Annotated in this window: 52 protein-coding genes (1 of these 52 only partly in view); 34 read left to right on the top strand and 18 right to left on the bottom strand. The window is 71.0% G+C overall.

Going from position 1 to position 55,617, the window contains the following annotated elements; translation table 11 throughout:
• On the top strand, positions 1 to 1,290 hold the 3' portion of the coding sequence (locus WDW90_RS07840) for a methyl-accepting chemotaxis protein (protein WP_336486795.1). Its footprint begins 714 nt before the window's first position; only the last 1,290 of its 2,004 coding nucleotides appear in the window; its start codon lies off the left edge, out of view; the stop codon is at positions 1,288 to 1,290.
• A gap of 50 nt (positions 1,291 to 1,340) precedes the next feature.
• Here the strand turns inward: WDW90_RS07840 and WDW90_RS07835 are convergent, their stop codons facing one another.
• Positions 1,341 to 2,447 (bottom strand): 2'-deoxycytidine 5'-triphosphate deaminase, encoded by a 1,107-nt coding sequence (locus WDW90_RS07835; RefSeq protein WP_336486848.1) that lies wholly within the window; start codon positions 2,445 to 2,447, stop codon positions 1,341 to 1,343.
• A 657-nt stretch (positions 2,448 to 3,104) separates the two neighbouring features.
• Here WDW90_RS07835 and apaG point away from each other — a divergent pair.
• The 3 genes from apaG (at position 3,105) to speG (ending at position 5,411) form a co-directional block, all read left to right on the top strand.
• Positions 3,105 to 3,497: a Co2+/Mg2+ efflux protein ApaG gene (gene apaG, locus WDW90_RS07830; protein ID WP_336486794.1), complete on the top strand. Its 393-nt coding sequence runs from the start codon at positions 3,105 to 3,107 to the stop codon at positions 3,495 to 3,497.
• Positions 3,498 to 3,669: 172 nt separating this feature from the next.
• Positions 3,670 to 4,839, top strand: coding sequence for an acetylornithine deacetylase (gene argE / locus WDW90_RS07825; RefSeq protein WP_336486793.1), 1,170 nt, complete (start codon positions 3,670 to 3,672; stop codon positions 4,837 to 4,839).
• Positions 4,836 to 5,411 carry a spermidine N1-acetyltransferase gene (speG, locus tag WDW90_RS07820; protein WP_336486792.1) on the top strand — a complete coding sequence of 192 codons (576 nt, stop codon included), beginning with the start codon at positions 4,836 to 4,838 and terminating at the stop codon, positions 5,409 to 5,411. Before argE ends, speG begins: the two co-directional genes overlap by 4 nt.
• Positions 5,412 to 5,511: 100 nt before the next feature.
• Here the strand turns inward: speG and WDW90_RS07815 are convergent, their stop codons facing one another.
• From WDW90_RS07815 to WDW90_RS07800, 4 genes are all read right to left on the bottom strand, one after another.
• A complete protein-coding gene (locus WDW90_RS07815) occupies positions 5,512 to 6,558 on the bottom strand; it encodes a hypothetical protein (protein WP_336486791.1) in 1,047 nt (348 codons plus the stop codon).
• Positions 6,559 to 6,705: 147 nt separating this feature from the next.
• Positions 6,706 to 7,719, bottom strand: a complete 1,014-nt coding sequence (locus tag WDW90_RS07810; RefSeq protein ID WP_336486790.1) for an Hsp33 family molecular chaperone — start codon at positions 7,717 to 7,719, stop codon at positions 6,706 to 6,708.
• Between the two features lie 310 nt (positions 7,720 to 8,029).
• Positions 8,030 to 8,998, bottom strand: coding sequence for an ornithine carbamoyltransferase (argF, locus tag WDW90_RS07805; protein WP_336486789.1), 969 nt, complete (start codon positions 8,996 to 8,998; stop codon positions 8,030 to 8,032).
• 37 nt (positions 8,999 to 9,035) lie between these two features.
• The gene (locus tag WDW90_RS07800; protein ID WP_336486788.1) at positions 9,036 to 10,229 is read right to left on the bottom strand and encodes an aspartate aminotransferase family protein; all 1,194 of its coding nucleotides are present in this window, start codon (positions 10,227 to 10,229) and stop codon (positions 9,036 to 9,038) included.
• Between the two features lie 279 nt (positions 10,230 to 10,508).
• On the opposite strand from WDW90_RS07800, the gene WDW90_RS07795 reads away from it, so the two are divergent.
• The 3 genes from WDW90_RS07795 (at position 10,509) to WDW90_RS07785 (ending at position 12,519) form a co-directional block, all read left to right on the top strand.
• Positions 10,509 to 10,982 (top strand): RidA family protein, encoded by a 474-nt coding sequence (locus tag WDW90_RS07795; RefSeq protein WP_336486787.1) that lies wholly within the window; start codon positions 10,509 to 10,511, stop codon positions 10,980 to 10,982.
• Positions 10,983 to 11,735 carry a glycerophosphodiester phosphodiesterase family protein gene (locus WDW90_RS07790; protein ID WP_336486785.1) on the top strand — a complete coding sequence of 251 codons (753 nt, stop codon included), beginning with the start codon at positions 10,983 to 10,985 and terminating at the stop codon, positions 11,733 to 11,735.
• A 91-nt stretch (positions 11,736 to 11,826) separates the two neighbouring features.
• A complete protein-coding gene (locus tag WDW90_RS07785; protein ID WP_336486783.1) occupies positions 11,827 to 12,519 on the top strand; it encodes a TetR/AcrR family transcriptional regulator in 693 nt (230 codons plus the stop codon).
• Between the two features lie 79 nt (positions 12,520 to 12,598).
• On the opposite strand, the gene WDW90_RS07780 is transcribed toward WDW90_RS07785, so the two are convergent.
• Positions 12,599 to 14,611, bottom strand: a complete 2,013-nt coding sequence (locus WDW90_RS07780) for an alpha/beta fold hydrolase (protein WP_336486782.1) — start codon at positions 14,609 to 14,611, stop codon at positions 12,599 to 12,601.
• A 336-nt stretch (positions 14,612 to 14,947) separates the two neighbouring features.
• Here WDW90_RS07780 and WDW90_RS07775 point away from each other — a divergent pair, with 336 nt between their 5' ends.
• The 3 genes from WDW90_RS07775 to WDW90_RS07765 all read left to right on the top strand — a co-directional run bounded on the left by WDW90_RS07775 (position 14,948) and on the right by WDW90_RS07765 (position 17,917).
• The gene (locus tag WDW90_RS07775) at positions 14,948 to 16,177 is read left to right on the top strand and encodes a GNAT family N-acetyltransferase (RefSeq protein ID WP_336486846.1); all 1,230 of its coding nucleotides are present in this window, start codon (positions 14,948 to 14,950) and stop codon (positions 16,175 to 16,177) included.
• A gap of 2 nt (positions 16,178 to 16,179) precedes the next feature.
• Positions 16,180 to 17,340 (top strand): M20 aminoacylase family protein, encoded by a 1,161-nt coding sequence (locus tag WDW90_RS07770; RefSeq protein WP_336486781.1) that lies wholly within the window; start codon positions 16,180 to 16,182, stop codon positions 17,338 to 17,340.
• Positions 17,341 to 17,404: 64 nt separating this feature from the next.
• Complete coding sequence (locus WDW90_RS07765) at positions 17,405 to 17,917, top strand: glutathione peroxidase (protein ID WP_336486779.1); 513 nt, start codon at positions 17,405 to 17,407, stop codon at positions 17,915 to 17,917.
• Positions 17,918 to 17,992: 75 nt separating this feature from the next.
• On the opposite strand, the gene WDW90_RS07760 is transcribed toward WDW90_RS07765, so the two are convergent.
• Positions 17,993 to 18,973 carry a cation diffusion facilitator family transporter gene (locus WDW90_RS07760; protein ID WP_336486778.1) on the bottom strand — a complete coding sequence of 327 codons (981 nt, stop codon included), beginning with the start codon at positions 18,971 to 18,973 and terminating at the stop codon, positions 17,993 to 17,995.
• Positions 18,974 to 19,210: 237 nt separating this feature from the next.
• Between WDW90_RS07760 and WDW90_RS07755 the strand changes: the two genes are divergently transcribed.
• The gene (locus WDW90_RS07755) at positions 19,211 to 19,645 is read left to right on the top strand and encodes an HIT family protein (protein ID WP_336486777.1); all 435 of its coding nucleotides are present in this window, start codon (positions 19,211 to 19,213) and stop codon (positions 19,643 to 19,645) included.
• On the opposite strand, the gene WDW90_RS07750 is transcribed toward WDW90_RS07755, so the two are convergent.
• The 3 genes from WDW90_RS07750 to WDW90_RS07740 all read right to left on the bottom strand — a co-directional run bounded on the left by WDW90_RS07750 (position 19,646) and on the right by WDW90_RS07740 (position 22,709).
• Positions 19,646 to 20,134, bottom strand: coding sequence for a PilZ domain-containing protein (locus WDW90_RS07750; RefSeq protein ID WP_336486775.1), 489 nt, complete (start codon positions 20,132 to 20,134; stop codon positions 19,646 to 19,648). It abuts the gene before it with no gap.
• Between the two features lie 83 nt (positions 20,135 to 20,217).
• A complete protein-coding gene (locus WDW90_RS07745) occupies positions 20,218 to 20,451 on the bottom strand; it encodes a hypothetical protein (RefSeq protein WP_336486774.1) in 234 nt (77 codons plus the stop codon).
• Between the two features lie 185 nt (positions 20,452 to 20,636).
• Positions 20,637 to 22,709, bottom strand: a complete 2,073-nt coding sequence (locus tag WDW90_RS07740; RefSeq protein ID WP_336486845.1) for an NAD(+) synthase — start codon at positions 22,707 to 22,709, stop codon at positions 20,637 to 20,639.
• A 336-nt stretch (positions 22,710 to 23,045) separates the two neighbouring features.
• Here WDW90_RS07740 and WDW90_RS07735 point away from each other — a divergent pair, with 336 nt between their 5' ends.
• The 3 genes from WDW90_RS07735 (at position 23,046) to WDW90_RS07725 (ending at position 28,217) form a co-directional block, all read left to right on the top strand.
• On the top strand, positions 23,046 to 26,306 hold the full coding sequence (locus WDW90_RS07735) for a DNA translocase FtsK (protein WP_336486844.1): 3,261 nt from the start codon (positions 23,046 to 23,048) through the stop codon (positions 26,304 to 26,306).
• A 124-nt stretch (positions 26,307 to 26,430) separates the two neighbouring features.
• A complete protein-coding gene (locus tag WDW90_RS07730) occupies positions 26,431 to 27,384 on the top strand; it encodes an outer-membrane lipoprotein carrier protein LolA (protein ID WP_336486773.1) in 954 nt (317 codons plus the stop codon).
• A 23-nt stretch (positions 27,385 to 27,407) separates the two neighbouring features.
• A complete protein-coding gene (locus tag WDW90_RS07725; RefSeq protein WP_336486772.1) occupies positions 27,408 to 28,217 on the top strand; it encodes an exodeoxyribonuclease III in 810 nt (269 codons plus the stop codon).
• 354 nt (positions 28,218 to 28,571) lie between these two features.
• On the opposite strand, the gene WDW90_RS07720 is transcribed toward WDW90_RS07725, so the two are convergent.
• Positions 28,572 to 29,993, bottom strand: a complete 1,422-nt coding sequence (locus tag WDW90_RS07720; protein WP_336486771.1) for an amino acid permease — start codon at positions 29,991 to 29,993, stop codon at positions 28,572 to 28,574.
• 456 nt (positions 29,994 to 30,449) lie between these two features.
• Here WDW90_RS07720 and rpsO point away from each other — a divergent pair, with 456 nt between their 5' ends.
• The 4 genes from rpsO (at position 30,450) to WDW90_RS07700 (ending at position 34,227) form a co-directional block, all read left to right on the top strand.
• The gene (gene rpsO / locus WDW90_RS07715) at positions 30,450 to 30,719 is read left to right on the top strand and encodes a 30S ribosomal protein S15 (protein WP_336486769.1); all 270 of its coding nucleotides are present in this window, start codon (positions 30,450 to 30,452) and stop codon (positions 30,717 to 30,719) included.
• Between the two features lie 210 nt (positions 30,720 to 30,929).
• Positions 30,930 to 33,137, top strand: a complete 2,208-nt coding sequence (pnp, locus tag WDW90_RS07710; protein ID WP_336486768.1) for a polyribonucleotide nucleotidyltransferase — start codon at positions 30,930 to 30,932, stop codon at positions 33,135 to 33,137.
• Between the two features lie 138 nt (positions 33,138 to 33,275).
• Positions 33,276 to 33,914, top strand: a complete 639-nt coding sequence (locus WDW90_RS07705; protein ID WP_336486766.1) for a glutathione S-transferase family protein — start codon at positions 33,276 to 33,278, stop codon at positions 33,912 to 33,914.
• A gap of 91 nt (positions 33,915 to 34,005) precedes the next feature.
• Complete coding sequence (locus tag WDW90_RS07700) at positions 34,006 to 34,227, top strand: YgaP family membrane protein (RefSeq protein WP_336486765.1); 222 nt, start codon at positions 34,006 to 34,008, stop codon at positions 34,225 to 34,227.
• A gap of 94 nt (positions 34,228 to 34,321) precedes the next feature.
• Here WDW90_RS07700 and WDW90_RS07695 read toward each other — a convergent pair whose 3' ends face one another.
• Positions 34,322 to 34,591, bottom strand: a complete 270-nt coding sequence (locus WDW90_RS07695; protein ID WP_336486764.1) for a GlsB/YeaQ/YmgE family stress response membrane protein — start codon at positions 34,589 to 34,591, stop codon at positions 34,322 to 34,324.
• Between the two features lie 248 nt (positions 34,592 to 34,839).
• Here WDW90_RS07695 and WDW90_RS07690 point away from each other — a divergent pair, with 248 nt between their 5' ends.
• Positions 34,840 to 35,211 (top strand): RidA family protein, encoded by a 372-nt coding sequence (locus WDW90_RS07690; protein ID WP_336486762.1) that lies wholly within the window; start codon positions 34,840 to 34,842, stop codon positions 35,209 to 35,211.
• The gene (locus WDW90_RS07685) at positions 35,208 to 36,335 is read left to right on the top strand and encodes a polyamine ABC transporter substrate-binding protein (RefSeq protein WP_431310997.1); all 1,128 of its coding nucleotides are present in this window, start codon (positions 35,208 to 35,210) and stop codon (positions 36,333 to 36,335) included. Before WDW90_RS07690 ends, WDW90_RS07685 begins: the two co-directional genes overlap by 4 nt.
• A 134-nt stretch (positions 36,336 to 36,469) precedes the next feature.
• On the opposite strand, the gene WDW90_RS07680 is transcribed toward WDW90_RS07685, so the two are convergent.
• Together WDW90_RS07680 and WDW90_RS07675 are read right to left on the bottom strand one after the other, a co-directional pair.
• Complete coding sequence (locus WDW90_RS07680) at positions 36,470 to 36,898, bottom strand: DUF3597 domain-containing protein (RefSeq protein WP_336486761.1); 429 nt, start codon at positions 36,896 to 36,898, stop codon at positions 36,470 to 36,472.
• Between the two features lie 82 nt (positions 36,899 to 36,980).
• The gene (locus WDW90_RS07675) at positions 36,981 to 37,157 is read right to left on the bottom strand and encodes a hypothetical protein (RefSeq protein ID WP_336486760.1); all 177 of its coding nucleotides are present in this window, start codon (positions 37,155 to 37,157) and stop codon (positions 36,981 to 36,983) included.
• A gap of 337 nt (positions 37,158 to 37,494) precedes the next feature.
• On the opposite strand from WDW90_RS07675, the gene WDW90_RS07670 reads away from it, so the two are divergent.
• The 3 genes from WDW90_RS07670 to WDW90_RS07660 are packed head-to-tail and all read left to right on the top strand — an operon-like array spanning position 37,495 to position 40,079.
• Complete coding sequence (locus WDW90_RS07670) at positions 37,495 to 38,523, top strand: ABC transporter substrate-binding protein (protein WP_336486759.1); 1,029 nt, start codon at positions 37,495 to 37,497, stop codon at positions 38,521 to 38,523.
• A gap of 19 nt (positions 38,524 to 38,542) precedes the next feature.
• Positions 38,543 to 39,295, top strand: a complete 753-nt coding sequence (locus WDW90_RS07665; RefSeq protein WP_336486758.1) for an ABC transporter permease — start codon at positions 38,543 to 38,545, stop codon at positions 39,293 to 39,295.
• A gap of 4 nt (positions 39,296 to 39,299) precedes the next feature.
• Positions 39,300 to 40,079 (top strand): ABC transporter ATP-binding protein, encoded by a 780-nt coding sequence (locus WDW90_RS07660; protein ID WP_336486757.1) that lies wholly within the window; start codon positions 39,300 to 39,302, stop codon positions 40,077 to 40,079.
• 9 nt (positions 40,080 to 40,088) lie between these two features.
• Here the strand turns inward: WDW90_RS07660 and WDW90_RS07655 are convergent, their stop codons facing one another.
• The 4 genes from WDW90_RS07655 to WDW90_RS07640 form a co-directional block, all read right to left on the bottom strand.
• Positions 40,089 to 40,337, bottom strand: a complete 249-nt coding sequence (locus tag WDW90_RS07655) for a hypothetical protein (protein WP_336486756.1) — start codon at positions 40,335 to 40,337, stop codon at positions 40,089 to 40,091.
• Positions 40,338 to 40,460: 123 nt separating this feature from the next.
• Entirely contained in the window at positions 40,461 to 40,784 is a 324-nt protein-coding gene (locus WDW90_RS07650; protein WP_336486755.1) for a hypothetical protein, read from the bottom strand.
• On the bottom strand, positions 40,765 to 40,950 hold the full coding sequence (locus WDW90_RS07645) for a hypothetical protein (protein ID WP_336486754.1): 186 nt from the start codon (positions 40,948 to 40,950) through the stop codon (positions 40,765 to 40,767). Before WDW90_RS07645 ends, WDW90_RS07650 begins: the two co-directional genes overlap by 20 nt.
• 491 nt (positions 40,951 to 41,441) lie before the next feature.
• Positions 41,442 to 41,753 (bottom strand): hypothetical protein, encoded by a 312-nt coding sequence (locus WDW90_RS07640; protein ID WP_336486753.1) that lies wholly within the window; start codon positions 41,751 to 41,753, stop codon positions 41,442 to 41,444.
• A 317-nt stretch (positions 41,754 to 42,070) separates the two neighbouring features.
• Here WDW90_RS07640 and WDW90_RS07635 point away from each other — a divergent pair, with 317 nt between their 5' ends.
• The 11 genes from WDW90_RS07635 to WDW90_RS07585 form a co-directional block, all read left to right on the top strand.
• Positions 42,071 to 42,277, top strand: coding sequence for a hypothetical protein (locus tag WDW90_RS07635; RefSeq protein WP_336486752.1), 207 nt, complete (start codon positions 42,071 to 42,073; stop codon positions 42,275 to 42,277).
• A 361-nt stretch (positions 42,278 to 42,638) separates the two neighbouring features.
• Positions 42,639 to 43,760 (top strand): tlde1 domain-containing protein, encoded by a 1,122-nt coding sequence (locus WDW90_RS07630; RefSeq protein ID WP_336486751.1) that lies wholly within the window; start codon positions 42,639 to 42,641, stop codon positions 43,758 to 43,760.
• A 97-nt stretch (positions 43,761 to 43,857) separates the two neighbouring features.
• A complete protein-coding gene (locus WDW90_RS07625; protein ID WP_336486750.1) occupies positions 43,858 to 45,480 on the top strand; it encodes an ABC-F family ATP-binding cassette domain-containing protein in 1,623 nt (540 codons plus the stop codon).
• Positions 45,481 to 46,098: 618 nt separating this feature from the next.
• Positions 46,099 to 47,652, top strand: a complete 1,554-nt coding sequence (gene garD / locus WDW90_RS07620) for a galactarate dehydratase (protein WP_336486842.1) — start codon at positions 46,099 to 46,101, stop codon at positions 47,650 to 47,652.
• A gap of 138 nt (positions 47,653 to 47,790) precedes the next feature.
• Complete coding sequence (locus tag WDW90_RS07615) at positions 47,791 to 49,161, top strand: MFS transporter (protein WP_336486749.1); 1,371 nt, start codon at positions 47,791 to 47,793, stop codon at positions 49,159 to 49,161.
• Positions 49,162 to 49,217: 56 nt separating this feature from the next.
• On the top strand, positions 49,218 to 50,354 hold the full coding sequence (locus WDW90_RS07610) for an L-talarate/galactarate dehydratase (protein ID WP_336486748.1): 1,137 nt from the start codon (positions 49,218 to 49,220) through the stop codon (positions 50,352 to 50,354).
• Between the two features lie 283 nt (positions 50,355 to 50,637).
• Entirely contained in the window at positions 50,638 to 51,960 is a 1,323-nt protein-coding gene (locus WDW90_RS07605; RefSeq protein WP_336486747.1) for an MFS transporter, read from the top strand.
• Between the two features lie 82 nt (positions 51,961 to 52,042).
• Positions 52,043 to 52,933, top strand: coding sequence for a LysR family transcriptional regulator (locus WDW90_RS07600; RefSeq protein ID WP_336486746.1), 891 nt, complete (start codon positions 52,043 to 52,045; stop codon positions 52,931 to 52,933).
• A 123-nt stretch (positions 52,934 to 53,056) separates the two neighbouring features.
• Positions 53,057 to 54,418, top strand: coding sequence for a glucarate dehydratase (gene gudD / locus WDW90_RS07595; RefSeq protein ID WP_336486745.1), 1,362 nt, complete (start codon positions 53,057 to 53,059; stop codon positions 54,416 to 54,418).
• A 30-nt stretch (positions 54,419 to 54,448) separates the two neighbouring features.
• Positions 54,449 to 55,219, top strand: coding sequence for an HpcH/HpaI aldolase family protein (locus tag WDW90_RS07590; protein ID WP_336486744.1), 771 nt, complete (start codon positions 54,449 to 54,451; stop codon positions 55,217 to 55,219).
• Between the two features lie 29 nt (positions 55,220 to 55,248).
• Positions 55,249 to 55,617, top strand: a 369-nt coding sequence (locus WDW90_RS07585) for an NAD(P)-dependent oxidoreductase (RefSeq protein WP_336486743.1), incomplete at its 3' end; no start/stop codon positions are given.

Genomic DNA, 55,617 nt, shown 5'->3' with positions numbered 1-55,617 from the left:
GGCGGGATCGAGACCCTCACCGTCGCGGCCAAGGACGTCGACCGCGGCATCGTGGAGTGGCAGCAGCTCGCCGTGCGGCTCGGTGCCGACACCGCGGCCCTGCGCGGCCATATGATCGAGCTGCGCGACAAGCAGATCGCCCTCGCCGGCAGCGCGGTGACGCAGATCCTCGCGATCGCGATCGCCGTCTCGGTCGTCGGCGTGACCTTCGGGGGGCTCGGCGCGCTGCTGCTCGGCCGGTCGATCTCCGGGCCGCTGCAGACGCTCAACCGGACCGTCCAGGCCATCGCCCGGGGCGATCTCACCGTCCCGGTCACGGGGACCGACCGGGGCGACGAGATCGGGGCGCTCGGCCGCGCACTCGAGGTCTTCAAGGCCAACGCCCTTGCCCGGGCCGATCTGGAGGCGCGGCAGGTCGCGGAGCAGTCGGCGCGGCAGCGCCGGGCTGATCGGGTCGACGAGCTGGTGCGCGGCTTCGAGGCCAGAATCGCCGGCGCGATCGCCATCGTCACCTCGGCCGCCACGGAACTCGACGCGACGGCGCGCTCGATGACCCAGGTCGCGGATGCGACCAACGGCCAGGCCGTGGCATCGAGCGCGGCCGCGGAGGAGACTTCGGCCAACGTGCAGACCGTGGCCGCTGCGGCCGAGGAGCTGGTCGCCTCCCTGCAGGAGATCGAGCGGCAGGTGCAGCGCTCCAACGAGGTGGCCGCTCATGCAGCCCGGGAGACCACGACCACGGATGCGGCGATGACGAGCCTTGCCGCGGCTGCCGAGCGCATCGGCGCGGCCGTCACCCTGATCTCCAGCATCGCCGGCCAGACGAATCTGCTCGCCCTGAACGCGACGATCGAGGCCGCGTGCGCCGGCGAGGCGGGTCGAGGCTTCGCCGTCGTCGCCGCCGAGGTCAAGGACCTCGCCGGCCAGACGGCCCACGCCACGAGCCAGATCGGCGAGCAGATCGCGGCGATCCAGGAGGCGAGCGCGCAGGCGGTCACGGCGATCCGCCAGATCGGGGAGACGATCGTCTCGGTCAACGCGATCGCCGGCACGATCGCCGCCACGGTCGAGGAGCAGACCGCCGCGACCGGCGAGATCGCCCGGAACGCGTCCGAGGCGGCCCGCGGCACGCAGGACGTCTCCGAGAACGTGTCGAAGGTGCTGGCCTCGTCGAGCGAGACCGGCAGCGCCGCGCAGCAGGTGATGGCGGCGGCGGCCGAGCTCGCCCTGCAGTCGGAGAACGTACAGCGCGAGGTCGAGGATTTCCTCGCCGACATCCGAGCGGCCTGAGCGATTGGCCCGCGCGGCGCGCGAGCGCTCCGCGCGGGCCGGACGGCGGGTTACGCGAAGTGCTTCGAGAGCTTCAGGCCCTGCGCCTGGTAGTTCGAGCCGGCGCCCGCCCCGTAGAGGGTGGCGGGCGCCTCCGCCATGCGCTCGTAGACGAGGCGGCCGACGATCTGCCCGTCCTCGAGGAGAAAGGGCACGTCGCGGGAGCGCACCTCGAGCACGGCCCGCGCACCCGAGCCCCCGGCCTCCGCGAAGCCGAAGCCCGGATCGAAGAAGCCCGCGTAATGCACCCGGAACTCGCCGACGAGGGGATCGAACGGCACCATCTCGGCGGCGTGGTCGGGGGGCACGACCACGGATTCCTTCGAGGCCAGGATGTAGAACTGGCCCGGATCGAGGATCAGCATGCCGGAGCCGTCGGCCGCGAGCGGCTCCCAGAAATCGGCGGCGCGGTGGCGGCCCGGCGCGTCGACGTCGACGAGGCCGGTATGGCGCTTCGCCCGGTAGCCGATCAGACCGTCGAAGCCCGCGAGGTCGACCGAGACGGCCACGCCCCCCTGGAACGAGGGAGCCGCCGCGCTGACGAGCGGCGTGCGGGCGTGGAGGTCGGCGAGCTCGGAATCCCGCAGCCGCACCTCGCCCCGGCGGAAGCGGATCTGCGACAGGCGCGAGCCGGTGCGCACGAGGACCGGGAAGGTGCGGGGCGAGATCTCGGCGTAGAGGGGGCCGTGATAGCCGGCCTCCACTTGGTCGAAGGCCACCGCGTGGTCGGTGATGACGCGGGTGAAGACGTCGATGCGGCCGGTCGAGCTCTTGGGGTTGGCGCCGGCCGAGACGTCCGGCGGCAGCGCCAGGGCCTCCTGCAGCTCGGCGATGTAGACGCAGCCCGTCTCGAGCACCGCCCCGCCCGTCAGGTCGATCGCGTGGAACGCGAAGGCCCCGACGCCGGTCGAGACGCTGCGGCTCGCCCCCGGCAGGAAGCTCGTGCGCACCCGGAAGGCGCGCCGGCCGAGGCGGAGATCCAGGCTCGCGGGCTGGATCTGGTCGGCCGCGTAGGGGCTCGCCGGGCGGATGCTGCCGGCCTCCGTGAGCGCCGCGATCCCCTGAGCGGGCAGGATGCCGTCGCGGGGCTGGTCGGCTGGATTCCGCGTCGTGTTCATGCTCACCGCGCGCACCCCCTCCGCCTTCCCCGCCAAACTCGCATCTTGTCCCGCGCTTGGCCCTAAGGGCCCGTTAAGTCGGGCTCGCGCGCGAGCCGCAGCACGATCCGGGCGAGCGCGAGGCGGGCGCAGGCGCCGATCGCCACGAGCCCCGCGAGCGCGCTCGCGAGCACCGGGAAGGCCTGCGGCCAGGCTGCGAGCGCGAGGACGAGCGCCAGGGCGGCGGCGCCGAGCCCGGTGCCCGAGCCGAGGCCGAGGACGAGGGAGGGCAGGCCGCCGAGGCCCCCCCGACCCCGCCGCGCCGCGCCGCGAGGGCCGCCGCGGCCCGGCTCGAAGCGTCGAGGAGGAACGCGCCGAGGAGCGCGGCCGCCGCCCAGCCATTCGTGCCGGGCGCCTGCCAGGCGAACAGCAGCGCGAGCCCGGCGAGGCCCGCGCGCGCGAGGCTGCCGGAGCGCCCGCGCCGCAGCCTTCCGAGAGCCCGCGGGCGGTGCAGGGCCTCGTCGACCATGCCTGAAACGTACCTCGGTTGCGCGACGTACTTCGCCGCGATTGACGCCGTTTTCGCCGCCACGTACCACGTCGCTCCGAGCCTGTCGCGCGGCTTCGCGGGACGCGCGAGCCGAATCGCGCACTCGGTCAGGGAGGCCGATCCGGACGATGTACAAGGCCGAGACGCGCGGAATCAGCGTGACCGTGATGCCCCGCTTCGTCGAGGAGGAATCCTCGCCGGGCGAGAGCCGCTACTTCTTCGCCTATACGGTCGAGATCGTGAACAACGGCACCGAGCAGGTGCAGCTGCGCTCGCGCCACTGGCGCATCATCGACGGGCACGGGGCCTGCCAGGAGGTGCGCGGGGCGGGCGTCGTCGGCAAGCAGCCGGTGCTGGAGCCCGGCGAGTCCTTCAGCTACACGAGCGGCTGCCCGCTCAACACGCCGGACGGACTGATGGCCGGCAGCTACACCATGGCGACGGTGGCCGGCGAGAGCTTCGAGGCCGAGATCCCGGCCTTCTCCCTCGACAGCCCCCACGTCCGCCGCAGCCTGCACTGAGCGCCTCGCAACCGGCGGTCCGCCCGCGCATTGGCTCGATGGCGGGGACTTGGAGCCCGATCCGACCACGCCCGGGCCGGGTCACGTCCCCGCGTTTCGTTTGACGCGTTCCTTCACGCCGAACCGGCTTCGACTTCGGCGAGGAGCGCTCCAGAGGGTCAGGGGGATTGCGATGCCGGGACCGGGAGAGCGCCTCACCCCGCTCGAGATCCTGGAGCGCCTCGTCGCCTTCGACACCGAGAGCTCCAGGCCGAACCTCGCGCTGGTCGACTGGGTGTCGGATTATCTCGGGGGCTGGGGCGTGCCCCATCTGCTAATGCCGAGCGCGGCCGGCGACAAGGCCGCGCTGTTCGCCACGATCGGCCCGATGCGGGACGGGGGCGTCGTGCTCTCGGGCCACACCGACGTGGTGCCGGTGACGGGGCAGGCCTGGACGGGCGACCCGTTCCGGCTGCGGGTCGCCGACGGGCGGGCCTACGGGCGCGGCGCCGTCGACATGAAAGGCTTCTGCGCGCTGGCGCTCGCCGCCGTGCCGGACTTCCGCGAGCGGGACCTTGCGCGGCCGATCCACATCCTGCTCTCCTACGACGAGGAGACGACCTGCCTCGGCGCAGCCGACACGATCGCGCGCTTCGGCGCCGACCTGCCGCGACCGGGCGCGGTGATCGTGGGCGAGCCCACCGGGCTCGAGGTCGCCGACGCCCACAAGAGCATTGTCACCTACCTCACCACCGTGCACGGCCATGAGGCGCATTCCTCGAAGCCGCAGCTCGGCGCCAACGCCGTCATGGCGGCCTGCGACCTCGTCGGCGAGCTCAACCGCATCGCCGACCTGATGATCGCCCGGGGCGACGCCAGCGGGCGCTTCGATCCGCCCGCCACCACGGTGCATGTCGGCACGATCGCGGGCGGCACCGCCCGCAACATCCTGCCGAAGGTCTGCACCTTCCACTGGGAGTTCCGCGGCCTGCCCGACCTCGACATGACCGAGATCCCGGCGCTGTTCGCCCGCAAGGTCGAGGACGTGACGCGCGAGCGCCTCAACCGCTACGGCGCCTACGGGTCGATCGAGACCCTTGAAGAGGTAGCGGTGCCGGGGCTCGCCCCCGAGCCGGGCTCCGAGGCCGAGCGCCTCGCCCTGCGGCTCGCCGGGCGCAACCGCACGATCTCGGTGCCCTACGCGACGGAGGCCGGGCGCTTCCAGGCGGCCGGCCTCCCGACCGTGGTCTGCGGCCCGGGCTCGATCGACCAGGCGCACCAGCCCGACGAGTTCATCACCCTGCAGGCCCTCGCCGACGGCGAGGCCTTCATGCGGCGGCTGGCGGAGGCCTGTGCGTCATGAGCGGGAGCACGACGGCGGAGGCGGCGCGGATCAAGCTGCGCCCGCTCGAGCGCGAGGACCTGCTCTTCGTGCACCAGCTCAACAACAACGACAGCATCATGCGCTACTGGTTCGAGGAGGCCTACGAGTCCTTCGCCGAGCTGGCGCAGCTCTACGAGCGCAACATCCACAACCAGACCGAGCGGCGCTTCATCGTGGCGACGGACCGCAACGAATCGGCCGGCATGGTCGAGCTCGTGGAGATCAACCACCTGCACCGGCGCTGCGAGTTCCAGATCGCGCTGCACCCCGCCTTCCAGGGCCGCGGCTACGCGGGCCAAGCGACCCGCATCGCCATCGACTACGCCTTCAGTGTGCTGAACATCCACAAGCTCTACCTGCACGTGGACAAGGACAATGCCCGCGCGGTGCGCATCTACGAGCGCTGCGGCTTCCGGACCGAGGGCGTGCTGCGGGACGAGTTCTTCGTGAACGGCAAGTACCGCGACGCCGTGCGGATGTGCCTGTTCCAGCCCGACTACCTCGCCCGCCGCGGCGGCGGCGACATCGCGGAGCCGGTGCTGAAGACCTGATACGGCCGCCCCGCCGCGACGGCCCCCCTCGCCTTCGCCGCCTCGCGCACGAGAAAGGGGCCGGCAAGCCGGCCCCTTCCCTGATCGAACGCGTTCCGGTTCAGCGCGCGCCGGCCGTGCCGCGCTCGCCGCCCTGGCCGCTCCGGCCCGTGCCGCCGCGCCCGGCCTGCTCGGCGCCGCCGCGCTCGGAGGCGTTGCGGATGCCCGACTGGCCGCCGCTGCGCTCACCCTGCTGCATCGCGTTGCCGGCGCGGTTGCCCTGGTCGCGCATCTCGTTCCGCCCGCCGCGGTTCGCCTCGTTTCGGAAGCCGCGCTCGTCGCGGTCCCGGCCGCGCTCGGCGCTGCGCTCCTCGGAGCGACCGCGGTGCTCGACGGTGCTGCGGCTGCGCTCGCTGAAGTTCGCGTTGACCGTGCCGCCGCGGCGCTCGTTCGACGTCACCGTGAGGCGGCGGTACTCGGGCGAGCCGTAGATGACGCGCTGGCCCCGGATGGTGACGTAGCGGGTGTGGCCCGGCCGCTCCTCGCGCACGCTGACGAGGCGGCGGTATTCCGGCGAGCCGTAGATCACCCGCTGGCCGCGAATCGTCACGTAGCGGCGCGGCCCGCCGCGGCGATGCTCGACAGTGACGAGGCGGCGATACTCGGGCGAGCCGTAGACGACCCGGCGCCCGCCGATGAACACGAACCGGCCCTCGCGCCGGTAGCCACCCTCGACGCGCTCAGAGCGGACGTCGGTGCGGTCAACGCGGCGATTCTCGCTGACGCGGTCGCGCCGGCTCCCGCGGATGTCGCTGCGCTCGGCCCGCACCGAGCGGTCCGCGTCGCGGTCGCCGCGGCGATCGGCCCGGTCCGTGCTGCGGTCGCCGCGCTCGGCGCCCTGGCGGTCGGCCCGCTCGGCACCCTGGCGATCCGCACCCTCGCGGCCGCCGCTGCGGGCCTGCATGCCGCCCCGGTCACCCGAATCGCGCTGCGCGCTCCGGTCGCCCGTCTCCGCGTTGCGGGCACCGGCCTTGTCGCCGGCACCCATGCCGGCCCGCGCGCCGCCGGCATTGCCGCCCGCGCCCCTGTCCATCCCGCCGCCGGCGTTCTGCGCGTAGACGGACGTGCTGAACAGCAGTGCTGCCAATCCAATCGCTAGCTTCTTCATGTCGTACCCTCCGATACCGTTCGTGGCTCTCGAAACGCCGAAGGTCTCGAAAGGGTTCAATCGAAGGTTGACGGTTCTACTGGCGACATCAGCGCTTGAGCTTGGCCGTTCCGCCGTCGAGCCGGGCCTTGGACGCCCGGCACGGCGTCAATGCTTGGCCGCGATCTCGGCCTCGACCTGGGCCGGGTCGAGCTCGTAGCGGCGGGAGCAGAACTCGCAGGTGATGCCGATGCGCCCGTCATCCGCCACCATGTCGCGGCGGTCCTCCGCCGAGAAGGAGCGGATCATGCCCATCACGCGCTCGGGCGAGCAGCGGCACTGCTCGGACACGCCCTGCGCCTCGAACACCCGCACGCCGCGCTCGTGGAACAGGCGGTAGAGCAGGCGCTCGGCGGAGACGGCGGGGTCGACGAGCTCGTGGTCCTGGACCGTGCCGACGAGCGAGCGCGCCTCCACCCAGGCATCGTCCTCGGGCGCGCCGCCGGCCTCGAGATGGGCGTGGCCTTCCGGGATGTCGCCGGGCGGCAGGTCGGCGAGCCGCGCCCGGTCGATCGACTGGGGCAGGAACTGCACGAGGAGCCCGCCCGCCCGGTAGCGGGCCGCGCCGTCCTCGAAGGCTTCGGCCACCGCGAGGCGCACCTGGGTCGGGATCTGCTCGGACTGGCGGAAATACTGGTGGGCGGCCTCCTCGAAGCTCTGGCCCTCGAGCGCGACGACGCCCTGGTAGCGGCTCGCCGCCGAGCCCTGGTCGATCGTCATGGCGAGGTGGCCCTGGCCGACGAGGTCCGCGGTCCTGAGCGGGCCCGAGCCCAGCGCCGCGACGCGCCCGGCATCGAAGCGGGCCGTGGCGCGGACGCGGTCCGGCGCCTCGAAATCGACCACGATCATCTCGACCGGGCCGTCCGTCTTGGTCTGGAGCTGGAAGCGGCCCTCGAACTTGAGGGAGGAGCCGAGCAGCACGGTGAGCGCCGCGGCCTCGCCGAGGAGGCGCGCCACCGGGTCGGGGTAGCCGTGCCGGCGCAGGATGGTGTCGACGGCGGGGCCGAGCCGCACGACGCGCCCGCGCACGTCGAGGGCCTCGACCGCGAAGGGCAGGACGGCGTCGTCGAGGCCCTCGCGGCCGTCGGCGGGTGTGGTGGACGTCTCGGTTCCGGCGGTCATGGCCTCTCCGCTGATATGCTGTTCCGGTCCGCCGACCTCTCCTCGACGCGTGCGGCGAGGACGCGGGCCACCTCGCCCGTGCGGGAGAGGTCGGGTCCGCGGAAGCGGACCGAGTGAGGGGTGCGACCTGTCCGGAAAGACCTGGACCCCTCACCCCGGCCCTCTCCCGGACGGGAGAGGGGGTGCGTCGCGCCGCCCGCGGCCGGTCCGGCTGCGCGCGGCGTGCAGGTCGTCGCCTGATGGGGAGGAGCGGCGTGCGCTCGGTCCCGATATGGGGTGGCCCCGCCGCCTTCGCGAGGGGCCCCGCCCCTCAGAGCCCGTTCGCGCGGAGGCACCAGGCCAGGATGCCCTTCTGGGCGTGGAGCCGGTTCTCGGCCTCGTCGAAGACCACGGATTGCGGCCCGTCGATCACCTCGGCCGTGACCTCCTCGTCGCGGTGGGCCGGCAGGCAGTGCATGAAGATCGCGTCCTTGGCGGCGGCCGCCATCAGCTTGGCGTTGACCTGGTAGGGGCCGAGCAGGTTGTGGCGGTGGTGGTCGTCGTCGTCGCCCATCGACACCCAGCAATCGGTCACGACCGCCTCCGCCCCGTCCACCGCCTCGAAGGGATCGGTGGTGACGTTGATCCGCGCGCCCTGGTCTTTCGCCCAGGCGAGCAGCGCCGGCGGGGCCGCGAGCTCGGGCGGCGCCGCGACGTTGAGGGTGAAGTCGAGGCGCGCCGCGGCGTGCACCCAGCTCGCGAGCACGTTGTTGGCATCCCCCGACCACGCCACCGTGCGCCCCCGGATCGGGCCGCGATGCTCCTCGAAGGTGAGGACGTCCGCCATGATCTGGCAGGGATGCGAGACCTTGGTGAGCGCGTTGATCACCGGCACGGTGGCGAAGTCGGCGAGCTCCAGCATCAGCCCGTGGTCGAGGATGCGGATCATGATCGCGTCGACGAAGCGCGAGAGCACGCGGGCGGTGTCGCCGACGGTCTCGCCGCGGCCGAGCTGCATCTCGCTGCCCGTCAGCATCAGGGTCTCGCCGCCGAGCTCGCGCATGGCCACGTCGAAGGAGACGCGGGTGCGGGTGGAGGGCCGGTCGAACACCATCGCGAGCGTCTTGCCGGCGAGCGGGCGCTCCGCAGGCGGCTCGCCCTTGCGGCGGCGGCCCTTGATGGACGCGGCCGCGTCGAGCATGGCGCGCAGCTCGTCGCCGGAGAAGTCCTTCAGGTCGAGGAAGTGGCGGGGGCCGCTCGGGCCGGGGACCTGCACGGTCCCGTTGGTCTGGGCTTGCATCACGATCGATCTTTGAAACAGGTGTCCAGGGCGGCGCTCACTCGGCCGCGCCGCGCAGGCTCGGCTCCAGGGCCACGGCCGCCGCCTCCAGGCGCTCGACGGCGGCGGCCACGTCCGACTCCGTGATGATCAGCGGAGGCAGGAGCCGGACCACGTTGTCGCCGGCCGGGATCACGAGCAGGTGCTCGGCCCGCGCGGCGACCGCGAAGTCCGTGTTGAGGATGCCGAGCTTGAGGCCGAGCATCAGGCCCTCGCCGCGGATCTCCTGGACGATTCCCGGGTGGCGGTCGCGCAGGCCCGCGAGCTTCTGCTTGAGCGCGAGGCCGACGCGGCCGACATGCTCCAGGAAGCCGTCGGCCAGCACAACGTCGAGGACGGCGTTGCCCACCGCCATCGCGAGCGGGTTCCCACCGAAGGTGGTGCCGTGGGTACCCGCCGTCATGCCGCGCGCGGCCTCGCTTGTCGCGAGGCAGACGCCGAGCGGGAAGCCGCCGCCGATGCCCTTGGCCGCGCTCATGATGTCCGGGCTCACGCCCGACCATTCGTGCGCGAACAGCCGGCCGGTGCGCCCGACGCCGGTCTGCACCTCGTCCATGATCAGCAGGAGGCCGTGCGCGTCGCAGAGCGCGCGCAGGCGGCGCAGGTCCGCGTGCGGAATCACCCGAACGCCGCCCTCCCCCTGGATCGGCTCGATCATCAGGGCGGCGGTCTCCGGCCCGATCGCGGCCTCGAGCGCCGCGAAGTCGCCGGCCGGCACCTGGTCGAAGCCCTCGACCTTGGGGCCGAAGCCCTCGATGTATTTCTGCTGGCCCCCGGCCGCGATGGTCGCCAGCGTCCGCCCGTGGAAGGCGCCCTCGAAGGTGACGATGCGGAAGCGCTCCGGATGGCCGCCGGCGGCGTGGTACTTGCGCGCCATCTTGAGGGCGGCCTCGTTCGCCTCCGCGCCGGAATTGGCGAAGAAGGCGACGTCCGCGAAGGTGGCGTCGACGAGGCGCCGCCCCAGCCGCTCCCCTTCCGGGATCTCGAACAGGTTCGAGGTGTGCCAGAGCTTGCCGGCCTGCTCGGTGAGCGCCGCGACGAGGTGCGGGTGTGCGTGGCCCAGCGCGTTCACGGCGATGCCGGCGCCGAAATCGAGATAGCGCTCGCCCCCGCGCGCGACGAGCCACGCCCCCTCGCCGCGCTCGAAGGCGATCGGGGCCCGGGCATAGGTCGGCAGAAGGGCGGAGGTCACGATGTCGTCTCCGTGTCTGGCCTCGCGGGCGCGCCCGCTCCAAATGAAAGTGCCGCCTCGTCAAGCGGGCGGCACGCGCGCGATTACTATGAAACGGACCCCGTCTGTCAATCACAGGTCCGGTACAGGCGCGTGACATGGACCTGTCCCGGGCCCGTTTCGTGAGCTGAATCCCGGGTCGGCCCGCCCGGCCCCGCGCGGCGCCCTTGCGCGGATCCGCGCGCCTGTGCAGACAACCCGCACGGCACGGGATACCGGACGAGAATCGGGGAGCAACGCATGAGCACGGTCAAGGAACGCCTGCAGCGCCTGGGCCTCAGCCTGCCGAGGGCGGCGGCGCCGGTGGCGAATTACGTGCCCTTCGCGCGCACGGGCCACCTCGTCGTCATCTCGGGCCAGATCTGCTTCGGCCCGGACGGCAAGCTCGACCCGGCCCATATCGGCAAGCTCGGGGCCGAGGTCTCGCCCGAGGCGGGCGTCGCGGCGGCGCGCCTCTGCGCCCTCAACGTGCTGGCGCAGCTCGACGCGGCGGTGGGCGACCTCGACCACGCCGTCGTGCAATGCGTGCGCCTCGGCGGCTTCATCAACGCGGTGCCGAGCTTCGCGGGGCTCGCCGGCATCATGAACGGCGCCTCCGACCTGATGGTCGAGATCCTGGGCGATCGCGGGCGCCACGCCCGCTCGACAGTGGGCGTCGCCGAGCTTCCCCTCGACGCGGCGGTCGAGGTGGAGGCGATGTTCGAGGTGCGCTGAGTGGCGCCGAACGCGCCCGCCTGGCTCACCGCCCGGCCGATCGCGCATCGCGGCCTGCACGACCGGGCGGCCGGGATCCCGGAGAACACGCTGGCGGCGGCCCGCGCCGCGGTCGCGGCCGGCTACGCGATCGAGTGCGACGTGCAGCCGAGCGCGGACGGCGAGGCCATGGTGTTCCACGACGAGGCGCTCGGCCGCCTCACCGAGGCCAGCCAGCCCATCGCCTCCCGCCTCGCCTCGGAACTCGGGACGCTGACGGTCGCGGGCACGCCCGAGCGCATCCCGACACTGTCGGCCCTCCTCGCCGAGATCGCCGGCCGGGTGCCGCTCGTCGTCGAGATCAAGTCGCACTATTCGGGCGACCTGACCCTGACACGGCGCGTCGTCGGGACGGTCAAGGGCTACGACGGGCCGGTGGCGCTGAAATCCTTCGACCCCGGCATCGTCGCGGCCCTGCGGGAACTGGCGCCGGACATCCCCCGCGGCATCGTCGCCGAGACCACCCAGGACGACCCGGCCTACGCCCCGATGTCGGAGAGCGCGCGCCGCGCGCTCTCGGACCTGCTGCATTTCGACGAGACGCGGCCCGACTTCCTGTCCTGGCGCGTCGACGACCTGCCCTGCGCGCCGACCTACCTCGCCCGCCTCCTCGGGGGGCGCCCGGTGATGGCCTGGACGGTGCGCACCGAGGCCCAGCGCCGCAACGCGCGCGCGAACGCGGACCAGATGGTGTTCGAGGGGTTCAGGCCGTGACGCGCTGCGGCGGCGGCCACCCGCTTCGCAGCCCGCCCGGCGGCCATTCGCGCCGGGCTGTCCTGCAGGGTGGCCGGATCGATCGAACGCGATGACGGGTCGCGCGAGAGACGCGGCGCAACCTGCCGCACCGCCGCGCAAGCGGAGATCGCTCGGTGGCCGGCCTCGACGGGACGAGGTCGAGACGCTGACCGCCAAGGTGCTCGATGCGGCGTTCGAATTGTTCCTCGCTCAGGGGTACGGGGCGACGAGCATCGAGACCGTGGCGTCCGAAGCCGGCGTCTCGAAGCGGACTTTCTACCATCGTTTCCCGAGCAAGGCGGCGCTGTTCGAGGCCGTGATCCGGCGCGAGTTCGGCAAGAACATGGGCGATCTGGAAGCCGGCTTGCCGGCGATCGGCGGCAATCCGTTCGAGGCTTGGCTGCACGCCGTCGGGCTGAAGTTCGTCGAGCTTAACCTCTTGCCCAGGAACGTCGCGTTCGTCAGGCTGATCGCCGCCGAGAGCGGACGCTTTCCGGAACTCGCCCGCCTCAGCTACGATCTCGGATTGAGGAAGCTGCTCGACATTCTCGAGCGCGCCGTCGTCGCGGCCGTCGACCGGGGCGAGATCGCGGTGCCCGACACGCGGATCGCGGCGGATGCGTTCTTTCACGCCTGCGTGCACGCGATGCAGTGGTCGGCGATGCTCGGGCTGACCGACGGCCGCTTCGACGAGGCCTGCCGGGAACGCTACGACGCGGCGTTCAAGCAGTTCTTCCAGGGTTGCCGGCCCGGGCCGTCGTGACAGGGCGGATCACGCGGCGCGATGCAGGAGGTCCGCTTCGAGGCATTGCGAACCTCCCTATCGCCTTCGTTCGCGGCGATCAGCCGAAATGGCCGTCCGCGAAGGCGCTGCGTCCCTCGACGCCGCCGAACTGCAGGTAATGCAGCATCGGGTCGATGCCCGCCGCCTTCACGTCGCCATAGGTGGCGAGATACGCCTTGCCGTCGAAGCTCGCCGACGGATCGCGGCCTTCCTTCCACCCGAAGGTCTCGTAATGCACAAGCGGGTTGATGTTCGCCTGCGCGACGTCGCCATAGGCGGCGAGATAGCCCTTGGTGTCGAAGACCGCGTTGGGGTTGCGGCCCTCGTGCCAGCCGAAGGTGTCGAAGTGCTGCTGCGCGAAGGCGAAGCTACCGCCCGGCGCCGCGAGCGCCGCCTTGGCCACGTCGGGATTCGCCAGCAGGTAGTACTCTGCGTCGAAGCCCTTGGCCGACTGGAGATCGCCCGGCCGGCCGACGGCGGCGTAGGTCTGGCGCCCCTCGGCCTCACCATATTCGAGATAGTGTTTGAGCGGGTCCTGGCCCGACGCTTTGACGTCCGGGTTGGCGGCGAGATAGCGCTCGTTGTCGAAGTTCGCCGAGGGGTCGCGCCCCTCCTTCCAGCCGCTCGCGTCGTAGTGCTTCAGCGGATCGACGTTGCTGCCGATGGTGCCCTTGTTCGCGGCGAGATAGCCGTTGGTGGAGAAGAGCGCGTTCGGGTCGCGGCCCTCCTTCCAGCCGAAGGTCGCGTAATGCGTCGCCGCGTCCACGCCCGCGGCGAAGACGTCGCCGTTGCTGCCGAAGTAGAACAGCTCGTCGACCAGCGGCGTGTCGTCGGGCGCGCCGAAGCTCCGGTCGCTGAAGGTGAAATGCTCGACTCCGGTCAGCGTGGTCGTCCCGGCGGCGGTCGACACGGTGACGCTCTTCGGCGTGAAGGCGAAGCTCGCATCCTTGAAGGCCACGTTGAACTTCGCCGTGTCGACACCGGTTCCGCCGTCGATCCTGTTCCTGCCCGAGGCGACCTCGAAGAGGTCGTCGCCGCCCTTGCCCAGCAGGATATCGTTGCCGCCGCCATCGACGAGGACGTTCGCCTTATCGTCGCCCGCCTGGATGTCGTCGCCGTTACCGGCCCTCACGAGCCGTCCGCCGTTCGGATCGGTGGTGATGCGGCTGATCCAGTCGAACAACTCCTTCTCATAGTAGTCGTTCGAGATCTGGAGTTGAAGATTGTGTCCAGACATCGGTACGATGATGGTCTGATGGGACGAGGCGGAAGTATATCCGTCGCTTTCCGCCCGGGCGAGCGGCTCCCCGTCGCCCCCGACGACGAAGCGGCTGTCGTTCGCGCCGATGATCGTCAGCACGGGCACCGTTATCAATTTTGCGATTTCGGGGGCGGGCTGCCGCTCTCCGATCGTAGCCGTCTGCCGGATCGCGTCGTCCTGGGCGATCACGCGCGGATCGGCATCGGTCGTGTCGTAGAAGTCCGACCGGAATCCCGCCTTGAGCGTCACGTAGCCGGGCTGCTGCTGCCCCGGCGACAGGTTCGGATCATCCGAACCCAGCTGAATAGTGCTGAAGTCCAGCGGGATGAGGGGGGAGTTGATCGGAAATCCGGTTGCGAGGAGCCCGTCGGCGTCGTTGTATTTCCCGGCCTCGGTGATGGAGACGGCCGAACCGTACGAGTGTCCGACAACGACGATCTTGTCGAAGGTCTTGCCGAGGGCGCCGGCTTTGACTTGGCCGATGATCTCGTGGAGCTCGTCGGCTTGGTTGTCCAGGGTGACGTCGGTCGCGGCAGGCTTGGAACTCCGTCCGTTGCCCAGACGATCGATGGCCAGCGTGGCGTAGCCGGCGCTCTGCGCGGAATCGGGCAAGGAGTACTGGCTGCCGACATTCGGCATGTCCCAGTAGCGGTGATCGTAGGTCGCGCCGTGCACGAGGATCAGCAGCGTGCCGCCGTCGCCGCTGCCGGGCAAGGTCGTGTATTTGCCATAGATCTGGACGTCCGTCGGATTCGTCGCCGACAGGTCGGTCGTGAAAAACACGTCGCTCTGGGTTCCGGGCAGCGCCACGGCGTCCTCCTCTCGTAAGCCGGACGCCGCCTCCGGCGCGCCGAACATCGCTCCGACGCCGGCGGATTGCGACGGACCAGGATCCGATCCGTCATCGCGGCGGCGCAGATTTCTGCCGTATCACGAGAATCAAGGAAACGCTACGGTTTCGTTGCATTTTCGAGCGCCTCCCGGAATATTGGCGCTCCTCAGGCTCAGCTCTCGGTCGAGCCTCGCGCCAAGTGTCGGAATCGATCCGGCCTTGCCGTCGCTCCGGTCGGACCATCATCGGACCCGCGACAGCAGCACGCATGCCGGAAGCTTGCTCCGCTCCATCCGTCGGCTAGTTTCGTGACCATGGAGACATCCTGCCAGCCGGCGCGGAAGCCTGTCGCGGAGCTTCAGGTTCGTGCCGTCCAGGCCCTGTCCGCCATCGGCGCGGCCGAGTGGGACGCCTGCGCCACCTCGCCGGAGACGCTCGCGGCCGGCGACGAGACCTTCAACCCCTTCGTCTCGCACGCCTTCCTGTCGGCGCTGGAGGAGTCCGGCTGCGTGTCCCGCAGGACCGGCTGGCTGCCGCTCCACGTCGCGGTCGAGCGCGGCGAGCGCCTGATCGGCGTCGCGCCCTGCTACCTCAAGAGCCACAGCCAGGGCGAGTACGTGTTCGACCAGGGCTGGGCCGACGCCTATGAGCGCGCCGGCGGCGCCTATTACCCGAAGCTGCAGGTCAGCGTGCCCTTCACGCCCGTTACCGGCCCGCGCTTCCTGATCGCGCCCGGCGAGGACCCGGACGATGCGGTCGCCGGCATCGTCGCGGGGCTGCGCGCGCTCAGGGACGAGACGCAGGCCTCCTCGATCCACGTCACCTTCATGCCCGAGCGGGACTGGGCGCGGGCCGGGGCGCTCGGCTTCCTGCAGCGCACCGACCAGCAGTTCCACTGGGAGAACGACGGCTACGCGACTTTCGAGGATTTCCTGGGCGCGCTCGCCTCGCGCAAGCGCAAGGCGATCCGGCGCGAGCGCCGCGAGGCGCTGGCGGACGGCATCGCGATCGAGCACGTGACCGGCGCGGACCTCACCGAGGCGCACTGGGACGCCTTCTACCGCTTCTACACGGATACGGGCTCGCGCAAGTGGGGCCGGCCCTATCTCAACCGGCGCTTCTTCTCGCTCCTGTCCGAGCGCATGGCCGACCGGGTCCTGCTGATCCTCGCGAGCCGTGCGGGCCGTCCGATCGCGGGCGCCCTCAACCTGATCGGCGACGCGGCCCTCTACGGGCGCAACTGGGGCTGCATCGAGGACCATCCCTTCCTGCATTTCGAGGTCTGCTACTATCAGGCCATCGACTTCGCGCTGGCCCGGGGCCTGAAGCGGGTCGAGGCTGGCGCGCAGGGTGAGCACAAGCTCGCCCGCGGCTACCGGCCGGTGACGATGCACTCGGCCCACGACATTGCCGACCCGGCCTTCCGCCGGGCGGTGGCCGACTACCTGAAGCGCGAGCGCGCCCATGTCGAGGAAGCGGCCGAGATGCTCGGCAGCCTGACGCCCTTCAGGCGCGATTGCAGCCGCAGTGAGAGGGAGGCGTGACCATGAGCCTGCTCGACCGCATCAGGACCTACGCTGGCGAACTGACGGCCTTGCGCCACGACATCCACGCCCATCCCGAGATCGGCTTCGAGGAGGTGCGGACCTCGGGGATTGTCGCCGACCTGCTGCAGGGCTACGGCATCGAGGTGCACCGGGGGCTCGGCGGCACCGGCCTCGTCGGCGTGCTGAAGGGCCGCTCCGACAACGGGCGGCGCATCGGCCTCAGGGCCGAGCTCGACGCGCTGCCGATCGAGGAGGCGACGAACCTGCCCTACCGCTCGACGGTGCCAGGCAAGATGCATGCCTGTGGGCATGACGGGCACACCACGATGCTGGTCGGGGCCGCCCGCTACCTCGCCGAGACCCGAAACTTCGACGGCACCGCGATCTTCGTGTTCCAGCCCGCCGAGGAGGGCCTCGGGGGGGCGCGCGCGATGATCCGCGACGGGCTGTTCGAGCGCTTTCCCGTCGACGAGATCTACGGGCTGCACAACTCGCCGCACGGGCCGCACGGGCGCCTCAAGACGCGGCCCGGCCCCATCATGGCGGCCGCGGACTTCTTCGATATCCGCGTCCAGGGCCGCGGGGCGCACGCGGCCGAGCCGCACCGGGGCATCGACCCGATCCTGGTGGCGACCGCGCTCGCGCAGGCCATACAGTCGGTCGTCTCGCGCAACGCCGACCCGTTGAAATCCTGCGTCGTCTCGATCACGCAGATCCACGCGGGCGCCGCCTACAACGTCGTGCCGGAATCGGCGCAGCTCGCCGGGACCATCCGGACCTTCGACGGCGACATCCGGGAACTCGCCGGCCTGCGCATCCGCGAGCTGGCCAAGGGGTTCGCGGCGGCCTATCGCGCCGAGATCGACGTCGAAATCCGCGACGTGTTCTCGGTGCTCGAGAACCACGCCGAGCAGGCGGCGGCCGCGGCCGAGGTCGCGACCGAGCTGTTCGGGGCGGAGAACGTCGATGCCGACTGCACGCCCCGCATGGGCAGCGAGGATTTCGCCGACATGGTGATGGCGGTGCCGGGCGCCTATGCCTGGATCGGCGGCACGCCGGGGCCGGGCCTGCACAACGCCGCCTACAATTTCGACGACAGCCTGATTCCGCTCGGCAGCGCCTATCTCGCGCGCCTCGTCGAGCGGCGCACGGCGGCCTGAGGACGGCTCCGGGATCCCGCTTTTTCCGCGCGACCCGGAGCCACCGGCACGGCATGATCGCGCCATGACGACGATCTACGACTTCACGCCCGAATCCTCCGACGGCACGCCGCATCCCCTGGAACAGTACAGGGGCAAGGTCGTGCTCATCGTCAACACGGCCTCGAGATGCGGCTTCACCCCGCAATACGAGGGGCTCGAGGCACTCTGGCGCCGGCATCGCGGGGAGGGCCTCGTGGTGCTGGCCTTTCCCTGCAACCAGTTCGGCGCGCAGGAGCCGGGCGACGCCGCCGAGATCGCGCGATTCTGCCGCCTCACCTACGAGGTCGGCTTCCCGGTGCTCGCCAAGGTCGAGGTGAACGGCGCCGGGGCCGAGCCGCTCTTCGTCCATCTCAAGGGCGAGCGGCCGGGCATCCTCGGCACGCAGGCGATCAAGTGGAACTTCACGAAGTTCCTGGTCGGCCGCGACGGCCGCGTCATCGACCGCTACCCGCCGCAGACGAAGCCCGCCGCCCTCGAGGCGGCCATCACGGCGGCGCTCGCCGAGCGCGACGGGGTATTCGGCGAGGGGATCTGACGCAGCGGCCCGCCGGGTCCGGATCGGGGATCGCGCGGCCGCTCGCGACCGACGAGGCGCCTTGCTCCGCTGGCGTCAGGCCCGCGCGCCGCCCTGCACGGCCCGGATCTGGCTCTCGGCGGCGGCCCTTGCCTGGATCTCGACGAAGACCCGCCGCACCTTGCGGTGGCGCGCCTTCAGCGTCCGGTCGAGGCGCTCGACCATGCGCTCGACCTCGCCGGCGCTGAGGTGGTCGGCCATGTCGAGGCTGACGTTCACCAGGATGTCGTCGGGGCCGAGATGCTGGGTCAGCACCTCGTTGACGTGGCGGACACCGGGCTCGGTGCGGGCGACATCCCGGATCGCCGCCACGATCTCGGGGTCGGCGGCCTCGCCGATCAGCAGCCCGTGCGTCTCGATCATCAGGAAGATCGCCATGCCGATCAGGACGAGACCGATCCCGATCGAGGACCAGCCGTCGAGGACCGGCATGTCGAGGGTCTCGGCCAGCACCACGCCTGCGAGCGCGATCACCAGGCCGAGGAGCGCCGCAACGTCCTCGACCAGCACCGTGAACAGGGCAGGGTCCTTGCTGCGGCGGATCGCGGTGACCGGCGGCCGCTCGCCCTTCTCGGCCCAGAAGGACCGGATGGCGACGGCGCAGGAATAGCCCTCGGCCGCGACTGCGAAGCCCAGGATCGCCACGTTCACCCAGAAGCCCGAGAGGTGGAAGCCCAGGACGACCGCGTCCGAGACGGGCTCCGGGTGCCGGATCTTGTGGAACCCTTCGTAGATCGCGAAGGCACCGCCGCCGAGGAAGATGAACAGCGCCACGATGAAGGCGTAGAAGTAGACCTCGCGGCCGTAGCCGAAGGGGTGGCGGGCATCCGCGGGCTTCTTCGCCCGCTTGAGGCCGACGAGGAGCAGGATCTGGTTGGCGGTGTCGACCAGCGAGTGAGTGCCCTCGGCGAGCATCGCGGAGCTCCCGGTCAGGACGGCGCCCGCGAACTTCGCCGCCGCGATGGCGAGATTGGCGCCCGCCGCGGTGTAGATCGCGCCCGTGCTCTCATGCGCCATGTCAGCTCTCTCCTCAGCCGTCCCTTCGGCCGTCGCTGCGGGCGGCTGGGCGGAGCCCGGGTCGCGATCCCGAACTCGTTCCCGAACCGCGATCCCAAGCCTCGCCGTTCGCCGCGAGGGCTCAACGCCCGCGCCGGCTCCGGGTTCGGGGAGGGTTTCCGCCGCCGGGCCGTGGACGCGGGCGGCGCCGGGGTGCATCGTGCGGCCCGATCAGAGAGCCGGCAGCCGAAGGATGCCATGACGACAGCGACCGCCTACGACCCCGACAACATCTTCGCCAGGATCCTGCGCGGCGAGATTCCCGCCCACAGGGTCTACGAGGACGAGCACACGCTGGCCTTCATGGACGTGATGCCGCAAGGCGAGGGCCACACCCTGGTGATCCCCAAGGCGCCGGCGCGCGGGCTCCTCGACGCCGATCCGGCCTCGCTTGCCGCCCTGACCGCGACGGTGCAGCGGGTGGCGCGGGCCGTGAAGGCGGCCTTCGCGGCGGACGGGCTGACGGTGTTCCAGTACAACGAGCCGGCAGGCGGGCAGACAGTGTTCCACCTGCATGTCCACATCGTGCCCCGCCGCGAGGGCGTGCCGCTGAAGCGCCACGAGGGCGGGATGGCCGACCCGGCCCTGCTCGCGGGCCACGCGGAGCGCATCCGCGCGGCGCTCGCCGCCTGATCAGGCGGCGGTCGCGGTGGTGCCGGGATCGGGCAGGCCGGACTCGTGTGGACCGGACCCTTGCAGGTCGGACTCTTGCAGACCGGGCTTGGCCATGCCGGACAGGAGCCGGCGCAGGGCAGCGTTCTCCGTCTCGAGCTCGCTGATCCGGCGCAGCAGCAGCGCGACCGAGGCGTCGAGGGGCGGGCCGGGCTCGGCGGCGGGCGGTGCCGGGGCCCGTACGGTCTCGCGCCGCCCGGCCTCGTCCACGAAGGTGATGCCGACCCCGTCGCTGCGCCGCCAGCGCAGCATCGCGCGGTAGGTTCGGTCCTTCTGGGGGACGAAGAGGTCGAAGATCTCGGGCAGGGTCGCGGTCTCGCTCAGCGCGAGGCGCGCGCCCGAGGGCGAGAAGTCGCGCACGAGGCAGTCCATGCTCGACGCGCCGTTGTTGAAGATGATGCGGCCCTTGAGGAAGACCCTCTGGCGCGCCTCTTTGCGAAGTTCCGACATCCGGCCGTCAAGCTCCGTAATCGACGCCAAGGTCGCATGCAGCCCTTAAGGAATGTTCGCCGCAATCCCGCACCGGCGCCTCGTCAGGCGCAGGTGAAGCGGCGGTCCACGGTCTGGAACAGGTAGAAGCCGTTGAAGCGGATCGCGGTGTCGGCGGCGCGATCGTCGAAGTCGATGGGCGCGTCGGTGCTCGCGTCGAGCTTGCCGCCGAAGGTCCAGCGCCCGCCGCCGAGGAAGGCGGGGACGGCGCAGGATTCCGGCACCGCGCAGCAGAGCCCGTCCACGCTCTTCAGGCGAAACAGGTTGTAGCTTCGCATCGGTGCACCTCCGCTTGGCTGCGCAGGGCCAGGCGCCCGGGCCTGGGCGCCTGGTGGGGCGCACGGCCGGGCCCGAGCCCGCTCGGTCCTGTCACGGCAAGAAACCCCGCGCGAGCCGGAAGCCGGCCGGCGCGGTCATGCCCGAGGCCACGGCATAGTCGCACATTCCGTCGCGTTTGTGTCGCTCAGGTTTCGGGAACGTTGCGCTCGAGCTCCGCGAGCCAGATCCGGGCGCTCGCATCCGAGGGGGCCCGCCAGTCGCCGCGGGGCGAGAGGGCGCCCCCGGCCGAGACCTTCGGGCCGTTCGGCAGGGCCGAGCGCTTGAACTGGCTGAAGCCGAAGAAGCGCGCGAGGAACACGCCGAGCCAGTGCCGGATCTGGGGCAGGTCGTAGGCCTGCCGCTTCGCCTCGGGGAAGTCCGGCGGCCAGGCGCCGCGCTCGGCCGCGCTCCAGGCATGCAGCGCCAGGAAGGCGATCTTCGAGGGCTTGAACCCGTAGCGCAGCGTGTAGAACAGGTTGAAGTCCTGGAGCGCGTAGGGGCCGATCTTGGCCTCCGTGCTCTGGGGGCCGGCATCGGCCTCCGCCGGCACCAGCTCGGGCGAGATCTCGGTGTCGAGGATGGCCTGGAGGGTGCGGCCGGCCTCGGCATCGAGCTGCCCCGTGCCGATCACCCAGCGGATCAGGTGCTGGATCAGGGTCTTGGGCACCCCCGCATTGACGCCGTAATGGCTCATCTGGTCGCCGACCCCGTAGGTGCACCAGCCGAGCGCCAGCTCCGAGAGGTCGCCGGTGCCGATCACGAGGGCGCCGTTCTGGTTGGCGAGTCGGAACAGGTAGTCGGTGCGCAGGCCCGCCTGCACGTTCTCGAAGGTGACGTCGTAGACCGCCTCGCCCCGCCCGAACGGGTGGCCCATGTCGGCGAGCATCTGCTTGGCGGCGGGGCGGATGTCGATCTCGGCGGCGGTGCAGCCGAGCGCCCGCATCAGCGCGTGGGCATTGGCCTTGGTGGCCTCCGAGGTGGCGAAGCCCGGCAGCGTGTAGGCCAGGATGTTGGCCCGGGGCAGGCCGAGCCGGTCGAGGGCCTTGGCCACCACGATCAGGGCGTGCGTCGAGTCGAGGCCGCCCGACACGCCGATCACGACCCGGGCGGTGCCGGTGCTCTCGAGCCGCTTGGCGAGGCCGGCCACCTGGATGTTGTAGGCTTCGTAGCAATCCTGCGCGAGCCGGGCCGGGTCGGCCGGCACGAAGGGGAAGCGCTCGACCCGGCGCAGCAGGCCGAGATCGTCGGAGGCCGGCTCGGACCGGAATGGGATGCGCCGGAAGCCGCCCGCGCGGGTGCAGGCGCTGTCGTCGCGGGCGTTGTCGTCGAACGTGCCGGATTGCAGCCGGTCCTGGCGGATCAGGTCGAGGTCGATGTCGGCGAGCGTCGCCACGGGGCCGGCGGCGAAGCGCTGCCCTTCCGCGAGGCGGACGCCGAGCTCGTCGATGCTGGTCTGCCCGTCCCAGGACAGGTCGGTGGTGGATTCGCCCAGGCCCGCCGCCGCGTAGACGTAGGCGCACAGGCCCCGCATGGAGGCCGCGCGGGTGAGCAGCGCGCGCGATTCCGCCCGCCCCACCGTGATCGGGCTGCCCGAGGGATTGACGAGCACGCTCGCCCCCGCGAGCGCCGCGCGCATGCCGGGCCCCTCCGGCACCCAGAGGTCCTCGCAGACCTCGACGCCGACCGTGAGACCCTCGATGTCGGCCGCCTCGAACAGCAGGTCGGTGCCGAAGGGCACCTCCAGGCCCGCCACCCGGATCGTCTCGCCCGCGATGCCGGCGCCGGGGGCGAAGTGCCGCTTCTCGTAGAATTCCCGATAGTTCGGCAGGTAGCTCTTCGGCACCGCGCCGAGCAGGCGCCCGCCCTGGATCGCGAGCGCGCAATTGTAGATCCGGTTGCGCCAGCGCAGGGGCGCGCCGACGACGAGGAGGGGCCTGAGGCCGGCGGAGGCGTCCGTCACGTCCCCGACCGCCGCCTCGACGGCGTCGAGCAGCGTGTCCTGCAGGAACAGGTCCTCGATCGCGTAGGCCGAGAGGTTCAGCTCCGGGAACACGGCCAGCACGGCGCCGTGGGCGTGGCACTCGCGCGCGAGGCTCAGGGTCTCCTCGGCGTTGCGGCCGGGCTCGGCCGGGTGGCTGCGGCCCGTGCAGGCGGCGACGCGCGCGAAGCCGTGCCGATAGAGGGAGCGGAAATCCGTTCGGGCGGAGGAGGGAGCCAAGGCGATGCCGTTCGTGCCGGAGTGGACCTCGCACAAGCCTAGTGCGGGGGGCGGCCCTGCTCCAGAGGCGCGCGCGCAGGGCACGCCCGATCCCGGTCCGGGCCCGTGCGGTCGCGGGCGAGGGCCCCGCCGCAGGGGCCGTTTCAAGCATCCGTTAACGACGATCGGCCTAACTGGCTCGGAACCGCCCCGCCTGGGGCGTGCCCATCCGTCGAGTCATCTTGAGAACCCATGCGCGCATCGGGACGGCCTCCGTATTCCCATCGTGACCCCTCTCGCCCCGGCCGGGGCGGCGACCGCTCGGGCCTGTCCATCGGCGCCCTCGCCAACCGGCTGATGTCCCTGCGGGCGAGCCTGAGCCGCCGGCTCGCCGGCGCGCCGCCGCGCCCGAGCTACGCCATCGCGGGCACCCGCCCGGCGCCGAGCTGGCTCACCGCGCCGAACGCCCTGGTGGGCCGGGGCGAGATCGGCGCCCCGGATCCGGGCGACCCGCCGCAGGGCGCCGGCCGGGACGACCGCCCGGGACCCGGCATCGCGCATCGGGCTCTCGCGACCCAGGGCTGGCCGGCCGAGATCTTCGACGACCGGGCGAGCCCCGAGATGCTCGCGCCCCGTCCCGAGAGCCGCATCGACATGGCGGCGTCGAGCCCTGGCGTGCTGATCCGCTCGCCGCGCCGGCCGGCCGCGATCACCCCCGAGACCGCGCCGCCCGACCTCGCCTCCGCCCTGCCACCGCTGCCGGGCGCATCGCTGCCGGCGACGGGGCCGGCCGAGCGGCCGGAGCCCGCCGTGCGCTACACCCGCACGCCCGACACCGTGCTGCAGGAGCGGCGCCAGCGCGCGCTCGACGCCGAGCGCGCCGCACTCGCCCAGGCCCAGGCCGAGGCGCAGGCCGCGCTCCGGGCGATCGAGGCCGAGCGGGCCGCCAGCGAGCGCGCGGCCCTGGAGGCCGCCGAGGCCGCCAGCGCCGAGCCGCCGGTGCCGCTCTGGCGCCAGCCCTTCGTGCCGCCGCCCGGCGTGCGGTTCTTCCGCACGCCCGACCGGCGTCCGGCCAAGCCCGCCGCGGCGGCGATCGAGGCCACCCGTGCCGAGCCGGAGCCCGTCGCCGAGCGCGACTGGTCCGAGGTGTCGGACTGGTCGGCCGTGCAGCCCTGGTACGAGGGTCAGACCTTCCCGTCGCTCGGGGATTGGTCGTCGGCGGAGGCCTGGGCGGCGGTCCAGGCCGAGGCCGGCGCAGGGGACGCTGCCGCGGCCGGCGCCCGCACGGAGATGCCGGCCGAGCCGTCGCAGGACCTGCCGGCCGACCGCTTCGTCTCGGTGCCGCTCGACATCTCGCTCCTGCGGGCGCTCCCGCCGAACCCCGTCTACGTGCTGGAGCGCCTCGTGCGCTTCGACGGCACCCGCCTGCCCCGCCCGGCCGACGCGCAGGACAACGGTGCCGAGCGTGCGGCCGAGGCCGCAACGGCACCCGCCGCGCGCCCTGCCCTCTCCCTCGTCTTCGGCCCCGGCGCGGATTTCGCGGCCAGGGACGCGGAGCCCTCGCCCGTCCCGGCCGCCGAGGCGCCGCGCCCGGGCCAGCGACCGCTGCCGGTCTCCGCGATGGCCGCCCGCGCGGCGATCCGCGCCGCCCGGCCGCCGGGCATGCCGGCGGCGCTGCCGGAGGCGACGCCCACCGCGAGCCGGCCAGCGCCGATCGCCCTGCCGATCCCGCCGCGCCCGGTCCTGCTGCGCAGCAAGGCCGCAACGGTCGAAACCCCCCTCCCCGCTCCCATGGCGGCGCCCGACCTCGAGGAGGCCGCGACCGACGCCGCGGCGTCCGAGCCCGCGATGATCGAGACGGCGCCCGCGCAAACCCCCCTCCCCGCTCCGGCGCTGCCCGTCGTCGCCCCGCGCGCCGTGATGCCGGAGCCGCGCGCCACCCTGATTCCGGCCGGGCGGCACCTCGCCGTCTCGGTGGTCGAGAACGCCGATTACGAGCACCCCTCCCTCGAACTCCTGGCCCTGCCGGAGGCCGGCGGCAGCGAGGAGGTCGACGCCGACGTGCTGGAGCAGAACGCGCTGAACCTCCAGCAGACGGTGCAGGATTTCGGGGTCCGCGGCGACATCCTGGCGGTGCGGCCTGGCCCCGTCGTCACCCTCTACGAGCTCGAACCCGCCCCCGGCACCAAGTCGAGCCGCGTCATCGGCCTGTCGGACGACATCGCCCGCTCGATGTCGGCGGTCTCGGCCCGCGTCGCGGTCGTGCCCGGCCGCAACGTCATCGGCATCGAGCTGCCGAATGAGACCCGCGAGACGGTCTACCTGCGCGAGCTGCTCGCCTCGCCGGACTTCGCCGGGAGCCGGCACAAGCTCGCGCTGTGCCTCGGTAAGAACATCGGCGGCGAGCCGATCATCGCGGACCTCGCGCGGATGCCGCACCTGCTGGTGGCCGGCACCACCGGCTCGGGCAAGTCGGTGGCGATCAACACCATGATCCTCTCGCTCCTCTACCGGCTGAAGCCCGAGGAGTGCCGGCTGATCATGGTCGATCCCAAGATGCTGGAGCTCTCCGTCTACGACGGCATCCCCCACCTCCTCTCCCCCGTCGTCATCGACCCGAAGAAGGCGGTGATCGCCCTCAAATGGGCCGTGCGCGAGATGGAGGAGCGCTACAAGAAGATGTCCAAGATCGGCGTGCGCAACATCGACGGCTACAACGCCCGCATGGCCGAGGCCCGGGCGAAGGGCGAGGTGATCCTGCGGACCGTGCCGGCGGGCTTCAACCGCGAGACGGGCGAGGCGGTGTACGAGCAGGAGGAGATGGACCTGTCGGCCCTGCCCTACATCGTGATCGTGGTCGACGAGATGGCCGACCTGATGATGGTGGCGGGCAAGGAGATCGAGGGGGCGATCCAGCGGCTGGCCCAGATGGCGCGGGCGGCCGGCATCCACCTGATCATGGCGACCCAGCGGCCCAGCGTCGACGTGATCACCGGCACCATCAAGGCGAACTTCCCGACCCGGATCTCCTTCCAGGTGACCAGCAAGATCGACTCGCGCACGATCCTGGGCGAGATGGGCGCCGAGCAGCTTCTCGGCCAGGGCGACATGCTGTTCATGGCCGGCGGCGGGCGCACCACGCGCGTGCACGGGCCGTTCTGCTCGGACCTCGAGGTCGAGAGCGTGGTGGCCCACCTCAAGCGCCAGGGCCGGCCCGCCTATCTCGAGGCCGTCACCGCCGACGACGGCTCGGCCGAGGGCGAGAAGCCGGCCCGCGGCTCGAAGGCCGACAAGGCCGAGCGCGCCGAGCGAGCCGAGGCCGAGGAGGAGGCCGACGCCCCGATCTTCGACGTCGGCAGCTTCGTGGCCTCCAGCGGCGGCGAGGCGGGCGACCTCTACGAGCAGGCGATCCAGGTGGTGCTGCGGGACAAGAAGGCCTCGACCAGCTACATCCAGCGCCGCCTGCAGATCGGCTACAACCGCGCCGCCTCGATCATGGAGAAGATGGAGATCGACGGCATCGTCGGCCCGGCCAACCACGCCGGAAAGCGCGAGATCCTGGTCGAGGGCGGGCCCTCCTCCATGATGCCCGGCTCGATGATGTACGACGACGATTGAGGCCCGCGCCGGCCCTTCGCGGGCCGGCGTCGCATATTCGCCACAGGGCGGGGCTCTAAGCGCAACGCCGCCGCGCCAAAGCCTGCCCGCCACCCGCCTGCCCGTCTCCCGGAGTTCGCCCACGATGATCGGCCGCCGCCAGAGCCTGCTTGCCGCGTCGCTGCTCGTGCTCGCGGGCGTCCTTCGGCCCGATCCGGCGGCCGCCCAGGTCTCGTCCTTCCTCGACAGCCTGTTCGGCCGCAAGGAGGAGCCGGCACCCGAGCCCGCCCCCGCCCCGAAGGCGCCCGCCCCGGCCCCGAGGAAGGCCGCGCCGAAGCAGGCCAAGGAGGCCGGCCGGGACGGCAAGGAGGCCAGGACCGGTGACAAGCCGGGCGAGAAGGCGGCGGATCGGGGAGGCGAGAAGACCGGAAGCCTGAAGGCGGCCCCGCACAAGGCCGCTCCGGCCGAGGCGAAGGTCGCCGCCGTCGGGGCCCCGAACGCCGCCGCCGCGCTCGCCGAGGATGCCGACCCGGCCACCTTGCTCGCGCAGGCCAACGGCTACTTCAACGGGATGACGACGCTCACGGCGAACTTCGTGCAGATCGGCGCGGACGGGCGCCGCATCGGCGGCAAGCTGACGCTCGCCAAGCCCGGGCGCCTGCGCTTCGACTACGACGAGCCCTCGCCGCTCCAGGTCGTGGCCGACGGCACCTCGGTCGCGGTGCGCGACCGCAAGCTCGCGACGCAGGATCTCTACTTCATCGCGCAGACGCCGCTGAAATTCCTCCTGCGCGAGAAGATCGACCTCGCCCGCGACCTCACGGTGACCGAGGTGACGAACGATCCCGGCGGCATCCGGATCGGGCTCGAGGACCGCTCGACGCTCGGCGGCACCTCGAAGATCCAGCTCTTCTTCGACGCCGAGATGAAGACGCTGAGCCAGTGGCGGATCACCGACCCGCAGGGCTACTTGACGACCGTGCAGCTCTCGAACCTGCAGAAGGGCAAGGCCGTCGACGGCATGCAGTTCGTGATCAATTACGGCCGCCCCGAGGACAAGGCGCTGCAGCAGCAGATGCAGCAGACACAGAGCCGCTGACGCCCTCTCACCCGAAACAGACCGTGCGCCTCACCGTCACCACCTGGAACATCAACTCGGTGCGCCTGCGCATCGACCTCGTCCTGCGCTTCCTGGCGGAGGAGCGCCCCGACGTGCTCTGCCTGCAGGAGACGAAGTGCCCCGACGACGCCTTCCCGCTGAAGGCGCTCAAAGGTTCGGGCTACGAGCACGTCGTGTTCGCGGGCCAGAAGGGCTACAACGGCGTCGCCATCCTGTCGCGCTTCCCGCTTCTGACGCGGGACGTGATGAGCTTCTGCGAGCGGCCCGACGCGCGCCATATCTCGGCGGTGCTGGGGCCCGAGGCGGCCCAGGCCGCCGGCATCGTGCTGCACGATTTCTACGTGCCCGCGGGCGGCGACATCCCCGACCGGGGGCTCAACCCGAAATTCGCGCACAAGATCGATTTCCTCGACGAGCTGCGCGCCTGGGGCGGACGGCGGGTCAAGGGCCCCGCCATCCTCGTCGGCGACCTCAACGTGGCCCCGCTCGAGCACGACGTCTGGTCGCACAGGCAGCTCCTCGACGTGGTGAGCCACACCCCGATCGAGACCGAGCGCCTGGAGACGCTGCGGGGCGAGGCGGGCTGGATCGACGCGGCGCGCCTGCTGACGCCGGAGCCCGAGAAGATCTACACGTGGTGGAGCTACCGCTCGCCCGACTGGGCGGCGGCCGACAAGGGCCGTCGCCTCGATCATGCCTGGGTCTCGCCGGATCTCGCCGGGACCGTCCGCAGCGTCACCGTCTCCCGCCACGCCCGCGGCTGGGACCGCCCCTCCGACCACGTGCCGGTGACGCTCGCGCTCGAGCTGTAGGGCGGCGGAACGCGGCGGGCCGCGGCGGCATTCTCCGGGGACGAGGCGGGCCGCCCGCCCGCGCGCCGCAACCGGAGATCCCATGCGCAAGATCCTGATCGCCTTCCTGCTGCCCAAGGTCATCCAGTTCCTGCGCCGCCGCTACGGCGGCGGACGGCACGGCCGCGGCTCGTACCGATGAGATGCGGCGCGACGCTGCGCGGATTCCCCTGCCCGCCACCTCTCCGGTGCGGGCGAGATCGAGTCCGGCAGAGAGAATCCGCGCCTTGTCGGGACGGGCCCCGGCCCCTGAACCGACGTCGCTCCGCGCGAATCCACGGACCCCTGCGGGAGAGGCGGACGCGGCGCGATCGTTCAGCCCGAGCCGGTGCCGTCCGCCCCTGCCCGCCGGCCGTAGGCCGCGTAGATCGCGAGCCCGACGGCGAGCCACGCCGCGAGGCGGATCCAGGTGTCGCCCGGCAGGCCCGCCATCAGGACCAGGCAGGACAGGATGCCGAGGCCCGCGACGACCGGTGCCGCCGGCACCCGGAAGGGGCGCGGGCGCGCGGGCTCGGTCCGGCGCAGAACGAGAAGTGCCGCGCAGACCAGGATGAAGGCGAACAAGGTCCCGATGCTGACGAGCTCGCCGAGCAGGTCGATCGGCACGAAGGCCGCCACCGCGGCGGTCAGGAGCCCGATCACGCCCTGGCTGAGCGCCGGCGCGCGGCGCGTCGGGTGCACCCGCGCGAAGGCGCCCGGCAGGAGGCCGTCGCGGGCCATGGCGTAGAAGATGCGCGCCTGCCCGTAGAGGGCGGTCAGCGCCGAGGTGGTCAGGCCGACGAGCGCGCCCATCTTGATCACCGCCGCGAAGGCGCCGAGCCCGATCGCGTCGATCGCCCGCGCGATCGGGTCGGGCACGTCGAGGTCGCGGTAGGGCACGAGGCCCGTCAGGACCGCGGCCACCGCCACGTAGAGGGCCGTGCTGACGAGGAGCGAGCCGATCAGCCCGATCGGCGCGTCGCGCTGGGGCGCCCGCGCCTCGCCCGCCGCCGTCGAGACGGTCTCGAAGCCGATGAAGGCGAAGAAGACGATTCCCGCGCCCCGCAGCACCCCGCTCCAGCCGAACGCCCCGAAGCTGCCCGTGTTCGGCGGCACCAGGGGTGACCACAGGGCGGGGTCGAGATGCGCCGCGCCGACCAGGACGAAGCCCAGGATGATCGCCACCTTGAGGCCTACCAGGGCGGCGTTGGCGCGGGCGGCCGCGCGGGTGCCGCGCATCAGGAGAGCCGTGAGGGCGAGCACGATCGCGGCGGCCGGCAGGTCGACGAGCCCGCCCGCTCCCGGCGCGGCCGCGAGCGCCGGGGGCAGGCGCAGCCCGAGATCGGCCAGGAGGCTCTGCGCGTAGCCCGACCAGCCGGCCGCCACGGTGGCGGCCGCCATGGCGAATTCGAGCACGAGGTCCCAGCCGATGATCCAGGCCGCGAGCCGCCCGATCGCGGCGTAGGCGTAGGTGTAGGTCGAGCCCGCCGCCGGGATCATCGCGGACAGCTCGGCGTAGCACAGGCCGACGAAGGCGCAGGCGATGCCGCCGAGCACGAAGGAGAGCATCAGGCCCGGCCCCGCGTAACGCGCTGCCGCCGTGCCCGTGAGCACGAAGATGCCGGCCCCGATCGTGGCGCCGACTCCGATGCAGACGAGGCCGAGGGCCGAGAGATCGCGGGCGAGCGGCGGCCCGCCCGCGCCGTCGCGATTCTCGGCCAGGATACGGTCGATCGGCTTGCGGGCGCTCACCGGCATGGCGTCACGGACGAAGGCGCGGGCAAGTGGTCACGGGCAAGTGGTCACGGGCAAGTGGTCACGGGCAAGTGGTCACGGGCAAGTGGTCACGGGCAAGTGGTCACGGGCAAGTGGTCACGGGCAAGTGGTCACGGGCAAGAGGTCACGGGCAAGAGGTCACGGGCGATGGCGGTCATCCGGCTCCCCCCGCCCGCGCGGGCGGCCTTCTCCGGCGGCGGATCCTGCGCCATTCCGGCGCCGGCGGACAGCGCCGAATCGGGGCACACGGGAGGGGTGGCGCTCTCTGCGGTTTCGTGTATGGTCCGCGCGGCCTCGACCCGGCGACGGGCGGGGCCTGAACCGCTTGGGGACAGACCCTGCTGGACGACATCCCGGCAGCGGCCGACGCCCCGGGCACGCGCCGCCCCCGCCTGCGGGGCCGGGCACCCGTACATCCAATCCCGAAAGGCACAGGCGATGTCGATCACGGCAGAGCGCAAGACCGCGCTCATCAAGGAATACGCGCAGGGCGGCAAGGACACCGGCTCGCCGGAGGTCCAGGTGGCGATCCTCACCGAGCGGATCTCCAACCTGACCCAGCACTTCAAGACCCACGGCAAGGACAACCATTCCCGCCGCGGCCTCCTGAAGCTGGTCTCGCAGCGCCGCTCGCTGCTCGACTACGTCAAGCGCAAGGACGAGGCCCGCTACCGGTCCCTGATCGAGCGCCTCGGCATCCGCCGCTAAGACCAGATCGCGCGGTTCCGGGCCCGGCCCGGGACCGCGTTTTACCGACGACGGGGCGGATGGGTCCGGCCCGTCGATCCCCGGGCGACTTCGAGGCGCGGCGCCAGGGCAGGATCGCGAGGGGCTTGCCCGGGGATTTTCCCGGGAGCCCCTCGCCGTCTTGCCGCTGGCGGCGCCGGGTTCGCCCGCCCGCAGGAAGGCTGAAGAGAGATGTTCGACGTTCAACGCGAAGAGCTGATGTGGGGCGACCGCAGGCTCGTCCTCGAGACCGGCAAGGTCGCCCGCCAGGCCGACGGCGCCGTGGTGGCGACCTATGGCGAGACCTCGGTGCTCGCCACCGTGGTCTCCATGAAGGAGCCCAAGGCCGGCATCGACTTCCTGCCGCTCACCGTGAACTACCAGGAGCGCGCCTACGCCGCCGGCCGCATCCCGGGCGGCTACTTCAAGCGCGAGGGCCGTCCCAGCGAGAAGGAGACCCTGGTCTCCCGCCTGATCGACCGTCCGATCCGCCCCCTCTTCGTCGAGGGCTGGCGCAACGACACGCAGGTCGTCGTCACCGTCCTGACCCACGACCTCGAGAACGACCCGGACGTGGTCGCGATGGTGGCGGCCTCCGCCGCCCTCACGCTGTCTGGCGTGCCCTTCATGGGCCCGATCGGCGCGGCCCGCGTCGGCTACCTCAACGGCGGCTACAAGCTGAACCCGGCCGTGACCGAGATGGAGGAGTCGACCCTCGACCTCGTCGTCGCCGGCACCCAGGACGCCGTCCTGATGGTCGAGTCCGAGGCGAAGGAGCTGTCGGAGGACGTCATGCTCGGGGCCGTGATGTTCGGCCACAAGCACTTCCAGCCGGTCATCGACGCCATCATCCGGCTGGCCGAGAAGGCCGCCAAGGAGCCGCGCGACTTCGCAGCCCCCGAGAACGCCGACGTCGAGACGGCGGTGCTGGAGATCTGCGAGGCGGATCTGCGCGACGCCTACAGGAAGACCGTCAAGCAGGAGCGCTACGCGGCCGTCGACGCCGTGAAGGCGAAGGTCGTGGCCGCCCTGTGCCCGGCCGACGGCGAGCAGAAGTTCAGCCCTGAGAAGGTCAAGGCGGCCTTCAAGGAGGCGCAGTCGAAGGTGGTCCGCTGGAACATCCTCGACACGGGCTCGCGCATCGACGGCCGCGACGTGAAGTCGGTCCGCCCGATCGTCTCCGAGGTCGGCGTGCTGCCGCGCGCCCACGGCTCGGCCCTGTTCACCCGCGGCGAGACGCAGGCGCTCGTCGTCGCGACGCTCGGCACCGGCGAGGACGAGCAGTTCATCGACGCGCTGGAGGGCACCTACAAGGAGACGTTCCTCCTGCACTACAACTTCCCGCCCTATTCGGTGGGCGAGACCGGCCGCATGGGCTCGCCCGGCCGCCGCGAGATCGGCCACGGCAAGCTCGCCTGGCGGGCGATCCACCCGGTGCTGCCGCCGGCCCACGAGTTCCCGTACACGATCCGCGTCGTGTCCGAGATCACGGAGTCGAACGGCTCCTCCTCGATGGCCTCGGTCTGCGGCGGCTCGCTGTCGCTGATGGATGCGGGCGTGCCGCTGCGCCGCCCGGTCGCCGGCATCGCCATGGGCCTCATCCTCGAGGGCGAGCGCTACGCGGTGCTCTCCGACATCCTCGGCGACGAGGACCATCTCGGCGACATGGACTTCAAGGTGGCCGGCACCGAGGAGGGCGTCACCTCGCTCCAGATGGACATCAAGATCGCCGGCATCACCGAGGAGATCATGCGGGTGGCGCTGGGCCAGGCCAAGGACGGGCGCGCCCACATCCTGGGCGAGATGGCCAAGGCGCTCACCGCGGCGCGGCCCGAGCTCGGCGAGTACGCGCCGCGCATCGAGACCATGCAGATCCCGACCGACAAGATCCGCGAGGTGATCGGCACCGGCGGCAAGGTGATCCGCGAGATCGTCGAGAAGACGGGCGCCAAGATCAACATCGAGGACACCGGCATCGTGAAGATCGCCTCCTCGGACGGCAAGGCGATCAAGGCGGCCTACAACTGGATCCGCTCGATCGTGGCGGAGGCCGAGCCGGGCATGATCTACGACGGCACCGTCGTGAAGACGATGGAGTTCGGCGCCTTCGTGAACTTCTTCGGCGCCAAGGACGGCCTCGTCCACATCTCGGAACTCGCCGTGCACCGCGTCGCCAAGGTCACCGACGTGGTGAAGGAGGGCGACAAGGTGAAGGTGAAGTTCCTCGGCCAGGACGACCGCGGCAAGATCCGCCTCTCCATGAAGGTCGTCGACCAGCAGACCGGCGAGGACATCACCGAGAAGCTGAAGTCGGAGCGCGAGGCCGAGCGCAGCCGTGAGCGCGGCGGCGACCAGGAGCCCCGCCGCGAGCGCGGCGAGCGCCGCAACGCGGGCGAGTGAACGGACCCGTCACCTCCTGACGACACGCGAAGCGCGGCCCCCGGGGCCGCGCTTTTCGTTTGGCCGCCCGTCATCGCGCTGGTCTAGGCTTCGCCGCGGGCGGCGGGGCGAATCGCCGCGATGCGGAAGGACCCATTCATGAGCGACGACCTCGTCTTCTACACGACCCCGATGTCCCGCGGCCGCATCGTCCGCTGGATGCTGGAGGAGGTCGGCGCGCCCTACCGGGCCGAGATCCTGGAATTCGGCCGCTCGACGCGCTCGACCGACTATCTCTCGGTTAACCCGATGGGAAAGGTCCCGGCGATCCGGCACGGCGAGACCGTGGTGACCGAGGCCGCCGCCATCTGCGCCTATCTCGCCGACGCCTTCCCGGAGGCCGGGCTGGCGCCGCCGCATGGCAGCCGCGCGCGCGGGCCCTATTATCGCTGGATGTTCTTCGCGGCGGGCCCCGTCGAGGCGGCGACCACCAACAAGACCCTCGGCGTGACGGTGCCAGACGATCCCCGCATGCGCGGCATGCTCGGCTACGGCAGCCTCGAAGCGGTGATGGATGCCCTCGAGGGCGCCGTGTCGGGACGCGACTACATCTGCGGCGATCAGTTCACGGCGGCCGATGTCTATGTCGGCGCGCATCTCGGCTGGGGCATGGCCTTCGGGACGATCGAGAAGCGCCCGGCCTTCGAGGCCTATGTCGCGCGCCTGACGGGGCGCCCGGCCGCCGTGCGGGCCCGCGAGATCGACGACCGCCTGCTGGCCGCGAGCCAAGGCGGCTGACCGTTGCGTGCGGCGCGGCACCGCGCGTCGGAACGCGGTCCCCGCCCCCGCGTTCGCCCCGCGATATCCCCTTCACAGGAGCGAACCCCCGATGGCGAATGCGGTGATCCACGACATCTTCAGCGGCCGGCCGAACCTCACCACCACGGAGCGTGCGGTGTCGGTGGTGCTGGGCCTCGGCATCGCGGCCGCGGCCGCCCAGCCTCGCCCGAACAAGCTCCTGAGCCTCGCCGCATTGATCGTCGGGGCGGGTCTCGCCATCCGGGGCGCCACGGGACACTGCGCCATCAAGGCCGCCTCCGAGCAGCTGTGACGCGGGTCTCCGGCCGGGCCGCGATCCCGAGACGTGATCACGAAAAAAGGGGCGCCCGCCGGGGCGCCCCTTCTGCTGTGCGGCGCGGCCCGGGTCAGAGGGTCGTGGTGCGGCTGCGGCCCGCCACGAAGCCGTAGATGGCGAGCACAACCACGGCGCCCACGATGGCGCCGATGAAGCCCGCCCCCTGGTTCGGCCCGTACCAGCCGACCGCCTGGCCGATGAAGGTCGCCACGAAGGCGCCGACGATGCCGAGGATCGTCGTGAGGATGAAGCCCGACGGCTCGTTGTCCCCCGGCATGAGGAACTTGGCGATGACGCCGGCGACGAAGCCGATGATGATGGTTCCGATGATCGAGAACATGGCGCGAAGGTCCTGAGCTTCACTGTAAACTGTCGGAGCAACGTGCCAACCGCCTCCCGGGTTGCTTGGAATCGCGCGTGTTTGTCGCATGTCCACAGGAGGACGGTTCGGCCCGCTGCGCGGCGGGCGGTCCCGAGGTCGCCGGGCCCCCTTTACGGCCGAGGCCGTCCGGCGGCACAAGGCGGGGACGTGCGCCGTCCCGGAGCGACTTCCGCGGCGGCCGGATCCATCGGAGATGTCAGCGCACCATGACCATCAAGCGTTTCGAGTCCGGCCCCCGCATGAGCCAGGCGGTCGCCTTCGGGGACATGGTGTACCTGGCGGGCCAGGTGGCGCCCGACACGGTCGGCACCGGCGTGACGGCGCAGACGCAGGCGATCCTGGCGGAGATCGACCGCCTGCTCGCGGCGGCGGGCAGCCACAAGAGCCGGATCCTGGCGGCGACCATCTACCTCGCGGACATGGCGACCTTCGCGGAGATGAACGCGGCCTGGGATGCCTGGGTCGACCGGGAGAACCCGCCGGCCCGCGCCACCGTCGAGGCGAAGCTCGCGGGGCCCGAGTACCTCGTCGAGATCGTGGTGACGGCGGCCAGGCTCCCGGCCGGGGACGCGCGGTGAGGCCGCCCCGCCGCGCGCTCGTCGCCGGTCTCCTCGCGGCGCTCGTCGTCGGCCCTTTGGCCGGCCTCTCGGCCGGGCCGGCCGCCGCGCAGGCGCCCGAGCGCGTCGTCAACATCTACAACTGGTCGGACTATGTCGACCCGAAGGTGCTCGAGGACTTCACCCGCGAGACCGGGATCAAGGTCGTCTACGACACCTACGACAACAACGAGATCCTGGAGACGAAGCTGCTCGCGGGCCGCTCCGGCTACGACGTGGTGGTGCCCTCCGGCCCGTTCCTGCAGCGCCTCATCCGGGCCGGCGCCTTCCAGCCGCTCGACAAGGGGAAGATCCCGAACCTCGCGAATGCGTGGCCGGAGATCAGCGGGCGGCTCGCCGTCTACGACCCCGGCAACGCCTACGCGGTCGACTACATGTGGGGCACGACCGGGATCGGGCTGAACCTCGCCCTGGTGCGCGAGCGCCTCGGCGCGGCGGCGCCGCTGAACACCTGGAGCCTCGTGCTCAATCCCGCGAGCGCCAACAGGCTCAAGGATTGCGGGATCATGATGCTCGATTCCCCGGAGGACCTGATCCCCAGCATGCTGCCGGCCTACGGGCTCAAGGCCGATTCGAAGCGCTGGGACGACATGACCCAGGTCACCGACGCCCTCTACAAGGTGCGCGGCAGCGTGCGGAAGTTCCACTCCTCGGAGTATATCCAGGCGCTCGCCAACGGCGACATCTGCGTGGCGGTGGGCTACTCGGGCGACGTGCTCCAGGCCCGGAAGCGGGCCGAGGAAGCCAAGAACGGCATCGAGATCGGCTACGTCATCCCGAAGGAGGGCGCGTTGATGTGGTTCGACGCCTTCGCGATCCCGAAGGACGCGCCCCACGCGGCGGAGGCCCACGCCTTCATCAACTACATGATGCGGCCCGAGGTGGCGGCGGCCAACACCAACTTCGTCTCCTACGCCAGCGGCAACCTGGCGGCCAAGAAGCTCGTGAAGCCCGAGATTCTGAGCAACCCCGGGATCTACCCGGACGAGGCGACGATGCAGCGCCTCTCCACCAACACCGCCTGGGACGACCGCACGCAGCGCTTCGTGACGCGGCTCTGGACGCGCGTGCGCACGGGGCGGTGATGCAGGTCCCCTCGTCTGCATCGTCGCGGGAGTGGGTGCGGGATGCGACCCGTCCGGAGGGGTCGCGTCCCTCATCCGGCCCGCGTGAGGCGGACCCGACCTCTCCCGCACGGGAGAGGTGAGCTGCGGCCGCCTCAGTCCTTCAGGTCGGCCGGCACCTTGCCGCCGTTCTCCTCGAGCTTCCTGATCACCTGCTTGTGCAGCCAGATGTTCATCGAGGCCGAGTCGTTCTTGTCGCCCGAATAGTGCAGCTCGTCGGCGAGCTGCTGGCGCGCGTGCAGGCTCGAATCGAGGTCGAGGAGCTTCATCAGGTCGACGATCGAGGTGCGCCAGTTCAGCTTCTGCGGGTTCTTGGAGGCCATCTCGTTGAGGACGGCCTCGACGTCGACGGTCCCGCCCGCGGGGGCCGCGCCGCCGCCGCCGCCCGTGGTCGCCGCGGAGGCCGGGCTGCTCGGCCCGCCGGCCGCCGCGCCCGGCGCGTCGCCCTTCGTGTCGGCCGCCTGCGCCGTGCCGCCGCCGAACGGGTGCAGAACCTTGTTCACGATGCTGCCGATGAGGCTCATGGCACAACTCCCTCTGGTCTTCTTGCAGCCGCGCTCGGCGGTCGGGTGACAACGAGGGCCCAGGCGCGGCTGTTCCGCGGCGTCAGCGCACGAAGTGGAGCGCCGCTCCGAGCAGCGCGAGCCCGGCCACGAGGCAGATCCCGCTCCAGCGCTCGAATTGCGGGGCGCGGGCCGGATCGCGCAGGGCCGCGACGGCGAGGCCGACGCCGGAAGCGAGGCAGGCGAAGCTCAGCAGGACGATCACCGTTCTGGCCGCCATTCGGGGTGTCCGCAGCACAATCCGGGCTGCGCGAGGCCGGGCGGAGGCCTCGCACCGTCAATAGCCGCGAAGTCCGGTGAAATCTCGCCTCATGCGAATATTGCATACCCTATCCACAACACTGATTTCCCGAGCCCGCGGCGGCGCGCCTGCCCCGACGCGACGCTGCGGCCGAAGACGCAAGTTTCCGGTGACTGGCTGCCCGCCGCCTCGAGCGGCACGCCCGGGGCGGGCTTCGCCGCCGCCGGCACCGCGCCCATTTCACGTACCGACAACGGTGTTTGAAGTTTTGCCCGGCTGTGGCATGGGGACGGCCCATTTCCAGGATCTCCGCCGCATGCGCCCGACGCTCTCCGTCATCCGGTCGTTCCTCACGGCTGCCGCCGGCCTGCTGCTCGCGGGGGCCGCGAGCGCCCAGACCGCTCCGGTGCCGGTGCGCATCGGCGTGATCCCGGTCATCGGCGCGGCGCCGATCTTCGTGGCGAACGGCGAGGGCTGGCTGAAGGAGGCCGGCCTCAACCCGACCTTCACGACCTTCGAGTCCGGCCCGAACATGATCCAGGCCCTGGCCTCGGGCACGATCGACATCTACGTGGCCGGCATCGCGCCGCTGGCGGTGGCGCGCACCAAGAACATCGACGTGCGGGTGGTCGCCGCCACCGCGATCGAGGAGATGGTGTTCGTCGCCGGCCCGAAGCTCGCCCCCTACTTCAAGGACGGCGCCGACAAGGCGGAGGCCTTCAAGGCCTTCCACGCCAAGGAAGGCCGGGCGGCGCGCCTCGCCACCCAGCCCCCTGGCTCGGTGCCGAACACCACCCTGCAGCACTGGCTCTGGCAGGTGGTGAGGACCGGCAAGCCGGATGCCGAGATCGTCGCCATGGGCATCGACGCGACCCAGCAGGCGCTGCTCGCCGGCGCCGTGGACGGCGCCTCGATCCGCGAGCCGGCGCTCACGATCGTGCAGATGCGCAACCCCGCCATGACGCTGATCGCCACCGGCGGCGAGATGTTCCCCGACCAGCCGGGCACCGTGGTCGGCGTGTTCGGCGCCTTCGCGGACAGGAACCCTCAGGCCGTCGAGGGCTTGGTCAAGGCGCTCGTGAAGGCGACCGACCTCATCAAGTCGGATCCGGCGCGGGCGGCCAAGCCCGTGGAGCAGGCGCTCGGCAAGGGCATCACCGACGTCGCCACGATCCAGAAGGCGCTCTCCTCGCCGGCCGCCAAGTTCACAGCGGACCCGCGCGTGATCATCGAGGCGACGAAGAAGCTGCAGGCCTACCAGGTCAGCATCGGCACCCTCGACCGGGACATCCCGGTCGACGGCCTGTTCGTGCCGAGCTTCTACGAGAAGGCGACCGCGCGCTGAGCGGCGCCCGGCCCGCGCGATGAGATACGTCCGCTCGACGCTGCTCGCCGCCGCCGGGCTCTTCGCCTTCCTGGCTTTCTGGGAGGCGATGCCCCGGCTCGGCCTGATCAACCCGGCCTTCCTGCCGCCGCCGAGCACGCTGCCGGCCGCCTTCCTGCGCGAGGTATCGCTGGGGATCTGGCCCGAGGCCGTGCTCGCGAGCCTGAGCCACTACGTCGCCGGGCTGGTCGCGGGCGCGGGCGCGGGGATCGGGCTCGGGCTGCTCAGCGGCATGTTCCGGCCCTTCGAGGCCTTCACGGCCTGGATCGTGCGCCTGCTGCGGCCGATCCCGGGCCTCGCCTGGGTGCCCTTCGCCATCATCTGGTTCGGGGTGCAGCCCTCGGCGGCCGTGTTCATCATCGCGATCGGCGTGTTCTGGATCGTGTTCTTCGCCACGCAGGGCGCGGTGCGGGGCGTCGACCGCGACCTGATCGAGGTGGCCCAGGCCTTCGGCTTCCGCTCGGCCCCGGCGCGGCTCGTGAAGATCCTGCTGCCGGCCGCGACCCCCGGCATCCTGGTCGGCCTGCGCACCGCCCTCGGCCAGGCCTGGATGGCCGTGGTGGCGGCCGAGATCTTCGGGGTCGCGGGCGTCGGCCAGCGCATGATGCAGGCCTCGAGCCTCCTCTCCACCGACATCGTCGTCGTCTACATGCTGACCATGGCGGCCCTCTACGGCCTGTTCGACACGGCCTTCGTGGCCCTGCAGGGCTGGCTTCTGCGCTGGCGGGCCTGACGCTATGACCGCCATCAGCGACGCGGGCGGCGACGCCGTGATCGAGATCCGCGCCCTCAGCCTCGCCTACGAGCGCGGGGGCACGCGCAACGTCATCCTGTCGAATCTCGACCTCACCATCGCGCGCGGCGAGTTCCTCGTGATCGTGGGCGAATCCGGCGTCGGCAAGTCGACGCTGCTGCGCGTCCTGATCGGCCTCGCCCGGCCATCCTCCGGCAAGGTCCGGCTCGACACGCGGCCCGGCTGCCGCACGCCGATGGCGCTGGTGTTCCAGGACGCGCGCCTCCTGCCCTGGCGGCGGGTGATCGACAACGTCGCCTTCGGGCTCGAAGGCTCGGGGCTGTCGAGGGCCCAGCGCCGCGCGAAGGCCGCCGAGATGCTGGCGCTGGTGGGGCTCGCCGACCTCGCCGGCCGCTGGCCGCACCAGCTCTCGGGCGGGCAGCGCCAGCGCGTCGCCATCGCCCGCGCGCTGGCGGTCGAGCCCGACGTGCTGCTGATGGACGAGCCCTTCTCGGCGCTCGACAGCTTCACCCGCGAGGGGCTGCAGGACGAATTGCAGCGCATCCAGGCCAAGACCGGCAAGACGGTGCTGTTCGTCACCCACGACATCGACGAGGCGGTGACGCTCGCGGACCGGGTGGTGGTGCTCGCCGGAAGCCCCGGCCGGATCGCCGCCGAGGTCCGCATCCCGCTGCCCCGCCCCCGCCGGCGCCGCGACGAGGCCCTGACGGCGGCGGCCCGCCACCTGCGCGGGGAGCTGTCGAGGCGCTCGGCCGAGCTCTGAGCCTTCGCCTCAGGCGTCGCCGAGGGCCTGCAGGAGCGCGAGGCAGCGGCGGCGGGCATCGGGATCGCCGATGCGCAGGAAGGCCGCCGTCATCGCGGCGCATTCCGCCTCGGACGGCGACGAGCGCCGCCTTCGCGGGGAGCCGGCGTAGAGGTCGGCCAGAGGCAGATCGAGGGCGTCCGCGATCCGGTGCAGCATCCGCGCTCGGTGCGTCCGCGCGGCCGGCCGGACCGGCAGCGCGCTGCCAGAATCCGTCATGGAAGTCCCCTGTCCGCCCCGACGATCCCAGCGATACCAGCCCGGACGTGCCGGTCAAGTCGATTGCCCGCGATCGAGTTTTCGGGCCGCGGCGGAGGGGGCCGACCCGCGGCGCGGCGATCCTCAGGGCCGCGCCAGCAGCCACGTCGCCGCCTGTGCGGCCAGCACCGAGCCGCCGAGCAGGCGCCGCCAGGGATTGACCCCGCGCAGCACCTCGTCGACGGCCCACCAGGCGAGGCACAGGAAGGCGGCGGCTCGCAGGACCAGGCCGGGCGGGCCCGGCGGGTCGAGGAGCCAGGAGGCGAGGCTCGCCCCGCCGAACAGCCAGAGCGGGAGATTGGGCCACTGCCCCACCGTGATCTCGCCGGTGCGGCGGTTGCGGAAGGCCCAGTCCGCCGCCCGCGCGACTCGGCTCGTCGGCCGTGGCTCAGGTGCGCTCGGCGCCATCGGCCTGACGAAGCGGCGCGCAGATTTGCGGGCTCACCTTGTCGAGATGCACGCAGGCATTGTCCCGATACCAGGCGCGCAGCTGCGGTTGCGAGGGCGCCACGTACATGGCCACGAGCACGAAGGCCGCCGCGAGGACGATCACGAGGACGAGAAGATTGCGCATGTCAGAACTCCGATGAGCGCCGACCCGTAGCCACGCTCGGCTGAACGGCACCGGTCCGCGGCGGGCGGGCGACGGTCCCGTTCCCCCGCCGCACACGAAACGGCCCGCTCGCCGTTTTCAGGGGAGCGGGCCGTTTCGGCCTTGGGACAGGCGCGGCGGTTGTTGAGACCTGCTCGCACAACACTGCCCGGGCCGCGGGGTTCCACCCGGATGGCCGCAGTCTCGCTCTCGAATTCGTTACCACGTTCGATCGAATGATTCAGGTTTCGTCAGCCTTCCGCCGAGGAAACCGGGCGCAACGCGGCGGACCGTGATGAAACGCACGGCGCAATCCGCCCGATACCGCGATGCTCTAGCGGTCGCGGCATCCCGTCGCCGGTCCGAGGCTGCCATGAGCGAAACCTTCGAAGACCTGAAATTCATCGCCACGCTGGCCCTCGTCGTCCTGTGCGGAAGCGGGCTGGGCGCGCTGCTGGGCTGAGCCGGGTCGCTCAGGCCTCGAGGGGCTCCGGGCTGCGTGTGTAGGCGCGGCGGAGGGCCTGGAGCGCCTCGGACGGCTGTGCGGGCTCGGCCTCGGGCTCGCTGCGGGCCGGGCGCGGCGGCGATTGAGCCGCCCGCACCACCGGACCGCGCCGGGGCGAGACGGGCGTCGAGGGCGCGCCGGCGGCGTTTCCGGATTTCAGGAACGCCTTCAGCTCCGCTGATCTCGCGTGCCGCTCGGTCCGGAGCAGGATCAGCCCCAGGCAGAGCCCGATGGATCCGGCGATCTCAAAACCGAGAGCGATCACGTAACCAGGCGCCATCTGTTCCCATCCTGCCCTGCGCGACACGCCGACTCGCGGCGGCCCGTCGCCCAGCCCGGTTTCGATCAGAGTGGTTACCTGTCTGTTAATCGCAGGCGGGCGCGACGCATCCGTGGCTCCGAGACGGGCCGCCGCGCGGGCGCGTCGGCTCAGCCGAGCCATGGGCCGGTCCTCCGGCCGTTCGATGCCGACGCTCGGTGCCGGGGCAATCATGCGCCCCGCCGGCCGGGGCGGCCCTTCGGCATTTCAACCGGATGTCGCCGATTTTCCATCACGCATATCGATGGTTGTGTTGCTTGCCCGAAGGCGCGGAGGTCATGACCGTTCTGAGCTTGTCGCCGCTCATCGCGCTGCTGGTGAGCGAGGCGATCCAGTTGCTGATCGCGCGGGGCCGGCGCGTCGAGGTCGGCCCGGCCGAGGGCCCGCGGTTCTACCGGATCGATGGCGGCCCCGAGATGACGCCCGAGCAGGTCATCGCGGCCGGCGTCCGCGCGCGGCTGGACGACCGGCCGAGGGCGCATTAGCGCGCGCCTCGCGCGCTCACCGCAGGTGATAGGCGATCCAGAGGACGCAGAGCAGCACGAGGGCTGTCGCCAGCCAGGAACGTCGCATGGCGTCGGGACCCCGGCCGGGCGGAAGCGCGGCCTGCCCCTCGTGATCTAGGGCGCGGCGAGAATTCGGGCTGCCTCGAGTCGGGTTCCGTCCGAACCGGCCCCGGGATTTATCCGGGATTAACCAAACCGGCGCTCAATGAGCCTCGGTTAAGGTTGATGTTTCCCCAAGCGGTCGTCCGGCCTGAACGGCACGGCGTCGCGCCTCGCGGCAGCGGGGCGCGACGCGTCCGATGGCGCCCGCGCGGGGTACGCGAATACGAGTACCATTCGCATGATCGACGGCGCGTATCCGCCCGGTTGCCGTACCCGACGCCCCCGCCGCCGCCGGCGTCACGGCCGCCTCCTCCTGACGGCCGCGGCCGCGCTGGCCATCGGCGCACTCGCCCGGCACCCCTGGCCGGACGCACCCCGTCCCGTCGCTGTGGCGCGCGTCGAGCCCGTGCCGGCGAAGCCGCGGCCGGCCGTCGCGGCCCGGAGCGCGGACGCCGCCTGGATCCTGGACCCGAAGCCCCTGCTGGGCTCCCGGACTCGCGTCCTCGACGAGACACCTCCGCTCGGACCGGCCTTCGAGACGGCGCCCCCGCGGACCGCCGCCGCGACGGTGCCCGTGCGGACCGCCGCCGCGACGGTGCCGGACGCCGCCGACGAGCTCCTGCGCGCGGCCCGGCCGCTTCCGGCCCCGCAGGCCGCACGGATCGTCCAGATGGTGCCGCTGCCGGTGCCGCGCCCGGCCGAGCTCCGGCAGCCGCCGGCGCGGCCGCGCCTGGCCGAGCGGCCGGCCGCGCCGCGCGTGCGCGCCGGGATCCGCGAGGATGCGGAGGCCGAGCGCTCCTTCTTCGAGACGGTGTTCGGCGCCCGGCCCGCGCCGGAGCCGGCTTTGGCCTACGCGGCGCTCGACCGCGACGCGGTCCTGCCGCGGACGCGCCGGCCGCTCGCCCCTGTCCCCGATCCGTCGATGGCCGGGGGCGGCACGGCCGTCTACGACATCACCGCTCGCACCGTGACGCTGCCGAGCGGCGAGCGGCTCGAGGCGCATTCCGGGCTCGGCGCCAGCATGGACGACCCGCGCTCCGCCCACATCCGCATGCGCGGCGCGACGCCGCCGGGCACCTACGACCTCACCGAGCGCGAGGCCCTGTTCCACGGCGTGCGGGCGATCCGGCTCAATCCCGTCGGCGGCAGCGCGGCGATTCACGGCCGTGACGGGATTCTCGCCCACACCTACATGCTGGGGCCGAGCGGCGCCTCGAACGGCTGCGTCTCGTTCCGCGACTACAACCGCTTCCTGCAGGCCTACCTGCGCGGCGAGGTCCGGCGCCTCGTGGTGGTGGCCGGGAGCGGCGATGCCCTGCCGCGCTTCGCCAGCCGCCTGTTCGGCCGGTCCGAGCGATAGTTGCGCGTACCCGATGCCGCAGGCCGGCCCGGCTTCTCTTCCGCTGGTGGGCCGCATGACGTAAGGCCACGCGATCTCCTCCAGAACGCGCGGACGCATGATACGCCTTGAACGAATCGGCAAGCAGAACGGCCGGCAGATCGTCTTCATCGAGGCGTCCGCCGCTCTCCAGAAGGGAGAGAAGGTCGGGCTGGTGGGGCCGAACGGAGCCGGCAAGACGACGCTCTTCCGGATGATGACCGGCGAGGAGCAGCCGGACGAGGGCCAGGTCGCGGCCGACCGAGGCATCACGATCGGCTATTTCAGCCAGGATGTCGGCGAGATGTCCGGCCGCTCCGTCGTCTCGGAGGTCATGGACGGCGCCGGTCCCGTGAGCGCGGTCGCGGCCGAGCTGAAGGTGCTGGAGACGGCCCTCGCCGACCCGGAGCGGGTGGATGAGATGGACGCCCTCGTCGAGCGCTACGGCGAGGTCCAGGCGCGCTTCGAGGAGCTCGGCGGCTACGCGCTGGAGGGCCGGGCCTACGAGGTTCTGGCGGGCCTCGGCTTCAGCCAGGAGATGATGGACGGCGATGTCGGCCGGTTGTCGGGCGGCTGGAAGATGCGCGTGGCGCTCGCCCGCATCCTGCTGATGCGTCCCGACGTGATGCTGCTCGACGAGCCGAGCAACCATCTCGACCTCGAGAGCCTGATCTGGCTCGAGGACTTCCTCAAGGGCTACGACGGCGCGCTCCTGATGACCTCGCACGACCGCGAGTTCATGAACCGCATCGTCGGCAAGATCGTGGAGATCGACGGCGGCCAGCTGACGACCTATTCGGGCGACTACGCCTTCTACGAGCAGCAGCGCGCGTTGAACGAATCGCAGCAGCAGGCGCAGTTCGAGCGCCAGCAGGCGATGCTCGCCAAGGAGATCAAGTTCATCGAGCGCTTCAAGGCGCGGGCCAGCCACGCCGCGCAGGTCCAGAGCCGCGTGAAGAAGCTCGACAAGATCGAGCGGGTGGAGCCGCCCCGGCGCCGGCAGAGCGTGGCCTTCGAGTTCCAGCCGGCGCCCCGCTCCGGCGACGACGTCGCCCTGCTGAAGAACGTGCACAAGCGCTACGGCAGCCGCAGCATCTATGCCGGGCTGGATTTCGCCGTGCGCCGCAAGGAGCGCTGGTGCGTGATGGGCGTCAACGGCGCCGGCAAGTCGACGCTCCTGAAGCTCGTGACGGGCACGGCCCGGCCCGACGACGGCACCGTGGCGATCGGCGCGAGCGTGAAGCTCGGCTACTTCGCCCAGCACGCCATGGACCTGCTCGACGGCGACCTCACGGTCTTCCAGGATCTCGAAGCCGCGTTCCCCCAGGCCGGCCAGGGCTCGCTGCGGGCGCTCGCGGGCTGCTTCGGCTTCTCGGGCGACGACGTGGAGAAGCGCTGCCGGGTGCTGTCGGGCGGCGAGAAGGCCCGGCTGGTGATGGCCAAGATGCTCTACGACCCGCCGAACTTCCTCGTCCTCGACGAGCCCACCAACCACCTCGACATGGCGACCAAGGAGATGCTGATCGCGGCGCTCTCGGCCTACGAGGGCACCATGCTGTTCGTCAGCCACGACCGGCACTTCCTGGCCGCCCTGTCGAACCGCCTCCTCGAGCTCACCCCGGAGGGCATCCGCCAGTACGGCGGCGGCTACACGGAGTACGTGGCGCGGACCGGCCAGGAAGCCCCCGGCCTGCGGAGCTGACCGGCGCGGGGCGCGTGGACGGTGCGCGCCCCGATGCCATGCGCCTCGCGATGGAGATCGCGAAGCCCTGCCCTTTCGCCGCGCTGCCGGCGATCGCCCCGACCCGGGGCATGTCCGTCACGCCGCTCCCCGGCCCGGGAGTGCAGGCCCGGGGGGCGGGATCGTCCTGTCCGGGCAGACCTTCGAATCCCGCTTCAGATCGAGGGCGACGAGCGTCACGGTCGGCGTCCCCGCCTCGGCGGGGTCGCGATGCGCAGCTCCGGCGCGGGCAGACCCGCGCAGGCCGGGTCGACGTTCGCGCAGACGCCGATCCGGCTTCGCCTCAGTGCCGCGGCAAGGACATGTCACCTCCACGCGGAGGACGACTGAATTGCGTCGTGCGGCTTCCGTCCCGCCGGATCGATGCGCATCCGGCATCAATCCATTCAGGCTTTGAGTTGGACCCGACGGCACTCCCATTTCTAGGGTGATACTCGCGAATGGTCGCCTGAGGCTTCTCCGCAAGCCTTCGAGAACGACCGATGTCAGTCACCGCAAAGCCGGGGCTGTCCTTGAGGAGGGAGAACGCCCATGAGCGTCGAGCCTGTTCTGACAGAGGCGAAGCCTGCCCCCCGGCCGATGAAATCCGAGGCTCAAGCCGGCGTTGAAGGGCCGGGCGACAAGCCGCGCACCATCCGCCTGCACGAGACCGACAACGTCGCGATCGTCGTCAACGCCTTCGGCCTGCCGGCCGGCACGACCTTCCCCGACGGAACGGTCCTCCAGGAATTCGTGCCTCAGGGCCACAAGGTCGCTCTGACCGATATCGCCGAGGGCGGAGAGGTCCGTCGCTACGGCGAGGTCGTCGGCCTTGCCACCCAACTCATTCCACGCGGCAGCTGGGTCGAGGAATCCCGCGTCGCGACCCCGACCGCGCCCGATCTTGCGTCCCTTGAACTCGCTACCCGTGTGCCGGCAACCCTGCCGCCACTCGAGGGGTACACGTTTGAGGGCTACCGCAATCCGGACGGTTCGGCCGGAACCAAGAACATCCTCGCCATCTCGACGAGCGTGCAGTGCGTGGCCGGCACCCTCGATGCCGCGATCCGGCGCATCAAGCAGGAGCTCTTGCCGCGATACCCCAACGTCGACGACGTCATCGGCCTGACCCATGCCTACGGATGCGGCGTTGCCATCAACGCACCGGAAGCCGTCATCCCGATCCGCACCCTCCAGAGCCTTGCCAAGAACCCGAATTTCGGTGGCGAGGTCATGGTGGTGGGCCTCGGCTGCGAGAAGCTCGTCTCCGAGCGCCTGCTGCCGGATGGCAAGGAGGGGGTGGTGCGCCTCCAGGACGAGCGCCATCAGGGCTTCGGCATGATGATCGACAGCATCATGTCGATGGCCGAGGCGCGCCTCGAGGTTCTCAATCGGCGCACACGCGAGACCTGCCCGGCCTCGGATCTGGTCGTCGGCCTGCAATGCGGCGGAAGCGACGCCTTCTCGGGCGTGACCGCCAATCCCGCCCTGGGCTTTGCCGCCGACCTTCTGGTGCGCTGCGGGGCTACGGTGCTGTTCTCCGAGGTCACCGAGGTGCGGGACGCGATCCACCTGCTGACCCCGCGGGCTGCGACCCCGGAGGTTGCGCGGGCGCTCATCCGCGAGATGGCCTGGTATGATGATTACCTCGCCAAGGGCGGGGCCGACCGGCGGGCGAACCCGTCGCCCGGCAACAAGAAGGGCGGCCTCAACAACATCGTCGAGAAGGCGCTCGGGTCCGTCGCGAAGTCCGGCGCGAGCGCCATCAACGGGGTGCTGGCGCCGGGCGAGCGGGTGCGCGAGAAGGGGCTCATCTTCGCCGCGACGCCCGCGAGCGACTTCGTCTGCGGCACATTGCAACTCGCCTCCGGCATCACCCTTCAGGTGTTCTCGACCGGGCGCGGCACGCCCTACGGTCTGGCCCAGGCCCCGGTCATCAAGGTTGCAACCCGCACTGAGCTTGCCGAGCGCTGGTCGGACCTGATCGACCTCGATGCCGGGCGGATCGCCACTGGCGAGATGACCATCGAGGAGATGGGCTGGGAACTGTTCCACCTGATCCTCGATGTCGCCAGCGGCCGCAAGCAGCCCTGGTCGGATCGCTGGGGCCTGTTCAACGACCTGACACTCTTCAACCCAGCGCCGGTGACCTGAGCGCAATCTTAATCAGCAGCTCCAAAAGATCGGGACGTGCCCGGCGGGTGGCTGACTACAGAAACAAGATAATTGTCGGACGAACATCAAAGCAGATCTTCGTCGCGCCGCCGCTCGACCGAACTCAGGAGGAACGCCATGCCTCAGGTGCAGAACGCCCTGCGCAAGACCAACGCCAGGTACGTCATACTAGTTCTGATCTTCATTGCAACGACGTTCAACTATGTCGACCGCGCGACGCTCTCGGTCGCAGCCTCGGCGATGAAGGCGGAGTTCGGCTTCGATGCGGTCACGATGGGGCTGGCCTTCTCAGCGTTCGGCTGGGCCTACACCGCCATGCAGATCCCCGGCGGCTGGGTGCTCGACAAGTACGGGGCGCGGCTCGTCTACGGCATCGGTCTGATCTTGTGGTCGGCCTTCACGGTGATGCAGGGATTCGTCCACCTCGTCTCGTTCACCTTCTTCGCGCTCTTCGCCCTGCGCTTCCTGATGGGCATCGCGGAATCCCCGGCATTCCCGGCCAACAGCCGCCTGACCGTGATGTGGTTCCCGAACCAGGAGCGGGCCTTCGCGACCTCGATCTTCCAGTCCGCCCAGTATTTCGCGCTTGCGGTGTTCACGCCCGTGATGACCTGGACTCTGCACAGCTTCAGCTGGCACGCGATCTTCTACTGGGCCGGCGGGATCGGCCTGATCCTCGGCGTGTTCTGGCTCGTCTATGTCCATGAGCCGCGCCACCACAAGGGCGTGAACCAAGCCGAACTCGACTACATCGAGGCCGGTGGCGGCATGCCGGACATGGGCGAGAAGCGAGCCACCATCCGCTGGGCGCAGGTCAGGGCGCTCATCAGCAACCGGATGATGATCGGCATCTACATCGGCCAGTTCTGCCTGACGACCATCACGTGGTTCTTCCTGACCTGGTTCCCGACCTACCTGCTCGAGGCGCGGGGCATGTCGATCCTCCAGGTCGGCGTGGTGGCTGCGATCCCGGCGATCTGCGGGTTCCTCGGCAGCCTGACCGGTGGGCTCTGGTCGGACTGGATGCTGCGGCGCGGCTACAGTCTGACCTTGGCGCGCAAGCTGCCGATCATCAGCGGCCTCATGTTCTCGAGCACCATCGTTCTAGCGAACTACGTGCAGTCCGACGTCGTCGTGATCGTGGTGATGAGCCTTGCCTTCTTCGCCAAGGGGATCGGCAACCTCGGCTGGTGCATCGTCGGCGACGTGTCGCCGAAGCAGATCATGGGGATCAGCGGCGGCATCTTTAACCTGTGCGGCAACCTCGCCAGCATCGCCACGCCGCTCGCCATCGGCATCATCGTCAAGGAGATGGGCTCGTTCGATCTCGCCCTCGTCTATATCGGCGTCCTCGCGCTGCTCGGGGCCTTCTCCTACCTCGTCATCGTCGGCCCCCTGAAGCGCCTTGAACTGAGTGAGGACGGCGCGAGCCGCGAGGCGCCGGCCGGAGCGGCTCTGCCCGCTGCCATCGGCCATGCTCGCAGCTGAGCCCATCCCCTCAACGCAACGCCCAATCCAACGAACCTAGGACCAGGGAGGAAGCGATGGCCGACGCTCAAGAGACTGTCACCGGGATCAAACTGCACTCCGTCTATCTTCCGCTGAAGAACCCGATCAGCGATGCGAAGGTGCTGACCGGGCGCCAGAAGCCGATGACCGAGATCGCGATCCTCTTCTGCGAGATCGAGACGAGCGAGGGGCATCGCGGCCTCGGCTTCAGCTACTCCAAGCGGGCAGGCGGACCGGGGCAGTTCGCCCACGCCAAGGAAATCGCGCCTGCTCTGCTCGGAGAGGACCCGAACGACATCGCCAAGGCCTGGGACAAGCTTGCCTGGGCGGGCGCCTCGGTCGGCCGCAGCGGCCTCGCCGTCCAGGCCATCGGCGCCTTCGACGTGGCCCTGTGGGATCTCAAGGCGAAGCGGGCGGGCCTGTCGCTCGCCAAGCTGCTGGGTGCGCAGCGCGACTCGGTGCGCTGCTACAACACCTCCGGCGGCTTCCTGCACACGCCCCTGGACGAGGTCCTCGTCAACACGACGCGCTCGCGCGAGAAGGGGATCGGCGGCATCAAGCTCAAGGTCGGGCAGCCGGATTGGGCGCTGGACGTCAAGCGCGTGTCCGCTGTGCGGGAGCATCTCGGCGACGCCTTCCCGCTGATGGTCGATGCCAACCAGCAGTGGGATCGGCCGACCGCGCAGCGGATGGGCCGCATCTTCGAGCAGTTCAACCTGATCTGGATCGAGGAGCCGCTCGACTGCTACGACGCCGCCGGCCACGCCGCGCTGGCCGCGCAACTCGACACGCCGATCGCCACCGGCGAGATGCTGACGAGCGTCTCGGAGCACTGGGATTTCATCCGCCAGAACGGAGCGGACTTCCTGATGCCGGATGCGCCCCGGGTCGGCGGCATCACGCCATTCCTCAAGGTCGCGACGCTCGCAGAGTTTGCAGGCCTGACGATCGCGCCGCATTTCTCGATGGAGCTCCACATCCATCTGGCCGCGGCGATGCAGCGTGAGCCCTGGGTCGAGCATTTCGAGTGGCTCGAACCCCTCTTCAACGAGCGGCTCGCCGTGAAGGACGGCCGCATGATCGTCCCGACCCGGCCGGGTCTCGGCGTGAGCATGAGCGAGCAGGCCGCCGCCTGGACGCGGGAGACGGCCGCGTTCGGGGAGATTCGATAACGCCAGCAATGCGCGAAGAGCTGATCCGCTTTCGAGGCCGAGAGCTGTCGTGGGTGCTGGTTGGCTGGAGCCAATTCCGCTCCGGGATTGAAGGCGCGTTGAGCAGGACGGATCGATGCACGTTCGGCATCAATCAATCCAGGCTTTGAGTTGGACCCGCGCCCCGAGGCGCACCTAAGTTAAACCCAGCCTATGGCCGCCAGTGGGTCTCGAGAGGGATCCGAGAGAATGGCCGACGCCCGCCACGGCAGGAGCCGGGCGGTCTACGCGAGGGAGAACGCCCATGAGCGCCGGTCTGGCCATGACCGCGGCGAGGAGAAGCCGCGTGCGGCTCCTCATCGTCACGATGCTGTTCATCGCGACGACCATCAACTACGCCGACCGCGCGACGCTCTCCATCGCCGGTCCCGCGCTGTCCAAGGATCTCGGCCTCGACGCCGTGGCGATGGGCTACGTCTTCTCAGCCTTCGCGTGGTCCTACGTGATCGCTCAATTGCCGGGCGGCTGGCTCCTCGACCGCTTCGGCGCGAAGTGGGTCTATGCCGGCTCGATCTTCCTGTGGTCCGCCTTCACGCTGCTGCAGGGCATGGTCGGCTTCTTCGCCGGCTTCACGGCCGTGGCGGTCCTGTTCACGCTGCGGCTCTGTGTCGGCCTCGCGGAGGCGCCCGTCTTTCCGGCCAACGCCCGCATCACGGCGGCGTGGTTCCCGACGAGCGAGCGGGGCACCGCCTCAGCCTTCTTCAACGCGTCGCAGTACTTCGCCACGGTGCTGTTCACGCCGCTGATGGGCTGGGTGGTGCACCATTTCGGCTGGCACCACGTCTTCACGCTGATGGGGGCGCTCGGCATCGCCTTCTCGCTCCTGTGGACGCAGGTCGTCTACGGGCCGAAGGACCACCCGTCGGTGAACCAGGCCGAGCGCGACTACATCGAGGCCGGCGGCGCTCTGCTCGACATGGACGGCCAGGGGACGGCGCAGCAATCGGCGGCGGGCCGGACCATCGCGCAGTTGCTCTCCAACCGCATGCTGCTCGGGATCTACATCGGCCAGTACTGCATCACGACGCTGACCTACTTCTTCCTCACCTGGTTCCCGGTCTACCTCGTCAAGGAGCGTGGCCTCTCGATCCTGCAGGCGGGCTTTGCTGCCGTGCTCCCGGCCCTCTGCGGCTTCGTGGGCGGCATCCTCGGCGGCTACCTCTCCGATCTTCTCCTCAAGCGCGGATACTCGCTGACCGCGGCGCGCAAGATCCCGATCGTTTGCGGCATGCTGCTCTCCATGAGCATCATCGGCTGCAACTACGTGCAGGCCGACGCGCTGGTGGTCGGGCTGATGGCGCTCGCTTTCTTCGGCAAGGGCATCGGTGCGCTGGGCTGGGCGGTGGTGTCCGACACGTCGCCGCGAGACACCGGCGGCCTCTCGGGCGGGTTGTTCAACACCTTCGGCAACACGGCCGGCATCACCACGCCGATCGTGATCGGCTACATCGTCCAGCAGACGGGCTCGTTCAACGGCGCTCTCGTCTTCGTCGGGTTGAACGCCCTGGTGGCCGTGCTCTGCTACCTCGTCATCGTCGGCGAGATCCGCCGGGTCGAGTTGCGCTGAGCCGCAGATTTCGCCTCTCATCCGGCATCGCTCATCGCGGCCGCGGCTCGTCCCGCGGCCGCCGGCGTTCACGGGATGGCCGATGCTCGATTTCAGCCAACTTCGCTGCTTCGTCGCCGTGGCGGAGGAGCTTCATTTCGGGCGTGCGGCGGCCCGCCTCAACATGACCCAGCCGCCGCTGTCGCGGCAGATCCAGGTCCTGGAACGCGTCCTCGACGTGCAGCTGCTCGACCGCACGAGCCGCTCGGTGCGGCTCACAGCGGCTGGCCGCAGCTTCCTGCCGGAGGCACGGCACATCCTGCGCCTCGCCGAGACGGCGACGCACGTGACCCGGCAGGTCGCGGCCGGACGCTCCGGCGTATTGAAGCTCGGCTTCACCGCGGCCTCGGCTTACGACTTCCTGCCCCGCCTCGTCACGGCGTGCCGGGAGGCGTTGCCCGACGTGATGCTGTCGCTGCGCGAGATGGTGACCAAGGAGCAGGTCGAGGGATTGCTCTCGGGCCAGATCGACGCTGGCCTGATCCGCCCGCCGGTGGCTCACCCGGAGCTCGCCGCAGCGCGCGCGCTCGCCGAGCCGCTGGTGGCGGCGTTGTCGGCGGATCACCGCCTCGCCGAGCGGGAGCAACTCACGCTGGCCGAGTTTGAAGGCGAGCCCTTCATCGCCTACGCCCCCCACGAGGCGCACTATTTCCACGACCTCGTCGTGACCCTTTTCGCCGAAGCGGGCGTGCAACCGAGCATCCGGCAGCAGCTCACGCAGATCCACTCGATGCTGGCGCTGGTCCGCGCCGGTCTCGGGCTCGCTCTCGTCCCGGCGGCGGCCGAGCATCTCCGCTTCGAGGCTGTGGTCTTCAGGCCGCTGGTTCTGCCGGAACCCCGCCCGGCTGAACTCTACCTGGCCTGGCGGCGCGATCAGGACGATCCGCTCCTCGAGCGCCTGCGCGCCGTCGTGCGGGATATGGCTACGCCCTGACTTGATCGATGCCGGAGCGGCATTGATTGATCCATCCTTTAGCTTGGACGGGCATCGAACCGACCACGTAGAACGGGGGCAACGCGGCGCGGGAGACGCCGCACTCTCATTGGGAGAACGCCGATGCTCACGGAAACCCTCCGCCCCGCCACGCACGGCCCGTCCGGCACGCCCGCCATCACCGACATGAAGGTCGTCCCGGTCGCCGGCCGAGACAGCATGCTCCTGAACCTCAGCGGCGCGCACGGTCCCTTCTTCACCCGCAATCTCGTCGTGCTCACCGACTCGACCGGTGCCATGGGCTTGGGCGAGGTGCCGGGCGGCGAGCGGATCCGCCAGACCCTGGAGGATGCCCGCGACCTCGTCCTCGGCAAGCCGCTCGGCGCCTGGAATGGCGTGCTCAACGCGATGCGCACCCGCTTCGCCGACCGGGATGCCGGCGGGCGCGGCCTTCAGACCTTCGACCTGCGCGTCACGATCCACGCGGTCACGGCGGTGGAAGCCGCCTTCCTCGACCTGCTCGGGCAGTTCCTCGAGGTTCCGGCGGCCGCGCTGCTCGGCGAAGGCCAGCAGCGCGATGCCGTCGAGATGCTGGGCTACCTGTTCTACCTCGGCGACCGCCGCCGCACGGACCTGCCCTACCGCGAACCGCAGGCGCGCGACGGCTGGTTTCGGTTCCGCGACGAGGAGGCGCTGACGCCGCAGGCCGTCGCGCGGCTCGCGGAAGCGGCTCACGAGGCTTACGGCTTCAACGATTTCAAGCTGAAGGGCGGCGTGCTCGCGGGCGAGGAGGAGATCGCCGCAGCGACGGCCATCCACGAGCGCTTCCCGCAAGCCCGCGTCACCCTCGACCCCAACGGGGCATGGTCGCTTCAGGAGGCGGTCCGTCTCTGCAAGGGGCGCGGCGACGTGCTCGCCTACGCGGAGGATCCGTGCGGCGCCGAGGATGGCTTCTCGGGCCGCGAGATCATGGCCGAGTTCCGCCGAGCCACGGGCCTGCCCACTGCCACCAACATGATCGCCACCGACTGGCGGCAGATGAACCACGCGATCCAGCTCGGCGCCGTCGACATCCCGCTCGCCGATCCGCATTTCTGGACGATGGCCGGCTCGGTGCGGGTCGCCCAGCTCTGCCGCGACCATGGTCTGACCTGGGGCTCGCACTCGAACAACCATTTCGACGTGTCGCTCGCGATGTTCACCCACGTCGCGGCGGCCGCCCCGGGGCGCGTCACCGCGATCGACACGCACTGGATCTGGCAGGACGGCCAGCGGCTGACCCGCGAGCCCCTGCAGATCCGAGGCGGGCTGGTGCGGGTGCCGGAGCGCCCGGGCCTCGGCATCGAGCTCGACTGGGCCGAGGTCGAGGCGGCGCACGCTCTCTACCGCGAGCACGGACTCGGTGCCCGCGACGACGCGGCGGCGATGCAGTTCCTCGTTCCGGGCTGGAGCTTCGACAACAAGCGCCCCTGCCTGGTGCGCTGATCCTCATTCCTGCTCTTTGGAGAACCTCCGATGGACATCCTGAAGAACCACTTCAAGGCGGCGCTGCGCGACGGCCGCCAGCAGATCGGCCTCTGGTGCAGCCTCGCCAGCCCCATCTCCACCGAGATCGTGGCCGGCTCGGGCTTCGACTGGCTGCTCCTCGACATGGAGCACTCGGCCAACGACCTGCGCGACATCTACGGCCAGTTGCAGGCCATGGGCGAGGGTAGCGCCAGTGCGATGGTGCGGGTGCCGAGCGACGAGGCGATCACAATCAAGCGCATCCTCGACACCGGCGCGCAGTCTCTGATGATCCCGAACATCGACGATGCCGATCAGGCCCGCCGGGCGGTGGCGGCGACCCGCTACGCGCCGCGGGGCGTGCGCGGCTTCTCGCAGGCGCCGCGCGCCGCCCGTTTCGGCCGCATCCCGGACTATCATGCCCGCTGCGAGGCCGAGATCTTCGTGGCGGTGCAGATCGAATCGCGTCGCGCGCTCGACAACCTGGAGGAGATTGCCGGCGTCGAGGGCGTCGACGGGGTCTTCATCGGGCCCGGCGACCTCTCGACGAGCCTCGGCTATCTCGGCCAGCAGAACCATCCCGACGTGGTGACGGTCATCGAGGAAGCCATCGGGCGGATCCGCGCCTGCGGCAAGGCCGCGGGGGTCCTCACGGCCAACGAGGAACTGGCACACCGCTACATCGCGGCCGGTACCCGCTTCACGGCGGTCGGCTCCGACATGGGCCTGCTCGCACGTACCTCCGAGGCGCTCGCCGCCCGGTTCAAGGCCGGCGTCTGATCTGCCCACGGCGACAAGGAGCGATACGCATGAATATCGGATTCATCGGGCTCGGCATCATGGGCCGGCCCATGGCGGAGCACCTGATCAAGGCCGGGCACGGCCTCGTCCTCAAGGGCGGCTCGAAGCCGGTGCCGGCCGAGCTGGTCGCGGCCGGCGGGCGGCCCTGCGACAGTGCCCGGAGCGTGGCCGAGCAGGCCGACGTGGTCATCACCATGCTGCCCGACACGCCGCAAGTGGAGGACGTGCTGTTCGGCGAGGACGGCGTCGCGCAGGGGCTGAGGCCCGGCAAGCTCGTCATCGACATGAGCTCGATCTCGCCCATCGCCACCAAGGACTTCGCCCGCCGCATCGCGGCGCTCGGCTGCGACTACCTCGACGCGCCGGTCTCGGGCGGC

This window comes from Methylobacterium nigriterrae, assembly GCF_037106235.1.
Classification (GTDB): Bacteria; Pseudomonadota; Alphaproteobacteria; order Rhizobiales; family Beijerinckiaceae; genus Methylobacterium; species Methylobacterium nigriterrae.
This window is presented reverse-complemented; position numbering and strand designations above follow the sequence as displayed.

Coding starts and splice junctions, on each gene's coding strand:
- WDW90_RS07630 (WP_336486751.1), top strand. CDS start 42,639: ATGATCGACGGCGCGTATCCGCCCGGTTGCCGTACCCGACGCCCCCGC.
- WDW90_RS07660 (WP_336486757.1), top strand. CDS start 39,300: ATGACCGCCATCAGCGACGCGGGCGGCGACGCCGTGATCGAGATCCGC.
- rpsO (WP_336486769.1), top strand. CDS start 30,450: ATGTCGATCACGGCAGAGCGCAAGACCGCGCTCATCAAGGAATACGCG.
- WDW90_RS07795 (WP_336486787.1), top strand. CDS start 10,509: ATGAGCACGGTCAAGGAACGCCTGCAGCGCCTGGGCCTCAGCCTGCCG.
- WDW90_RS07810 (WP_336486790.1), bottom strand. CDS start 7,719: ATGACCGCCGGAACCGAGACGTCCACCACACCCGCCGACGGCCGCGAG.
- WDW90_RS07695 (WP_336486764.1), bottom strand. CDS start 34,591: ATGTTCTCGATCATCGGAACCATCATCATCGGCTTCGTCGCCGGCGTC.
- WDW90_RS07770 (WP_336486781.1), top strand. CDS start 16,180: ATGAGCCTGCTCGACCGCATCAGGACCTACGCTGGCGAACTGACGGCC.
- WDW90_RS07645 (WP_336486754.1), bottom strand. CDS start 40,950: ATGCGCAATCTTCTCGTCCTCGTGATCGTCCTCGCGGCGGCCTTCGTG.
- WDW90_RS07700 (WP_336486765.1), top strand. CDS start 34,006: ATGGCGAATGCGGTGATCCACGACATCTTCAGCGGCCGGCCGAACCTC.
- WDW90_RS07670 (WP_336486759.1), top strand. CDS start 37,495: ATGCGCCCGACGCTCTCCGTCATCCGGTCGTTCCTCACGGCTGCCGCC.
- speG (WP_336486792.1), top strand. CDS start 4,836: ATGAGCGGGAGCACGACGGCGGAGGCGGCGCGGATCAAGCTGCGCCCG.
- WDW90_RS07625 (WP_336486750.1), top strand. CDS start 43,858: ATGATACGCCTTGAACGAATCGGCAAGCAGAACGGCCGGCAGATCGTC.
- WDW90_RS07760 (WP_336486778.1), bottom strand. CDS start 18,973: ATGGCGCATGAGAGCACGGGCGCGATCTACACCGCGGCGGGCGCCAAT.
- WDW90_RS07650 (WP_336486755.1), bottom strand. CDS start 40,784: ATGGCGCCGAGCGCACCTGAGCCACGGCCGACGAGCCGAGTCGCGCGG.
- WDW90_RS07835 (WP_336486848.1), bottom strand. CDS start 2,447: ATGAACACGACGCGGAATCCAGCCGACCAGCCCCGCGACGGCATCCTG.
- WDW90_RS07785 (WP_336486783.1), top strand. CDS start 11,827: ATGACGGGTCGCGCGAGAGACGCGGCGCAACCTGCCGCACCGCCGCGC.
- WDW90_RS07735 (WP_336486844.1), top strand. CDS start 23,046: ATGTCCCTGCGGGCGAGCCTGAGCCGCCGGCTCGCCGGCGCGCCGCCG.
- argE (WP_336486793.1), top strand. CDS start 3,670: ATGCCGGGACCGGGAGAGCGCCTCACCCCGCTCGAGATCCTGGAGCGC.
- argF (WP_336486789.1), bottom strand. CDS start 8,998: ATGCAAGCCCAGACCAACGGGACCGTGCAGGTCCCCGGCCCGAGCGGC.
- WDW90_RS07680 (WP_336486761.1), bottom strand. CDS start 36,898: ATGAGCCTCATCGGCAGCATCGTGAACAAGGTTCTGCACCCGTTCGGC.
- WDW90_RS07705 (WP_336486766.1), top strand. CDS start 33,276: ATGAGCGACGACCTCGTCTTCTACACGACCCCGATGTCCCGCGGCCGC.
- gudD (WP_336486745.1), top strand. CDS start 53,057: ATGCTCACGGAAACCCTCCGCCCCGCCACGCACGGCCCGTCCGGCACG.
- WDW90_RS07720 (WP_336486771.1), bottom strand. CDS start 29,993: ATGCCGGTGAGCGCCCGCAAGCCGATCGACCGTATCCTGGCCGAGAAT.
- WDW90_RS07745 (WP_336486774.1), bottom strand. CDS start 20,451: ATGCGAAGCTACAACCTGTTTCGCCTGAAGAGCGTGGACGGGCTCTGC.
- WDW90_RS07815 (WP_336486791.1), bottom strand. CDS start 6,558: ATGAAGAAGCTAGCGATTGGATTGGCAGCACTGCTGTTCAGCACGTCC.
- WDW90_RS07675 (WP_336486760.1), bottom strand. CDS start 37,157: ATGGCGGCCAGAACGGTGATCGTCCTGCTGAGCTTCGCCTGCCTCGCT.
- WDW90_RS07730 (WP_336486773.1), top strand. CDS start 26,431: ATGATCGGCCGCCGCCAGAGCCTGCTTGCCGCGTCGCTGCTCGTGCTC.
- WDW90_RS07765 (WP_336486779.1), top strand. CDS start 17,405: ATGACGACGATCTACGACTTCACGCCCGAATCCTCCGACGGCACGCCG.
- WDW90_RS07655 (WP_336486756.1), bottom strand. CDS start 40,337: ATGACGGATTCTGGCAGCGCGCTGCCGGTCCGGCCGGCCGCGCGGACG.
- WDW90_RS07600 (WP_336486746.1), top strand. CDS start 52,043: ATGCTCGATTTCAGCCAACTTCGCTGCTTCGTCGCCGTGGCGGAGGAG.
- WDW90_RS07750 (WP_336486775.1), bottom strand. CDS start 20,134: ATGTCGGAACTTCGCAAAGAGGCGCGCCAGAGGGTCTTCCTCAAGGGC.
- WDW90_RS07635 (WP_336486752.1), top strand. CDS start 42,071: ATGACCGTTCTGAGCTTGTCGCCGCTCATCGCGCTGCTGGTGAGCGAG.
- garD (WP_336486842.1), top strand. CDS start 46,099: ATGAAATCCGAGGCTCAAGCCGGCGTTGAAGGGCCGGGCGACAAGCCG.
- WDW90_RS07610 (WP_336486748.1), top strand. CDS start 49,218: ATGGCCGACGCTCAAGAGACTGTCACCGGGATCAAACTGCACTCCGTC.
- pnp (WP_336486768.1), top strand. CDS start 30,930: ATGTTCGACGTTCAACGCGAAGAGCTGATGTGGGGCGACCGCAGGCTC.
- WDW90_RS07615 (WP_336486749.1), top strand. CDS start 47,791: ATGCCTCAGGTGCAGAACGCCCTGCGCAAGACCAACGCCAGGTACGTC.
- WDW90_RS07590 (WP_336486744.1), top strand. CDS start 54,449: ATGGACATCCTGAAGAACCACTTCAAGGCGGCGCTGCGCGACGGCCGC.
- WDW90_RS07665 (WP_336486758.1), top strand. CDS start 38,543: ATGAGATACGTCCGCTCGACGCTGCTCGCCGCCGCCGGGCTCTTCGCC.
- WDW90_RS07690 (WP_336486762.1), top strand. CDS start 34,840: ATGACCATCAAGCGTTTCGAGTCCGGCCCCCGCATGAGCCAGGCGGTC.
- WDW90_RS07775 (WP_336486846.1), top strand. CDS start 14,948: ATGGAGACATCCTGCCAGCCGGCGCGGAAGCCTGTCGCGGAGCTTCAG.
- apaG (WP_336486794.1), top strand. CDS start 3,105: ATGTACAAGGCCGAGACGCGCGGAATCAGCGTGACCGTGATGCCCCGC.
- WDW90_RS07640 (WP_336486753.1), bottom strand. CDS start 41,753: ATGGCGCCTGGTTACGTGATCGCTCTCGGTTTTGAGATCGCCGGATCC.
- WDW90_RS07755 (WP_336486777.1), top strand. CDS start 19,211: ATGACGACAGCGACCGCCTACGACCCCGACAACATCTTCGCCAGGATC.
- WDW90_RS07605 (WP_336486747.1), top strand. CDS start 50,638: ATGAGCGCCGGTCTGGCCATGACCGCGGCGAGGAGAAGCCGCGTGCGG.